Genomic DNA, 51073 nt, shown 5'->3' with positions numbered 1-51073 from the left:
CAACAGTTTATGGCTATGATTCTATGGCGGAAATAGTACTATCATTCACTGTTCTCGCATTCGTATTCGCATACCTGGCCGTCAACACGCCGAAAGAACACGGCCCGCTGCAGATCCTGAACTACGTACTGACCTTCCTCACTATATTCTTCACAGGGTACCTCGCCTACGCACGGAAGGTATCTGGACAAGAGGAACTGCTGGTAGTCTGGAACAACGCGTTTGCCTGGGTGTTCTACATCGTGGTCGCGTACTTCATGCTGTATATACTGGTAAAAGCCTTCAAACTGTACAAAACTAGGAAATAGTAGAGTAGGAGGTTTTGAGAGACTGTGAACAGCTCCAAGCAAGAAGAGGAAGAAAGCAAGCGGAAGGAGAGAGCGGAGAACGGCCGTGGTAAAGGCACCCGTGTCTACGTAGGTGTCGAGTTGCTGGATGTCTTGGAGCGGTTCCAAGATATCGGGGACTACAATACGATGCGTGAGGCCAGCGATGAACTGGGGAAACTGTTGAAACGGTATAACTTGTTGCTGGAGGATCCAAGCAGCTTGAAGCGTGGAAGCAGAGAAGGTGTGGAAGATGAAGAAGGTGAGAATGACGGGTTTGCCGGGTTCGTCGGTTCCTGACTTTTTCTATCGTTGTCGTGCGGCGTAGGAGAACTCGTTCTGCACTGGTTTCAGGTCTTGCCCTGGTTTCTTGTAGTGGACGTAGACTGTTGAGGGCCGGTTGCTTTTGGCAAGTGTCCTCGCCTTTTCTATGGCGGGTTGTTTGTTGTCTGCGGTACGGGATGCTCTTTCGGCACCTGCTTTCTTGACTTTCCATTCACGGTCTTCGTCGCTGTACGTGACGTGGTATTCGGTCATGTAAAGGTAGCGGCGGCCAGTTGTTTAAAAAAGTACAGTTGGCAATGAAGTGTTTAACCTGCCGTGACCTGGTTTGTTGCCGTTTCTACCGGCGGATCAGGGGTTTTGTAAGTGTTCGGTGGTTTGTTTGTGGAGTACGTTGATTATATGCTGGAGTCGGAGGATTCCGACAACGAGGTATTGGGTGATTGGGGTGAAGTAGAGGCAATTCTGGAAGAAACCGTTCACAGGGACAAAGTCCGAGTCAGTGAGAGAGTTCGACAGGTCTACGACGAGTTGGAGAGCCGCCGGGAAGTGTTTGAGGACAACCGAGATGAGATCGAGCAGCGGATCAAGAACCATGAAAGCCGGTTGGAAAATGCTCAACGTAAAGACGAGCAACCTGTCCGAGAGAAACTGATGCAGCTGCGTGACCTGAAGCTGCAGGAACGGAAACAGTACTGGCGTGACGTCCAGGACCTGAAGGAGGAGCTTCGTGTCCTGCTTGAGAAACTGGATGAACTGGATGATTCCAGCTTTGAGGAGTTTTTTACCGGGTAGACCCGTACCCTGGTATATGATTGACGGCGAACAGGACCTGCAGGAGTTGGTGGTTTCTATAGTTGAGTCAGAGGATGCTGTGGCTGTCACTGCTGGTTTAATCAGTCAGAGAATGGAGAACCGGCACGGTGTTGAGAAGGATCGCCGTGAGTTGAGGGAGTTCTTGGACGGGCTTGTTGAGGAGGATGTCTTAGAGTACAATCACGGAGAGTACGGCGAGTACACGATTCCGGAGTAACTCCTTATTTTCTGCGTCGGCGGCCCTGTTTCTGTCGCTTCTATTCCGACGGTCAAAACTTTAGATTTGTCCAGCAAAACGTTTACTAGATTAGCGAACGTTACAGTGACTGTCCGATGCTTGGCACCAAAGAGAAGGCCTCGGCACTCATAGGGCTCGTCACCACTGGGGAGTCACCCCGGTTCGGCCCTGTGAGTCGTCGTCATCGGCCGCCGGATGGTACCGTCGCTGGCGACAAGACGGTTACTCATCGTGGCCACACAGTAGAACAAACGCTAAACCAACGCGGGCCAACCAGTCATCTATGAACAGACGACGCTTTCTCACACTTTCGGGGGTGAGTGTCGTCGGCGGAGTAGCGGGGTGCAGTGGCGAGGCGGACAGCGCCGAAACCGTCGACAGCCACCCGGCGGCCGCTGATCTCGACGCCCAGCCCCGCCGCGGCGAACTGGGCGGCCACGTCATTCTGGCGTTCGAAGACCCTTCCTGTCCCACGTGTCGTCGCTTCCACGAGAACACGCTGCCAGACATCCGAGAGAATATCGTGGACGCGGGCAAGGGCGCGTACGTCGTCCGAACGTACCCCGTCATCTACCCGTGGGGTGAGCCGGCGACGCAGGCGCTGGAGTCGACGTTCGCCCGCGACAGCGAGGCGTACTGGGCGCTGTTTGAGCACTACTTCGCCGAGCAGTCGTCGTTCGACTCGGACAACGTTCTGGAGCGAACAGCGACGTTTCTCACCGAGGAGACGGCGGTCGACGGCGAAGCGGTCGCAAGTGACGCCCGAAACGGCACCCACGACGAGGCTGTTCAGGCGGACATTCAGGCGGCCGAGAACGCCGGATTAGGTGAGACGACACCGATTATTCTGCTGTTCGAGGACGGTGAGTTTGTGACGAAGGTCAACGGAAGCGTCAGTTACGACCTCATCGCCGAGGCGCTGGGAGAACGCGGCGGATGAGCACCGCACGGGGGCTCCGATTGCCGACGACGCGCGGGGACTGGCGGCTCATGGGCCGGACCGTCAGGCTCGTGCTCACGCTGCCGTTCTACGCGGCGGTTGCCGCAATCGCCGCCGTCGTCTCGCTGACGGTGTTCGTCGTTTCGCTGAACGTCCCGCTGGTGCTTGATCTGGTTGTCGGGGGGTCGCTCCCGATTGCCAGTCGGTTGCGCGTGCTCGCTGAACTGTACCCGTTCATCGGCACGTCATTCAACCCCGCACAGGGGGTTCTGCTGGTCGTCGTCGCCGTTCTCACGGGCGTCGACATCGGGCTGGTGACCTACCACTTTCGGGAGCACGGGCTCGATTTCCAGCAGGGCGGCGCGGGTGTCGCAGGCGTTATTCTTGGAACGCTCGGCGCGGGCTGTGCGGCCTGTGGGTCGGCGGTTCTGCTGGGGCTGCTGTCACTGCTTGGCGTCTCGACCTCGCTGCTGTTCCTGCCTCTGGACGGGCTTGAGTTTGCGCTGCTTGCGCTCGTTGTGTTGACGCTCTCGATTTACTGGCTCGCCGAGGGGATGCGGGGCGGCGAAATCAACGGCTGCCCGGTCGACTTCTGACCGTGTCGGTGACGACTCCACGTTTCGCCCCGGTCGTGGAGTGCCAACCGTTCCAGTGGGAGAAAGCGTATAGTGTCGTCAGCCGAACACTCGCGTCGAGAAGGTATGTCCGAGACGGAGTCACAGGTGACGGCCTCGATGGAGTCTCCCACCGAGTACGAACATCTCCACCGGAAGCAGAAAGAAACGGCTGGCACGGTCGAGCTAGCCGAACTCACCGACGTGTGGGTCGGCGAGAGCGAACTCGTCTGTCGGTTCCAGTTCGACTGGGCGACCGCCCCGATACAGCGGCGCTACGACCTGAACAGCGACCGTGATATCGCCAAGATCGAACGGCTCTGCGAAGCGAACGGCCTACAGTTCGAGCAGGCCAGTCATCTAGAGGGGGCGCTGATCGAACTCGAATATACGGGGTCGCAGTGGCTGCCGCGGCCAGAGGCCGCCTACACCGACGGCGAAGGGGCGACAGCCGAGACGTTCCGTGCAGAGTGCCGGTTACTGTTCGATGAACTGGCCCAGTCGCCCGCGTTCGTCCGGCGAGGCATCGAACGCATCCGGGACCTGTCGACGACGCAACTGATTATCGGCGTCATCCTCGTCAAGAAAATCGCCATCATCGCGTTACTAGCGCATCTCTTGCTGTAGCCGCCCGCCCGTCGAACGACGGTGTGTAGATCAGTACCTGCCTCGTCTCAGTCACTCATCGCGGAGTCGGAGCCAGTTGGCGTGTCCACGCCGACGGTCCCGGCGGTCTCGAACTGCGAGAGTTCGTCGTTGAGCGTGTCGGCGTCGTCGGCGAACCGCTCCACCGAGTCGACCATCCCGGCAACGGTCTGGCCCTGTTGATCGACCGTCGTAGCCATTTCACGGGCGTCGGTTGCGGTCTCCCCGGCGATGTCGTTGATATCGTCGATTATCCGCACGACTTCCTGTGCGCTGGTCGCTTGCTGGTTGGTCGCTCGGTCGATTTCCTGAATGCCGCCGTTGACATCGACAGTGGCGTCGACCACGTCCTCAAGCGTCGTAATTGTCTCGGAGATGGTGTTGCTTCCGCGGTCGACAGCGTCTTCCATCGTCTCCATGGCGTCGACGGACGTCCCGACCTGAGACCGAAGCGAGCCAATGAGGTCTTCAACGTTGCCGGTGGCGGCCTGTGTCTCGGTCGCAAGCTGTTTGATTTCGTCAGCGACGACAGCAAAGCCAGATCCGTCTTGGCCGGCACGGGCGGCTTCGATGGAGGCGTTCAGGGCGAGCATATTCGTCTCCTCGGCGATGCCGTCGATGACTTCGACTATCTCGGCCATGTCCTCGACGATATCGTCGAGTTGCTGAACCTCGCTTGCGGCGCTCGTCGAGTGGTGTCGGATTTCGTCGACGGCGCTCTGTGCTTCCGACGAGGACCGCTGGGCCTCTCGACCGAGGTTCGCGGCAGTGTTGCTCTGTTCGGCGATTTCGGCCACGGACGACGCCATCTCTTCGACGGTCGCCGAGAGGTCACTGAGTTCGCTCGCCGCGTCGTCTAGCTGCTGGCGCTGGGTTTCTGCCCCGTCAGCGATGTCAGATGCGGTGTCGGCCACGGACTGCGTTTCGTCACGGACCTGCTGACCGTCGGTCAACACGGTTTCACTTCCAGTGGCGATACGCGTTGAGGTCGACTGGCCGCTGCTGATAGCGGTCTCTAGGTCACCCAGCGTCTCATTGATGGCGGTTCCGACGGCGGCCATCGCGTCGCTCATGCTGTCGGTGTCGACACGGGCGGTCAGGTCACCGTCGGCCGCCTCGTCGAGTGCCGTGCGGTACTGTGTCGCTTTCAGTTCGAGGTGGCTGCTCAGTGCCTCCATCTCGCTGCGCTCGGCCTCTGCGGTTTCGCGGGCTTCTTCAGCTGTCTCGCGTGCCTCCTCGGCACCCTCCCGGGCTTCGTTTGCCTCCTGAATGTTCCGGCCGAGCGAGGCCGCCGCCCGTTCGAGTTTCGTGTACGTGTCCCCGACCTCGTCGATCCGGTCGGAATCGAAGTCGATGTCGTACTGGCCGTTGTCGATTGCCGTCGCCTTTCGGTTGATCTCGATTATCGCGCGGTACATCTCACAGTAGCCCAGAAAGCCAGTCACGGCGACGACAAATCCGATGAACACTGCAGCGGTTGTCACGGAGGAAAACAGCACGATAGCCAGCGCCGGTGCGCCCACAATCGACATCGCTGCCAGCAGGAAGACACGAGCGCTGAACGTCCGGCGAAGTGGCGTCGGAAGGTGCGATTCGATTGTCATGGGCACAGTGCCGACCGCGAGCATGAGTCGACCAAGCGCGCCCGTCGAATCGTCTGTCGTCGTCATCGAAACCACCTTGGGACAAGTGGCAACCAAGCGACAAAAATAGGCCTTTTCGGGTGCATGTATCACGTTTTCACCGACTTATAAAAAGTCGCACCCTCAGAGTATCAGCGGTGAATTTTTCAGTGTCAGTTCGTTGTTGTGATTTCGACCACGTCGCGGTGGTCGAGTTCGGTGTCAGCGCCGATCTGTCGCTCGGTGCGCACGTCGTGGGCGTGGAGGAAACCTTCGCCGATGTCGGTGTGCAGGAAGTACGCGAAGTCCTCGGCGGTCGACCCGTCGGGGAGGACGAAACAGTCCTGCAGGAAGGTCCCGTCCTCCTGTGGCTTACGAGCGCCGGGGAACACCGCGATAGCCCCCAGCTCCTCGAACAGCGCTGTTTCGAGGGCTTGCTGGACGCCCGTGCCACCGAACTCGGTCACGAACTCCCGAATCTGTTCCAGCCCCGCGGCCTTCTCCTCTGGCAGGTCCGCCGTTACGGTAAAGTCCTCGTCGCCGGGGCGGTAGTTGAGTACGCCCTGCTCGTTGCCGTTTTTCAGCGCTTTCTCCGCGTGGGCCGAGACAGGGACAAACGTGAGATGCTCGTACTCCGGGTCCTCGGTGATCGGCTCCCAGTTTTCTTGTGCCGCTGGTGTGTCCATCTTGTTTGCCGCGATGAGCATCGGCTTGGTTCGGATGCGTATCTCGCGGGCCAGCGCCTGTCGGTCCTCGTCGTCCCAGGTGTCGGGGTCCAGTTCCAGGTCCAGCGCGAGTACGACCTGCTTGATCTCGTCAGCGTTGATCTTGAACGCCGACATCTGTTCGGCGAGGTCGTCCTCGATGGCCTTGTCCTCGCCGTGGTAGCCCGAGCGGTAGCGCTCGATACCTTTCTCCAGAATGTCGAGATACCACATGTCGAGTTCGTCTTCGAGGAAGTCGATGTCCTCGCGTGGGTCGTGGTCCTCGGTGGGTTCCCCTTCGAGGTCCGTCTCGCCGGTGAAGTCAACGACGTGGACGAGTACGTCGGCCTCGTTGAGGTCCGTGAGGAACTGGTTGCCCAGCCCCTTCCCCTCGTGTGCGCCGGGGACGAGCCCAGCCACGTCGACGAGCTTCGTCGGGACGAACCGCACGCCTTCTGTACAGTAGCCGTGGTTGGGCGTACAGGTGTGGTCGAACTCGGGGGCCGCACAGTCGACGCGGACGTAGGCCTCGCCCATCGAGGGGTCGATTGTCGTGAACGGGTACGCGCCCTCGGGCACGTCGTTCATTGTTGCCGCATTGAAGAAGGTGGACTTGCCGACAGACGGTTTGCCGACGAGTCCGATCTTGTAGCTCATTGCACCGACGAAGCGGTTTCAGCGGCTTAAACGCTGTTACACGAGCGACGAGAGTGTGTGAGTCACACGCAACGGGGCGAGGTTACACCGTCCGCTCGTACACGTTCACGGGGTGTTCCTGGCCGCCGACCTCGGTTGTCCGCTCGCCGACCTTCTCGAAGTAGGACCGGTAAAACCCGTTACCGACCTCGTTCTCGGCCAGTACCTCATCGCGTATCTTCCGCACGGAGAGGTCACGCAAGTGGGCCTCGCCCCGGCGAAGCAGTTCGCTCCCGATACCCTCGCCCCAGTAGTCTGGGTGGACGTACAGGTCAAGGTCGCCGAATCCGGTCGCGTCCGTCATCCCACAACTCATGTACCCCACCACATCCCCGTCTGCCGTCGAGACGAACAGTCCGACCTCGTCGAGTTCTATCATCCGTTCTAGTACCGGCGGCGCGTATCCCTCCTTGAGGTGGTTGTTCACCGTCTCTGCACCGAGGATGTCGTCGTACACCGCGTGCCATGCGGCCCTTGCGACCCGGCGGATATCCGCGATATCCACCGATTCGGCCGGTCGGATGGCTGTCTGAAACGACATGTGTAAACATGTAACGTGGAGAGGTATAGAACTGTGGCATGTTTGACACCGTGAGCTATCCGTCATGGCCTGCGTCGCCTGGGATGATAGGGCAACTCTTATGTACACTTCTGTACGTTAGTGTTCAGTAATGGACGACAGTGAGGAGATAGCACCAGCGGTTCAGTCAATTCTCGACGCGGCGCGGGAGCGCGGTGGCGGCGGTGACCGGGTCTCGGTGACGCCCCGTTCGCTGCCCGATGCCTTCGACGCGGTGGCAGACGCCGGGCGGACACCGGTCGTCGCCGAGATCAAGCCGACGAGTCCGACCGCGGACGGCGAGCGGACCGACGACCCGGTCGACCTCGCACAACAGATGGTCGCGGGCGGCGCGGCGGCGCTCTCGGTGCTGACGGAGCCAGACCACTTCGGCGGGTCAGCAGAGACCCTCGAACGGGTTCGCGAGGCCGTCGACGTACCGGTGTTGCGCAAGGATTTCATCCTTCATGAGGCCCAACTGGACGTCGTCGAAGCGGATGTCGTCCTGCTCATCGTCCGCTTTCTCGAAGCCGAGGGCACTGGCGACCTCACTGATCTCCTTGCGGCCGCACGCGAGCGGGGATTTCAGGTCCTCGTGGAGACCCACACTGCGGCAGAAGTCGAGCAAGCGGTCGACGCTGGCGCGGACATTATCGGGGTCAACAACCGCGACCTCGCGGAGCTAGCGGTCGACCTCGGAACGTTCGAGGCGGTCGCGCCTGATGTCCCGGACGGCGTCACACTCATTGCTGAAAGCGGCATACAGACACCAGACGACATCACGCGGATGCGCGACGCCGGTGCGGACGCCCTGCTGATTGGATCGGCAATCATGGACCACGACGCGGCGACGGACGTGGAAGCGAACACGCGGCGACTGACAGGTGCGGACACTGATGCGATTGAGACGACTACAGACACATGAGCACTGACGACGCATACGACCCCAAGTTCGGCGAGTACGGTGGACAGTACGTGCCCGAGGCACTGATGCCAGCTATCGAGGAGCTGACTGATGCCTACCAGCGGTACGTGCTCGAAAACGAGGACGGCTTCATGGACGAATTCCGGGAGCGGCTGGCCGACTTCGGCGGTCGACCGACGCCGCTGCAGTACGCCGACCAGCTCTCGGCCCGGTACGACACGGACGTCTATCTCAAGCGCGAGGACCTGCTCCACGGCGGGGCCCACAAGCTCAACAATGCGCTGGGCCAGGTGCTACTGGCGAAGTACATGGGCAAGGAGCGAATCATTGCCGAGACCGGGGCCGGCCAGCACGGCACGGCGACGGCGATGGCGGCGGCTCATCTCGACATGCCCTGTGAGATTTACATGGGCGAGACCGACATCGCGCGCCAGCGACCCAACGTGTTCCGGATGCGTATCAACGGCTCCGAGGTGAACCCGGTGACCGTCGGCCGCGGCACGCTCAAGGAAGCAATCTCTGAGACGATGCGGGACTGGGCGACCACCGTCGAGAACACCCACTACGTCATCGGAAGCATCGTCGGCCCGCACCCGTTCCCGAAGATGGTACGGGACTTCCACTCGGTTATCTCCGAAGAGGCTCGCAAACAGATGCTCGAAACGACTGGCGACCTGCCGGACACTGTCATGGCCTGTGCCGGCGGCGGGTCGAACACGATGGGGATGTTCGCCGAGTTCATCGACGACCCCGAAGTCGACCTCTACGCTGTCGAGGCCGGGGGCTCCTCGCTGCAGGTCGACGAGGAGGAGGGCGTCGCGCCCAACTCCGCAACGCTCTCGACCGGCGACGAAGGCGTCCTCCACGGCGCGCGCACGAAACTCCTGCAGGACTCGGATGGCCAGATAATGGAATCTCACTCCGTCTCGTCGGGGCTAGACTACGCCGGTGTCGGTCCGGAGCTCGCCCACCTCGTCGACGAGGACCGCGTCACACCGGTCAACGTCGACGACGACGCCGCGCTAGAGGCGTTCCACCGGCTCTCGCAAGACGAGGGTATTATCCCGGCGCTGGAGACGGCCCACGCCTTCGGCTACCTCGAAGAGCACCCCGAAGCGGTTGGTGACTCCGTTATCATCAATGTCTCCGGCCGCGGCGACAAAGACCTCGAAATAGCCATCGAGGAGACCGCGAAACGTGACCTCGATATCGCGCCGGATATGTCTATCTTCGAACGCGTTGGCGGGGGTGGCCTCTGATGGGCCTCGAACGCGCCTTCGCCGACGAGCCTGCTTTCGTCCCCTATCTCGCTGCCGGCGACCCGAGCTACGAAGCCTCCAAACAGTACGTCGAGGCGCTGGCCCGCGGCGGCGCGGACGTCATCGAACTCGGCCTGCCGTTCTCGGAGCCGATTGCGGAGGGCAAGACCATCCAGAACGCCATCGTCCGCTCGCTAGAGGCAGGGATGACGCCCGACCGCTTCTTCGAGTTCGTCACGGACCTCGACGTGGACGTGCCGCTAGTGTGTATGACCTACTACAATCTGATCTATCAATACGGCTCAGAAGAAGGTCCCCGCCCCTTCGTCGAGAAGGCCGCCGCGGTGGGCATCGAGGGGCTCGTCGTCCCGGACCTCCCTGGGGAAGAAGCCGGCCCCCTTCGTCGGGCCTGCGACGAGTTCGACCTCGATCTGGTGTTCATTGTCGCGCCGACGACGAAAGGCGACCGACTCGAACGGATGCTCGAACAGGTGTCTGGCTACGTCTATGTTCAGGCGCGCCTGGGCGTCACCGGCGCACGAGAGGACGTGGACGATGCCACTGAGGAGTCGCTGGCTCGCCTCGCGGACTGGGACGTGCCAAAGGCCGTCGGGTTCGGCATCAAGACCGGCGACCACGCCAAGCGAATCGTGTCTGCCGGCGCTGACGGCGTCATCGTCGGCTCCGCGCTGGTCGATATTGTCGCCGAGGGCCACGAGGACGGCGATCCCGTCGACGAGGTGGCCGACCGGCTCGAAGCGAAGGCTCGCGAACTCAAAGACGGTGCGCTCCGGGGGGCGGCAGAACGACCGCAACCGGAACGCACATAATCGTACTTGCCACACTGTCTCATATCATGACTGCAGGCAAACGCGCACGACTCGAACGCATCGGGACAGACGACACATACGTCATCATCCCGATGGACCACGGCATCACAATGGGGGCTGTAAAGGGCCTCAAAGACATCGAAGCGACGATTGATGCGGTTACCAGCGGCGGCGCGGACGCCGTCCTTACCCAGCGTGGCATCGCCGGCCGGGTCCACCCCAACAAGAACGACGCGGGCTACATCACCCATCTCAACGGCTCTACGACTATCGGCCCGGACGAGCAGGACAAGCGGACCACGGGAACAGTGGAAGACGCCATCCGCGCCGGGGCCGACGCCGTCTCGTTCCATATCAACGTCGGCAGCCAGTACGAACCCGAACAGATCGAGGAGCTCTCCGAACTGACGACCGAGGCCAGCCAGTACGGCCTGCCGGTGCTGGCGATGGCATACGCCCGCGGCCCCGACATCGACTCCGAGAACGAGGACTACAACCAGTCCGTCGGCCACGCTGTCCGGCTGGCCGAGGAACTCGGCGCAGACATCGTCAAGACGGGCTACACAGGCTCCGCTGAGACGTTCCAGCACGTCGTCGAGTCCACGTCACTGCCGGTGGTCATCGCCGGCGGCTCGAAAGGCACCGACGAGGACACCGTCCGGATGGTCCGGGGGACGATGGACGCCGGGGCCTCCGGCGTCTCGATGGGCCGCTCTATTTTCCAGCACGACGAACCGGAGAAGATCGCCCGCGCCGTCTCCGCCGTCGTCCACGACGACGCCACCACCGAAGAGGCGCTCCGCGAGGCCGGACTGGCCGTCGAGGCCTAAAGGCCAAACAGCGACCGCATTCGCGCGCCGAGCCCGTCAGCTTCGGCACCGTCGCTGGCAGCCGCGTTGCTCTCGCTGGGAGTGTCCGACGGCGAGTCACCGGCTTTCTGCTCCGGGCCGTCGGCATCTCGTGACGCTCCGGTGTCTCGCCCTGCCTCGTCGCCATGTTGCTCCGCCCCGTCTACCGGTGCTGATTCGCTTGCCACCAGCTCACTCCCGTCGATTATCGACGTGGTTTCGGCTCCGCCTTCGGCGTCCGCCTCCGAAGCGGCTGACGTACCGATATCGGTCAGTTCGGCTACGTCGTCCGCTGGCGGGTCGCCTGTCCCGTCCTGCTCGGCTGGCGCTGGACCGATCGGATCGCCGTCGTCCCTGATTGCATCCGATGGGTGGACTGTCCTGCCGCCGTCCGTCGTCCCGGGGCTGTGCCTCTGTGGTGGCTGTTTCGCTGGTCGAGTCGTCGGCTCTGGGTCGTCCGAGTCAGCTGACCCTTCTACAGCGGCCGCGTCTGCCGTGGTGCCGGTCGACGCCTTCTCGGTATCGACGAGCTGTCTCGAAATGCGCTCGTACGCGATTGCTGCGCCGCTGGTTGGTGCGTTCCGAACGACGGGCGTGCCACTGTCCTGTGAATGCGGGACGGCGTCGTCTTCCGGGACGTGTCCGAGCAGCTCGACGTCGAGGAACTCCGCGATTTCAGCAGCGCCCGGCGACGCGCCCGTCCCGGATTTCGTGAGGATGAGCCCCCGGACCGGCGCTTCGACCCGCTCTGCGAGTTCTTGCGTGTTCGAAACGTTCCGTATCGATGCCACCCGCGGTGTCGACACAAGTAGCACGTCGTCGGCGAGTTTGAGTGGCTGAATCGTCTCCTCGCTCAGCCCCGCCGGGGTGTCTAACAGGACGATGTCGTGATGCCACCGGAGGGTTTCGACGATGCCGGACAGTCGGTCGAGGTCGGTGTCCGCGTACCCGTCGAGCGTGGTCCCGCTCGGCACGAGTGACAGATTCATGTCGGTTTCGTACATCGCGTCCGTGACCGACGCGTCACCGGCGAGCACGTCGTGAAATGTCGCGTCCGCGTCGGTGTCGATGCCGACATCGAGAAAGTCGACGAGGTTCGCCATCGCGAGGTCCATCTCCACGACGACGGTCGAATAGCCAGCCTCCGCCAGCAGTGTCCCGAGGTTGATGCTGGACGTCGTCTTTCCGACCCCCCCTTTCGCCCCGGCGACTGTGTAGACGTGGTTAGTAACCATCTGTAACTGGACCGAATTATGTCAATACTTTATTAGTAATGCTCATTGATAACTCTACTGGCCGACATTTAATTGCGATAATTGGATACAAATAAATACCAAGCGTCGAACCATACAGGATCTACCTTCAGGAAATCCAACCGGTATCGCCCGCTTTCGCATCTCTCCTCGCCGTTCACCACTTACTAGACCCACCCGGGTTCCGCCACGTTCAAGCCTCGCCGTTGCGGACGTGAGCGTATGACTCGAAGCGTCTGGCTCAAAGCCGACAGCGAGGTCGGCGACTGGGAGACACGGAAACGCCGGATAACCGCTGGTATCGAGGCCGGCGTCGACTGGGTACTGGTCGACGAGGAAGATGTCGAACGCGTCTCGGAACTCGGTGAGATAAACATCGCCGCGTTCACCAACGGCGACGTCCACGTGATGGAGGCCGAGGCGGCGGACTCAGAAGCCGATGCAACCATCGTCGGAAAAGACGGCGAGGGGGACGGCACGGTCGACCTCCCCTCGGATTTCTCCGGTTCCGCGGATCTCTCGACGCTGCGGCAGAACGGGGCCGCCCCCGACGGCGGCTACGTCCGCATCTTCGACGAAGACTACGAGGCCTTCGCCGAGGCGGTCGCCGCTGAAGCCGACTTCACCATCGTCATCGGCGAGAACTGGCAGATAATTCCACTCGAAAACCTCATCGCCCGCGTCGGCGAGGAGACAGATCTCATCGCCGGCGTCCGGACCGCCGAAGACGCCCGAACGGCCTACGAGACGCTAGAACTCGGGGCCGACGGCGTCCTACTGGACACGGATGAAGTCGACGAAATCCGCAAAACGGTCGAGGTCCGCGACGAGATGGGCCGGGAGTCGCTCGATCTGGAGTACGCTGAAGTTACCGCTATCGAGCAGACCGGCTCCGCTGACCGCGTCTGTATCGACACGGGCAGCCTGATGGAGCACGACGAGGGGATGCTCGTCGGGTCGATGGCCCGCGGACTCTTCTTCGTCCACGCCGAGACGGCAGAGTCGCCCTACGTCGCCTCCCGGCCGTTCCGGGTCAACGCCGGTGCGGTCCACGCCTACGTCCGGACGCCCGACGGCGGGACGAAATATCTCTCGGAACTCCAGTCCGGCGATGAGGTCCAGATAGTCGACGCGAACGGTCGCACCCGCGAGGCTATCGTCGGCCGCGCGAAAATCGAAAAGCGCCCGATGTTCCGCGTGCAAGCCGAAACCAAGGACGGCGACCGCATCGAGACGCTGCTCCAGAACGCCGAGACGATCAAGGTCCACACCCAGAACGGGCGAACCGCTGTTACGGATCTCGAACCCGGTGACGAAATCCTCATCCACCACGAGGACACGGCGACGCACTTCGGCGAGCGGATCGAAGAGAGCATTATCGAAAAGTAAGCCGACTCCGTCCGGGGCTGACCGCAGCCTTCGGGCTACTGCTGGTCCGCCTCGACCGGTTCCAGCTGCGTCGTACACCAGTGACAGAAGTCGATGTCTTCATCGAGTTCCTTGCCGCAGTTCGGACACGTCGTGCCGGCTTCGACTTCCTGGGCCTGGTTCTGGTTGACGGCGACCCAGTAGGCGTCGACGACGTTGAGCGTCGTAATCACAACCGAGCCGATTGTCACCTCGGTGGGTCTGGACTGATACGACGACGAGAGGGCCTCTATGCTTAGCTGAGTGACAGGGTCGATAGCGCCAGTGACGACGAACACGACAGACAGCACGAACAGTAACCCAAGCCACAACAGCCCCCGTCCCCACTTGCGGAGGTAGAAGTGTCCCAACCCGGGGAAGATGAACGCAAGCACCACGGCCAGCAGCGGCCGCTTGCGTCCTTTGTCAGTCATACTCGGCGAATCTATCTCGCATACCCCTATATCTTCCGAAGGACTACCGTCCGGACGAAAGGCCTGTAGCTGACGGCTACCGGCTCAGGCGTCGCTCTGGAGCTGTCCGACCAGCGTCCGGAGCGTCGCGAGGTCGTACTGCCCGGGCGCGGTCGCGTCGGCAGGGTCGACGGGCGCGTAGCCGATACAGGAGCCATACAGCGGGGCGACTGCTCTGGAGTGACGACCCGCCGCACCCATGCACATCGTGGCGACCTGCTCGCCTTCGGTTGTCAGTTCGCGAGTCGCCCCCAGCATCGCCAGCACGTCGTCTGGCGACTGGGCCGTACTCGCCATCTTCCCCACATCACCGCGAGCACAGGCTCGTTCGAGTCGACTCACGATAGCGTCACGGTCGGGCGTCGATTCGAAGTTGTGCGTCGAGACCACGACAGACGCTCCGTGGTTGCGGGCAGCGTCGGCGACCTGTCCGGCGTCATGATCGCCAGCTCCCGCAAGCGCCGCGAGTTCGAGGTCGACAGCTGTCACGGCATCGTGTTCGAGCGCGGTTTCGAGCGCGTCGAGGCGGCCCGCGGTGTCGGCGGCCTCGCCACCCTCCCACGTCGGCCGGTTCGTGACGAGTATCGGAAGCTCGCCGTCGTAGGCATCCAGCTGTGCCAGCGGCTCGTCGGCGAAGTCCATCCGCAGTTCCAGCCCGTCGGCGTCGGCGCGGGCGGCCGGTTCCACCCCGAGGTCGTCGGTGGCGGCGAGCAGGGTGAACGACTCGAAGTCCATAGGTCAGCTTCGACGGAGTTACACAAAAAGCCGTGCTTACCCGACCGGCTCGTGGACGGCCCGGAAGCCGTCATCGGTCGCCGTGACGGAGTCGACCGCGTAGAACTGAATCCGTTGTTCCTGTTTCGTGTTGACGGCGAAGTCGTACTGCTCGGCCTCGTAGCCCGGTTCCTTGCCGTCGGCGCGCCGTTGCTCCACCCACGAGCGGTGGTCGGCGAGGCGCTCCTGAGCGATGGTCCGGGAGCGTTCCGGGGCGGTGGCGACTCGGTCTTCGAGCGCCGATAGCAGGTCCGGGTCGCGGTCCACCCCAACCGAGTTCCGGCCGGCGACCATCGCTGCCAGCGTGGTCGTCCCGGTCCCGAGAAACGGGTCAAGCACCGTATCACCGTACACCGAGAACATCGAGATGAGTCGGTAGGGAACAGTCAGCGGGAACGCCCCCGAGCGGTCCCGGAGGCCGTCGTCGAGGTCCTGGGTCTCGCCGGGGAGTTCCCAGAGGTCGGAGAACCACTCGTTGCGTTCCTCCCAGAAATACGCGCTCTCGTAGCGGCGGTCAGCGCCCGGTTCGAGACGGCGGCGCTCCCCGTTGCGGAACACGAGGATGTGTTCGTGTTCAAGCGTCGGATAGGCGTTTGGCGGGACCATCCCCGAACCCATGAACTTCGCGCCGCTGTTGGTCGGTTTCCGCCACAGGATATCGGGTAGCGCCCGTAACCCGTGGTCGGTCAGCCGGTCTGTTATCTCCGCATGGTTGGGATAGGAGCGAAACCCGTCGTCCATCGAGCGCGTCGCATCCCCGACGTTGATGCAGGCGATGCCGCCGGGAACCAGCACGCGCTCTATCTCCGCCCACACCGCATCGAGCACGTCGTGCATCAGCGTGAACGCTCGGTCGCCGTCCACGTCTTCCAGCGCCGCTCCGATGGCAGGGTCAAGCTCAGTGAAGATGTCGTCCCACATCTCGATCATCGGGTACGGGGGGGACGTGACCACCAGTTCGACGCTGTCGTCGGGACAGTCGAGCGTTCGGGCGTCACCGGTTCGAACCCGGTGTGTCGTCTCCATACCGGGTCCCAGCGGACGGGACGACTCTAGTCTTGCGGTTATCGGTCGTCGGAGTACACGCTTTGTGTGACACTCGATGACAAAAACGGCCCTCACAGCGGTGCAGCGCAAATACCGAGCTTACGCGACGGGCAGGTCCTGCTCGGCTTCCAGCAGTTCGTGGTAGCGGTTGCGGATGGTGACCTCGGAGATGTCGGCGACCTCGGACACGGCGGCCTGCGTCGTCTTCTCGTTTGTCAGCAGGGCGGCGGCGTAGACGGCGGCGGCGGCGAGGCCGACCGGCGACTTGCCGGAGTGGACGCCCTGTTCCTTGGCGTTTTGGAGGAGCTGACGGGCGCGGTGTTCGGCCTCGTCGGACAGTTCAAGCGAGGAGGCAAAGCGAGGGACGTAGCTCTCGGGGTCGGCAGGACGAACTTCAAGCGAGAGTTCGCGGACGACGTAGCGGTAGGTGCGGGCGATTTCGCTCTTTTCGACCCGGGAGACCTCGGTGATCTCGTCGAGGCTCCGCGGGACGCCGGCCTGTCGCGCTGCGGCGTAGACCGAGGCTGTCGAAACACCCTCGATGGAGCGGCCCGGCAGCAGATCTTCGTCCAGTGCACGGCGGTAGATGACGCTGGCCGTCTCGCGGACGTTCTCGGGGAGGCCGAGCGCGGATGCCATCCGGTCGATTTCGCCCAGCGCTTGCTTGAGGTTGCGCTCCTTGGAGTCACGGGTTCGGAACCGCTCGTTCCACTTGCGCAGGCGCTGCATCTTCTGGCGCTGTTTGCCCGACAGGGAGTTCCCGTAGGCGTCCTTATCGCGCCAGTCGATGTTCGTCGAGAGGCCCTTGTCGTGCATCATGTTCGTCGTCGGCGCGCCGACGCGGGACTTCTCGTCTTTCTCGCTGGAGTCGAACGCGCGCCACTCGGGGCCACGGTCGATTTCGTCGGATTCGACGACCAGCCCACAGTCCTCACAGACCGTTTCGCCGTGTTCGTCGTCGATGACGAGCGAGCCACTGCACTCCGGGCACGCTGTGCTCTCCGATTCTGTCGACTCCGTCGTCTGTTCCTCGTGCTGCTGTCGCGTCCGTGTGTGTTCACTCATTGGTTGCGAAGGCGGGTGCTCACCGGGTGGGAGACATCACAGAACCCGGAGGCAGTCGGTAACACTGTATTCGAACGAAAGTCATTAAAGCATTCCGGTATTGTCATAGAGACCACCGACACAAGTCACGAAACCCACGTTTGCGCATCAGTCGCATGACCATTCATATATCCAAAGTCGGACGGTTTCCCGTTTATTAGCAGGGTGTCGAATAAAATAGGGCGCTCAGTGGCTGCTACTATCGGTCCACAGACCACCGTAGAACAAGTGTGCTTCAGTCGTTCGTCTCCGGGTCGATGGCGTCGGCGGACTGGGACTCCTCGACGGCCGTCGTCAGCGAGACGTTGAGCCAGGCCATCGACGCCACGCCACCGACGATAGTGACGGCGTTCTTGACCGCGTGGTCGACGATAGCGACGCCAATGGCCGCGGCGACGCCGACCGGAGTCAGCGACGCGACAATGACGGTGAACGCGCCCTCGTAGAGCCCGACACCGCCGGGAGTCAACGGCAGGACCTTGGCAAGGTTCCCGACGCTGACCGCGAAGAAGCCGACGGCCACCAGCGACGGCGTCAAGTCGTAGCCGAAGGCTGCGAAGACGATGAGCGCCGTTATCACGTCGAACGTCCAGATGAAGAGACTCCCCGCGCCGACGCGGGCGAAGGCCGGCCCGTCGGCGGCGACCGTCTGCACGTCACCGACGAACCCCTCGATGATGCCGGCGACGTAGTCGGCGTAGGAGTCGCTGCTCAGTCGCCCGATAACCGCCCGAACGAGGTTCCGGTCACTCCGTGCACTGGCGACAATAGCCATCACGGCTCCAATTGCCGCGGCGCCGACACCGCCGGCCACGGTCACAGCAGTCCGACCGCTACTGGCCGCGTCGCCGCCGACCGCGTCACCGGTCAGCGCGGTCATCAGCTGGCCGGCCGACCCGGTCACCGCCAGCCCGACCATGACGACGCCGGCGAGCAGCGTGATCGTCAGCAGGTCGAACACCCGCTCGACTGCCAGCGACGCGAATCCGGAGGGGTACGGAATCGAGCGGCGGGCCTTGATGACGTACGCCCGGACGGCGTCGCCGGCCCGTGCCGGAAACACGAGGTTCCCAGTCTGGCTGATGAATATCGCCCCAGTCAGGAAGCCCCATCGCTCCCGGTACCCCATCGAGGTGAGGATATCCCGGTAGCGGATGCCCCGGAGCGGCCACGAGATCGCGTAGACGACGGCGCTCAGCACGACGATTTCCGGGGCCGCGCCGGCCATCTCACTGAGCACGCGGTCAGGGTCAAGATACTGCGTCATCAACAGGAGGGCGACGACGACGAGCATCGTGCCCGCGCCGAGCGATACCTCCCGAGTGATGCGGGGGCTGACCGACAGCTCCCAGAAGGTCCGGAGTATCTGGCTCCCCATGCCGAACACGTCCCGGACGATGTCGACCTTCGAATCGCCCTTTGGCGTCCAGTCGACGGGGAACTCTGTCACCCGGTAGCCGTCGCGCTGTGCCTTCACCAGCAGTTCAGTGTCCCAGAACCAGTGTTCGTCCTGCACGCGGGGCAGTAGCGTCTCCAGTGCCTGCCGGTCGAACGCTTTGAACCCGCACTGATGGTCCTTGAGATCCGACCGGAGGATCGTCCGAACGAGGGTGTTGTAGCCGAAGCTCGGAATCCCGCGCTTTGCAGGCCGGTCGGCTCGGTTTTCCGGCATCCACCGTGACCCAGTCGCCACGTCGTAGCCGTCGATTCGGATGGCGTTGACGAGTTCTTCGAGATGGGACATATCCGTCGCCAGGTCCGTATCGAAATACACCAGCGTTTCGCCGGCGGCCCGTTCGAAGGCGTACGCTAACGCGCCGCCCCGACCCAGACGCTCGTCACTGTGGACGTGCCGGACCCGGCTGTCCTCGTCTGCGAGTCGCGTTGCGATTTCCGGCGTGCGGTCCGAGCAGCCGTCCTCCGCGACGATAACTTCGTACGCGTCGTCGGGGAGAAACGAGGTGAGCGTCTCGAGCGTTATCGAGACTGTCTGCTCGATGGTGTCTGCTTCGTTGTAGGCAGGGAGAACGACGCTCACCTCGACCGCAGTCATACGCTCTTGGTCATCCCCGGAGTGAAAAGTACTTTCCGTTCGTTACGCTCCCGGGGCCGGAGCCGCCGTTAGTCAGCGCCTTCTCCCGACTTAGCGGTCGCGAACCGCTCGATGGAGGTGACGTCGATTTCGCCGACCGACTCGTAGGGTCTGTTTACGACCACGTCACCGGCGGTGCTTCGGCCGATACCGGGAATTGCGGTGAGTTCGTTCATCGAGGCGCTGTTGAGGTCCAGCGGGTAGGGGACGCCGGTGACCGACCGGTAGCCGTGGTCGGTCACCGCGATATCGACGACGCTGCCGAGTTCGCGCTCGCCCGGAATACCGACGAGCAGCGGGTAGGTACCAAGCTGTCGGCCGAACGTCTTGCCGTCCTGATGGTACTCCAGATGCACGTCGGGGAGTACCGTCCCCGGTGGTGCGACCCGCTGAAGCATCGGGTTGTCGATAGTCTCCCGGACCTCCTGTTTGTACTGCTTGAACAGTTGCTTGTGGTCCTTGGCGATCTCCGCGCCGGTGTCGGCCATGTCGGTCCCCTCGAAGGCCATCACCTGTCGGATGTTCACCCGGCGAAGCATCAGGCCGGAGTCGTAGACCCGCCGGAGGAACCGTTTGTTGTGTTCAAACGTCTCCCGCGTCTCGCCTTTCAGCCCGTGGACCAGATTGATTCCCGGGAGCAGTTTCGGAAGCCGGCGGGCGGCGTCGTCGCCGAAGTTGGGGGCTGACCCCTCCGCGTCGGTCCGCGGGTCACCGTCCCCGCCCGGTCGCCAGCCAGCCACCTCGTTGACGATTTTCACCGCCTCGAAACACTGGTCGGCGGTGACGTTGAGGTTGTTGTCGCTCATCACGTTCGGGTCGGCCGATTCCAGCCCGAAGGCGGCCGTATCCCCGGGCGTGTTGTGCTCGGCGATGATGCGAATCCCTTCACGGGCTTTCTCAGGCCACTTCACGACCGTAATGGGGTTCATGTTGTCCAGATGGAGCGTCTCCAGACCCGGCGCGACCTCACGGATGCCGCCATAGAGCCGTCGGAGGGCGTCGGGGTTTGGCGCTTCGCCGTCGCCGCCGTAGGCCAGAATGTCGGCCTGCCGACCCAGCCGGAAGTGCTTCACGCCGCGGTCCGAGAGGGCGTCGACTTCGTCGACCACGCTCTCTGGCGGTCGGAAGTCGGGGTTGCCGTACATCGGCTCTGTACAGAAGGAACACCGGTACGGACAGCCCCGGGAGGTCTCCATCTCGCAGATGAGGTAGTCGGGATGGTTGGGGTGTTGTTCGACGACGAACGCGCCGGCCCGCGCCCAGCGGGTCTCTTCCTCGATGTCTCGGTACCGGTCGTTGAACCCCTCCAGACCGGACTCGACGAGGTCGTAGACGGCAGCCTCAACATCTGCCATCGCCAGAAAATCGAAATCGAGGTCGTCGCGGGCCGTCTCACTCGCGCCCTCGTTGGCCTCGCCGACGCCGAAGCGGACCGGGCCGCCCATGATGGACGTGCCGTCGGCCGTCCATGCGAGTTCGCGCACTTCGTCGGGTTCGGCCGGCGTTCCGCCGACGTACTTGCCGGGGACGGTCATCCCGCCGACGTACACCATGAGGTCGGCGTCCTCCACGTCGCGCCAGACGGCGTTGTTATCCCGTAGTTCGTCGATAGTGTGATACGTTATCTGCTCGCGGGGGACGCCGGCGTCGACGAGCGCACCGGCGGCGTACCGCGGGTACGTCGAGATGTACGGCGGCACCCCGAAGTGTGCAGGCTCGTCGACGTAGCCGTCGACGATGGTCACGTCGAGCGTCTCGGGGTTAGTCATATCCTCGCTTGACGTTCGATGCCTAAAACCGTGTCTGGTTATTGATGGCGTGTCGGTGCAGAGACCGAAGAACGCGGTGCACATAGAGCCGCTGTCTCGATACGCTCTGTACCGCCCGCCCCCGCATCATCCTGATTCGATCAGGCTGACGTGATTCGGTCCAGAGCAACGTCGGCCCCAGCCGCCGCGGGGTATACGACGCTGTCGACGAAGTGCCGATGTGCGAGGTCTTGCTCGCCGTCCTGTGCGATACGGAGAATCGTCTTGCTACCAGCGCTTTTCTCCGACGCCATTTCACAGATGTCGAGGTTCACGTCGGTGTTATCGGTGAGCGCCGCGACAACGTCGACCGTAGACAGGTCGACCTGACCGAAGACATCGGGGTCCGACCCGTCGCCCTCGATAACACGATTCACCGCTGGAGCTACCTGTTCGCAGTTCGTGGGGTCCTGCTCGATTACGGTGACGACGTTTCGCTCCGCCGTGAGTTGCTCCGCGACGTGCCTGCCAACGCGACCGGCGCCGACAATAACGATGTTTCGTGTCATCGGTATACGTGCTAATTAATGGCATGAGACGGTTTAAGTATTAGCCTGGTGACAGACTCACCAGTTGTCCGAATGGCCATGGAAGCGCAATAAAGATGCGCAAACCTGACAAATACGAGTCACGAGCGCCCATCGGCCGATTCAGACAACCGGAACACACGGGGTGGCCCACTACACTCGAAACACGCGCCGGTTCTCGCGCGGTTACCGACCGAGATGCGTTAGCCCAGGAACTGCCGCTCGCGGGCCCCGCGTCGGACTGCTGTCCTGAGCGCGTCCTCGTCACCACGCTTGAACGCATCGATTGCCGCATCGGTCGCGGCACGGTGCTCTTGATTTGGCTCTATGTCGACCATCGCCGTCGCGGTTTCGAGCGTGTCCACCGACAGCGGGAGGACCTCCGTGCACCGCGGGTTGTAGTAGCGTGCAGCGTCGCGAAGGTTGTCGAAGAAGGTGGGAAAGGCGTCCTCGATGAACGTCTTGTCAGCAGCATCCAGCGCGTGGACGCCGAGCAACGTTGGCGGACAGCCGACGCTGTACAGCGACGCCGTGTAGCCAATCGCCCGTGGGAGAGCGTTCTCACCGACCTCTCGCGAGTAGCCGAACAGACCAACGTGGAGCTTCCGCGCACGACGGTCCGGGACCGCAGCAGCCAGTCGATTGACCGGTTTCGCTATGGCGTCGACCTGCGCGGTGTATGCGTCAGCGGTCCGGTCGATAATCGACAGGGCACGTTCCTCGTCGATTGTGGCGGGCGGCGACCCGAGGTCCGCTGCCTGCAGCGTTCGCAGGCCGTCGCGGACCGTCTCGACCGGATAGTCGTATTTGAAGGCCGACTGGATAGTGAACGTCTCCACCTCTGCGTACGCCTCCGCGACTGCTCCCGCCCGGTCGGGAGTCAGGTTTCCGCGAAACGGTGCCGACCCGCTGCCAAGCATCGGATGGATGTCGATGTCAATCTCGTCGGCAGTCTGGTATAACCGCTGGAGGGCGATCTTATTGATGAGGTCGGCAGCCAGTGACCCGTAGTTCAGCGCGGGGTCCGAGCGAGCGAGAAAAACCCGGACGCTGTCAAGCCCCTGTGCGGTTGCGTACTCGCGGACGATCTCGTCAGCCCGGAGCATGGCGTCGCGCTGTTCGATGAGGGGAATAACGTTGACGCTGTCCGGCCGGAAGTCGCCGACCCAGTCGCTGATCGTCCGGTCGCCCCACACGACTTCGTCCGCCTTGCCGGTGACGTGGGTGGTGTAGTACTCGTGGACGGCGTTGATCTGGTCGGCGTCTGTCACCATCGGGATGATGACCTCGTAAATCGGTGGCACCGTCTCGATGCCGTGTTCCTCGGCGAAAACGCTGGCAGCGTCGAACGACCGCGGGATGCTCTCGAGTATTTCGAGCAAAACCTTCGCCTCCGACGCCTCGACGTCCGGATTCGGTCCGCGGACGGTCAGCCGGAAGTCCGCTCCCAGCCGGGTGTCGGCGAAGAAGTTGTCGTACCGCGAGAGGAGTTTCTTGACGGCGTATTCGTCGCCCTCCTTGCCCTCGAAATCCCACATCTGCTCGTCACAGCCGAGATGTGACGCGACGTAGTACGCCTCCTGAATTTCGTCTTCGCCCTCGATGACGTCACCCGCAGTAAAGAACGGGAGTGTGGCGTTGTCCGGGTGCTGCGTACTCAGCAGCCGAGGCACGTCTGTCATGGGTTCACAAAGGCTCCGACCAACAAAAATCCCAGTGAACTGATGGCTTGCGCGCAGTCCCGGCGACGCAAACGGTGGCCACCGGCCCGGAGCGGAGCCCGGGGTAGGGCGATACGCCAGCGCCGTCCTGTGGCGACTTAATTCCAGTTGAGATGCTCCCCAACTGAGTACGGGCGCGGTGATCGACTACCCGTCCGCGACCGCCGCGGCGACCAGTTCGGCATTCCTGACGTTGGCCTTCCAGTAGGCGTCGAAGAGGTCACCGACCACCGGAACGCTCCCGAGCATTGCGTCCACCGCAATGTTCGCGAGCAGTCGGACCACGGTTCGTTTCGGGACGCCGAGCCGCACGGCCTCGGCGACAATGTACAGCGAGCACAGCGCCATCGCGATGTCGCCCGCAATCGGGAGCAAGCCGAGTATCGGGTCGAGACCGACTCGAAACCTGGTGCCGGGTATGCGGATGCTCTCGTCAAGAATGTGCGCGACGGTTCGAATGCGGCCCAGCGCCGCCGGTTCCGTGTCCATAGCTGACACACGACCGGGGTCCTAATGTGCGTGCTGCCTGCGTGCGAAGTCGCCGCTGAATCGCACTCAGTCGTCGGCGACAGCGGACGACGCAGCCGAATCAGGTTGCTCAGACCCGTCGAACCGTCCACCGAACAGCGTTGTCGCAAACAGAATCAACGGCGAGAGGAACGCGAAGAAGTAGTACGGGGCGTACGCAAGCGTTCCGACCCCGAAGACTGCAGACATGTAGACAGCCCCGGCGTGCCATGGAAAGAGCGCACCGGTCGGGGTGCCAGCGGATTCGATAGCCTGTGAGAGGTCGTCGCTGGCCAGACCGTACTCGTCATAGAGATTTCGGAGGGTGAGCCCGGGGACGACGATGCTCATGTACTGCTGGGCGGAGAAGGCGTTGACGAATATCGCGGAAACGCCTGTCCCGACAACGAGGCTACGTGGGCCACGGACAGCAGTCGCGAGGTGGTGTGCGAGCACGGCGAGGACCCCAGTCCGTTCGAGGAGGCCGCCGAGACTGAGGGCCGCGACGACGACGGCAATCGTCCAGGCCGACCCCGAGATGCCACCGCTTGCCAGCAGGTCGTTCACGAGCGCTGTCCCCGTCTCGGGAGATGTTCCGTCGAGAAACACGGTCCAGGCAGCAGTGAACGACCGGCCCTGGACGAAGATGGTCGTGAAGGTCCCAGCGAAGACCCCGGCGACTAACGTCGGGAGCGCCGGAATTCCGTACAGCGCCAGCCCGAAGGTGACAACGAGCGGGATGAGTACCAGCACCGAGAGGTCGTAGCTGCCGGCGAGTGCGCCCTGTATCTCGGCGACACGCCCGGCCGGGATTTCACCGACAGCACGCAGTCCCAGCGCAGTATAAAGCAGGACCGAGAGGCCAAACGCCAGCACGGTCCCGTTGCGCATCGCCCGGATGTGGTCGTAGAGGTCGGTGTTCGTCACGGCGGCCGCGAGGTTCGTCGTGTCCGAGAGGGGAGACTGTTTGTCGCCCGCGTAGGCACCCGAGAGGATGGCACCGGCAGTCATCGGTGTCGGCACACCGAGACCGGAGCCGATGCCGATGAAGGCCACGCCGAGCGTGCCGGCCGTCGTCCACGACGACCCGATGGAGAACGCGACGACCATCGCAAGCAGCGCTGTCGCCGGCAGGAACACGTCCGGCGTCAGCACCGAGAGTCCGTAGTACATCAGCCCGGGAATGGTGCCCGCGCTCACCCACGTCGCGATGAGGCCGTAGATGACGAACAGAATAAGGATGGCCTGTAAGCCCATTAGCAGACTGTCCGCGAGCCCCTCATAGAGGTCGTTCCACGAGTAACCGAGCCAGTATTTCCCGACTGCGCCAGTCAGCACGATGCTCCAGAGCAGGGGCCCGTGTGGGGCCAGCTTCAGATATCCAGATCCGATGCCGAGGAACAGGACGACACCGAGTACGGGGACCAGCGCCTGGAGTATGCCAGGCCGGCGCTTCGCCGGAATGTCCTCGTACGTCAGCGGTTCGAGAGTGAGTGATGTCACGTCTGCTCCTGCCTAATAACTCATATGTATTAAAAAGAGCGATAATATCTCTGTAGCGCATATGTGACAGTGTCACTTTCAGGGCTACCGTTACCAAACACCGATACAACAGACACAGAGCGGTGCTGCGTGCACCCACTTGGCGGACACGCTGGCTGCTATCAGCGGGCTCGAATGTAGGACTCAGATATCTCTCGGCAGCAACTACTTCGAGGCAGCGTAGCTGGTCGTGCCACTGGAATTAATTTCCTCTCAGAACCACGCAGATGGCAGCAGCCTCAGTCGTCGGCGCTGACCGCTCGGTCGTCGGCCTGGGCGTGCCAGAGAGCGGCGTAATCGCCGTCGGCCGCGAGCAGGTCGGTGTGGCTACCGCGTTCGACGATTTCACCCTCGTCCATCACGACGATGCGGTCCGCGTCCCGAATCGTCGAGAGGCGGTGGGCGATAACGAAGGCGGTGCGGTCCGCGACCAGTTGTTCGATGCTCTCCTGAATTCGGTCCTCCGTCTCTGTGTCCACATCGCTGGTCGCCTCGTCGAAGATGATGATTTCGGGATCGTTCAGCAGGGCGCGGGCGATGGCGACCCGCTGGCGCTGGCCACCGGAGAGCTTGATGCCGCGCTCGCCGATCTGCGTGTCGTACCCATCCGGCAGGTCCTGAATGAATTCGTGAGCCTGTGCGGCTTCCGCCGCGTTGCGGACGCGGTCACGTGCGGTTTCCCAGTCACGCTCCTGTACCTCGTCGTCCGACTGCTCGGCGTCGAGGACTTGTCGGTCCCCGTAGGCGATGTTCTCGGCGACCGTCCCGGAAAACAGGTACGGCTGCTGCTCCACGATGGCGATTTCGCTTCTGAGACTCTGGAGGCCGTACTCGCGTACGTCAACGCCGTCGACGCTGACCGCGCCGTCGTCCACGTCGTGGAATCGCGGCACCAGTTTCAGCAAGGTCGATTTGCCGGCCCCCGTCGCCCCGGCGAGGCCGATTGTCGCTCCGTCAGGGACATCAAGCGAGACATTACGGACCACCGGCGGCTCGTCGCCGTAACCGAAGGTCACGTCGTCGAACTCGACCGACCCGTCGATGCTGTCGGGTGTGTACGGGTCCTCGGGGTCGGTGACTTCGGGGTCCTGACCCAGCAGCCCGAACACGCGCTCGGCGCTGGATTTGGCGAGCTGGTACTTGTTCGCTGACCGCCCGATTCGGCGCATCGGCGAGTACAGCCGGCGGATATACAGGAAGAACAGGGCAAACGCCCCAGTCGACAGCGCCGCTTCGCTCTCTGGATTCGTGATGAAGTCCATCCCGGCGACGTACAGAATCAGGACAAACGCAATACCAGTAAGCAGTCGCAGGCCGGCGAAGAAGGCCCGCCGGATGCGCAGGGCGGCCACCTTCTGGTCGTGATACTCCTGGCTCTGGTCGGTCACCCGCTTGCGCTCGAAGTCGTAGCGGTCGAACGCCTTGATGACTGGCGCGCCGCTGAGGTTGTTCTCTAACCGGGTGTTGAGCCGGGACACTGTCTGGCGGATGGAGCGGTATCTCGGCTCAATCCAGGTGAGGAAGAAGCCGCTGGCGATGCCGATGAGTGGCACCGGGCCGAGCGCGATGAGCGCCAGCTTCGGAGAGTACCGGTAGAGGATGATCGCGATTCCGCCGACGGTCGCCACCACCCGAATCATCTGGCGGAACTCCGTGTTGAGGAACGATTCCAACCGGTTGATGTCGCTGTTGAGTATCGACATCATCCCGCCGGTCTGGTGGTTCGCAAAGAAGGACAGCGAGAGGTGTTGCAAGTGGTCGTAGGTGTCGTTCCGGAGGTCCCGCTGTATCTTCTGGGCACTCGACTGGAGCAGATATCTGGAGGCAAAGCGCGTCGCCGACCGCAGAAGGTAGGCGATAGCCGCGATAGCGACCAGCCGCTGGAGGAAGGCGATACGGGCGGCTTCGCCCGTGATTTGGCCGGGCGGCAACAGGCCGGCATCCGTTAGCAGTCCCGGCTCGCCACTGCTGAGAACGACGCGGTCAATGGCTGCAGCGACGATTATCGGCGGCACGAGGCGGGCGAACCGGGTACAGAACGCCGCCAGAATACCGACGAACAGCCGCAACCAGTAGGACGTAGCGTAGCCGATAAGATTGACCATCGGGTGGCCGTCGACGTTCTCGCGGACGCCCTCGAAGCCGCCCTGATCGTCAGGCATAGACGCTAGTTGGTCCGGAAACTGATATATGCCGGGCTTCAGCCCGAAGACAGTGACATCACTGCGTCCTCAGACGTAGATACAGCCTTCGCCCTCTGGGCCTGCTGCGGGCGGTCTGGCACTGTCAGCCAGCCGACCCGCCGAGACGACAGCGGCCAGTGAGTCCAGCGCGTCGTGGTTCCCGAGGTACGTGTCGCGGTGGTCGCCGACCGTGACGCTACAGGCTTCGACCGCCGCGATATTCGCCTCTCGTCGCTGCCGGGGGTCGTCGACGTTCTTGTATCCTTCACGGTAACAGCCCAGCCAGCCGAACGTCGCGGCAGGGTACACTTCTGCGACCAGCGTATCGGCGTCCCAGCCCTGCATCGGCACGACGGCTGTCCCGTCGTCGGCTCGCAGCTCCCCGAGTACATCACGGACGCCGTAGAAAGTCATGCTGCGCGTCCGGTTCGTGTAGGGACACAGCGCTCCACGGCGGAAGTCCGTCTCCCGGCGAAGGTCACGGCTTCCAGTCGCCATTTCCGCGGTGTGTCGGCACGCCTCGGAGAGCGACCCCGGGTCGGTCGGGCCGCTCCCGCTCGCGAGCCAGTCGACGAAGCCCGACCAGGTGCCGCCACATTGCGCGTCCAGCAGGGCTTGGGGCAGGCTAAACGGGAAATCCAGGCCGACCGTGCCGACACCGTCGTCGGTAATGCGGTCGACGAGGCCGGCGTGGGCCGCTTCACGGTCGCGGCCCCACTCGTCCGTCCCTCGGTAGCACCGCTGAACTTTCAGCCCGTCGTCCGTCGGTATCGCCTCGGTGACCCAGAGCGCGTCGCCAGCGGCCGCTGCACCGCTGAAATCCGCCCCGAGGACGCGTTCACTCATACACCCGAGTACGCCGGTGACGGCATCAATGTTGGGACTGACAGGAGGTGGTAACCCCGGCCCCGTCCGTAAGGGGTTTGTCCCCGACGGACCAACGAAATAGTATGCCAGCCACTATGGAGGTCGTCTGCACGGACGACAGCTGTGAACTCGACATGTTCGAGATGCACTACACGTACGATATGCCGGACGATGTCGAACTCGCGGCGTTCTCCTGCCCGTACTGTGGCGGGACAGACTGCCTTGACGAAGTGGAACTATGATGCGGGACATCGGCTCCTCTATCAGCGACGCGATATTCGAGAACATCGGTCGGGCTGCCGGTCGGGTGCAGGAGAACAAGCCGCTGGCTTCGGACCTGCTGGAGTCGGACGACGCCTACCTCGTCGTCTTCGACGCGCCCGGCACGACCGCATCGGACATTCAGGTCCGGTACGTCGACGACCGCGTGGAGGTTCGGATCGACCGCTTCCGTGACTTCTACGAGGGCTTCGAGATGCGCTACCCCGGCCGCGGACTCGCGCTCGACGGGAGTGTCACCCTTCCGAGCGATGCCGCTGTCGACCCGGAGACGGCACAGGCCACGCTCAAGAGCAACGGCACGCTTCACGTCCGCGTCCCGAAGGCAGACACGGACCACGACGAGGACGACGTGACTGACGTTGGCGTCGAGACAGACGACGGCGAGGCGGACGAAGGACACGAAGCGAGTTCGGACAGTGAAACGGCCGATATCGAAGACGTGACCGACTCTGCTGACGAAGGCGAAGACGACGCCTGAGCGGAGCGTATACACTTTCTCACAGCGCATTTACTGTACCCAGTCACGCGTCGGGTCCTCTAGCGCGGCGAACGTCTCGGAGCCGTCGAACCGCGTCGGGTCGACCCGGTCGGGGAGATGCTCGGAGAGCGGATTCGGGCGGTCAAGCACTGCCGCCGCGAGATAGTCACCCATTGCCGGCGCGCGCATGAGCCCATGGCCCTGCCAGCCGGTCGCGACCCAGAGCCCGTCGGCGACCGGTCCGGCAAGCGGCGCGCCGTCGGGCGTCGCCGTACACAGGCCGGCCCAGGCTCTGTCACAGGCCGGCGTCAGCGCCGATGTTTGCTCGACACGGTCGAGGCTCCGGGTGACGAATTCGGCGTCAGCATCCGGGTTCCAGTCCGCCGGGTCAACCTCGTGTGCGCCGTTGCCGACCAGCAACGCATCGTCCTTCGGTCGCCAGTAGAACTCCCGCGTGGCATCGTAGAACGACGGCAGTTCGGCGTCGACCGGTCCGGTGACGAGCGCCTGTGCGCGGTAGGCCTTCAGCGCAAGCGAGACTCCGATGTCGGCAACGAGCGGCTTCGTCTGTGGGCCAGCCGCGACGACCACCGCGTCAAACGCCCGCGCCTCACTCGGCGTTTCGACGGTCGTTGGCGACGCGAGCGAGACCGGAGTTTCCGTCTCGACGGTCGCACCGTCCGCCCGGGCCTGTTCGGCGAGCGTCGCCACCACCTCGTCCGGGTCGAGCACGCCGGCGTCGCGGGCGAGGCCGGCCACTTCGATGCTGCTGATACAGAGTGCGGGGTAGCGGTCGCCGAGTGCCGCCGGTGTGAGCGCCTCGACCGCGACGCCGTTTCGCTGCATCCCCGAAATCTGCTCGCGGACGGCCGTGGCGTCGCTCTCGTCGCGTGCGACCCAGACGTAGGGCTGTGGCTCGAACAGGTCCATATCCCGGTAACGAGCGAGGGCATGCGTGGCGACGGCGGCGTCCACGTCGTCGGCGAAGGCGTCGTAACAGAGCCCGGCCGCCCGGCCGCTCGCGCCGCTCCCGAGAGTGTCACGCTCAAATACCGTCACCGATGCGCCGCGGCGGGCCAGCGCTGTCGCGGTCGAGAGGCCGACGGCCCCGCCGCCGACGACAGCGACGTTCATCTACAGGAAGGGGTCGAGCCCACGCGCCGGATAGCCGACAATCGTGTCGACGCCGATGTCGCGGAGCCGCTCGGTTCGCTCGGCGACCGTCTCGACGGAGCCGACGAGCGCGTAGTCGCGGATAGCCTGTGTGAGTACGTCCCTGGCTCGCCCCGTGGCTCGGCTGTCCGTCGGCGCGCCCTCGGGCAGTGCGTTCCGAACCGGGCCGCGCCGGGCCGCGTAGTCGCCGACAGCGTCGAGCATCGCGTCCTCGCTGTTCGAGAGCACCAGCGGGGCGTAAACGGCAATCGAACCGTCGAAGCCGGCTGTCCGGAGTGTCCGAACGTCGCGCGCCGTCGTCCGTGAGAGGAGTTCGTACTGCGTTCCGCCGACCGCCAGTGCGAGGCGCTCGATGCCCTCGGTGCCGACCCATGGATCGCTGGCGTCGTCGACGGCCGCCCGAAGCCGCGGTGCGACGGCCCGCTCAGCCTCATCCGTTGAGAGATATGCGCTGTGGCCGGCAACCAGAACACGTCCTGTACCCGCCGGCAGCGCGTCGAACCCGCTGTCGTCGCCCAGCGGGTCGAAGCCGTCAGCTCGGACTGGCGTGGTGACGCGCACGTCGGCGGTCGACAGCAGTCGCTCGATAGTGTCCGTCTCCGGGACGTGGGCCGCTCCCTCGTAATCGATTGCAAGCGTCTCAACGTCGAGGGCCGTTGCCTGCGACACGTCCACTTCCGTCGGCTTGAGCGCCACCGCGTCGATGCCGGCGGCCGCCAGTGTCGCACCGGTAAGCGTGGTCATCCAGTACGCGGTCAACGTCTCGGGGCTGCAAAATCCTGTCGCTCTCAACCCCGCCACGGCGGGCCCTGCTTCACTCAGCTTCGTCGCGCACGCTCGGTGGCAAGTCGTCGTCGGGTTCCATGTACCGGTCCGGCTCGGGCGGCATCCGCCAGTCGGTCGCAAGTTCGAGCAACTGGACGAGCATCCGCGCTGTCGCGCCCCAGACGGTGTAGCCGTCGACGTAGAAGAAATGGAGGCGAATCTCTCCGTAGTGGGGGTGGTCCCGGTGCTCTGACTCGTAGTTGTCGAGGTCGATCAGTTCCGACACCGGCAGAGAGACTATCTCCGCGACCTCTTCGTCCGAGGGCAGGTAGTCGCGGTCCGGGATTCGCCCAACGAACGGGCGCACGGAGTAGCGCGTGATAGTTCTGATGTCATCCAGCCGACCGACGACGTTGACCGCCAGCGGATCGAGCCCGATCTCCTCGTTTGCCTCTCGGAGCGCCGTCCGAAGCAGGTCCTCGTCTTCGGGTTCGCGGCCGCCGCCGGGGAACGACATCTGGCCGGGGTGGTCCGAGAGGTGGTCAGCGCGCTTCGTGAACAGTATCGCCTCGCCCTCGGGTCGCGTGACAACCGGGGCGATGACGGCCGCCTCCTGTGGCTCATCGTCCACGACGACTGGCTCGTGGGCCGCGACCCGGTCGAACTGCATAACATGTGGTAGGTGACCGACTGTCTTAATTCGGGTGGCTCACGCCATCGAAATATCTGATTTAATCGTGTGGTATAGGGGTGCCGGGCTCACACGTCGTCGAGGCGGTCGCGGAGGCCGTCCATCTCGACGCTTTCCCACGCTTCGATGTCGTAGCTCACGTCAAGCAGTGTCTCGACGCGGTCCTCGTCGCCGTTCTTGACGGCCATCACCGCGTCCTCTCGGAAGCGCGACTTGACGGCCTCGATGACCGCATCGCGCGCAAGGTCGCGGGCCGGCACGTCCATGATATGGGGAAGGTCGGCCGCGCCGTCAGGCAGGGCCGGGAACGCGACCGGGCCGACGACGAGCAGCGTCTCGTCGGTGTCTACGGCGTGGTCGTCGACGGCGACGAGGTGATACGAGTCGACAGCGCTATCGATGGCCCCGGCTACTGCGTCCGGGTCGGCGTCGACGCCCTGCTTGAACGCGAGTTCGCCGCAGGCGTCGACGAGCTCCGCGCTGGTGAGCGAACCAAAGAGGTCGACGACGCCGGCCAGCTCGTCCGGTTGCAGGTCCATACAGGCCACGCGGCACCGAGCGGCTTCAGCCTTTAGGCTCGGGCAGCGCTCGGCAGTCGGCCGTTGCGGTGCAGCGACACCATCGCCACGAGGACGACGAGCAACGCGATTCCCATGCCCCGAAGCAGTGTCGGAAACGTGACGCCGGCGTCGAGCAGCCTCCCGACGAGCGCGCTTCCGGGTGCCTGCAGCAGCATCATCCCCGCGCCGTAGGTGGCGTACGCACTCGCGCGGTGGCGGTCAGGGAGCGAGCCGAGCAGGTACGCGTCCACCGCCGGGAAGATGCTGTGGATGACATAGCCGACCACGACGCTGAAGACGGCTAGCGACCAGAACCCGGTCAGCGACGGGAGCACCAGCACGCAGCCGGTAAAGGCCGCAAGCATCGTCAGAAGGTACGGAATCGACGGGAGCCGGTCGGCCAGACGACCGCTGACGTAGAAGGCCGGCACCCCGGCTCCGAACGCGAGCAACAGCAGCGTCCGTCCTCGTCCGGGCGTGAGTCCGACGCTCGTGGCGTAGGTGACGTAGAAGTTGAACAGCCCGTTCCAGACCAGCCCTGCGACGCCGATGGTAGCGACGCTGGTGACGATGATGTGCCACTGGGCACGCGCCGCGCCGAGGAGGTCGCGGTCGTCGCTTCCGGCGTCGGGCAGTGAGGAGCGTCTCGCGACGAGCGTGAAAGCGACAGTTACCAGCCCCGCGGCGACGGCGATCCCCTGCAGCGCGGTCCGCCACGTCCCGACGATGAGCACGAACGAGATCAAGGCTGGCGCACCGACAGCAGCGAGCTGGGCGGCGACGCCGTGTTGCCCGAGCGCGCGACCGGGTCGCTCCGGAAACAGCTCACTGACCAGCGTGTTTGCCGCGGTCAGGTAGACGCCGCTTGCAAGCCCCATCGTGAACGCCCCGACGAGCAACAGTGTCGGGTCAAACGCGAGGGCGGTGAACGTCGTTCCGACGGTCAACACGACGCCGGAGCCGAAGATGACCTTCGCCCGCGATATCCGGGTCAGCAGGACGCCGGTGGGGAGCCGCGGGAGGGCGCTCCCGGCCCAGACCATCGTTGCGAGCAGTCCGAGTGTCGCATCGGACGCCCCTGTCGTCGCCCGGATCGGCTCGATAAGCGGGGCAAAGACGACTCTGGCGAGGTTGATACAGAACACCATCCCTAACAGTGAGCCGAAGACGCGGCGACGAGACACGACCGGCGGTACGTCGGAGCACCTGAACAACGTTCCGGAACGCCGCCACGGGGTTTTTACACGCGGGTAGCACACTGGCAGGTATGGACTCAGTGAGGAAGGCCCTCCGGGCCGGCGATGTCGAGAAAGACAACTACGGACGGCTCTCCTGTACCAGCTGTGACGAGCCGCTCGCGACGGAGAACGACCCGGACGAGGTCGGGAAAGTGCGCGTCTGCCCAGAGTGCGACGGCAAGTGGAAGGAGCTCAGCTAGCTACTCGAAGACCGCGTCGAACGCGTCCGCGCCGAGCGGTTCGTATCGGCCCGCATCGACGTTCTCCCGGGCGTGTTCGACCGACCCCGTCCCGACCAGCGAGCAGGTGACGCCGGGCGCGCTACGCGCGAAGTTGATAGCGCGCTGTGCGCTCGTCTCCCCCGAGAGCTTCGCCGCTACGTCGTCCGGAACCTCCCCAGCTAACTGTCCCTGCATTATCGAGGCGCTGGTGAACACGTCCAGCCCGGCCTCGTGGGCGAACCACAGCGCCGACTGCGGCCCCTCCGCGCCGTCGTGGGCCGCGACGGTGAACGCGTCGGCCATCGAGACGTTGAACGGCAGCTGAATCGCGCGGAGGTGTGTCGCCGCGTTGCCGACCGTCTCGGCCGCCGCGCGAGCGCGCTCGACGACTTCGGGCAGCGAGAGATAGCTGTCGTGGTCGGCGGCCACGCGGAACGCCTCCCACGTCGCGACGCCGTAGTGCTTGATGTCGCCGGCTGCGGCGCGCTCCTCCAGTTTTTCGAAGGTCGCCTCAAGCTGGTCGTACACCGCCTCGCGGGAGTTGGATTGCAGCTGCGTCTCCGGATTGTGGACGTAGTAGAGGTCGATGGTGTCCAGCCCCAGATTCGCCAGCGAGCGGTCGAGCTGGTCGTCGATGTAGTCGGGCGCGATGCAGTGCTGGCCCGCGACGAGGTCGTCGCGGTCGACGATGCCGGTGTCGAGGTATTCCGACCGGACGAACGCGCCGGGGTCAGCCGGGCGCTCCCCGTCGAACGGGACGAAGCCGCCTTTCGTCGCAACAGCGATTGCCTCTCTGTCTACCTCAGCGTCTGCGACGGCGTCACCGACGACCCGCTCGGAGCGCTGGTGGCGGTAGTTTATCGCTGTGTCGACGACGTTGATGCCGGATTCCAGCGCCGTGACGATCGCGTCGTGGTAGCTCGCGTCCCGCTCGTCGGTCGGGTCGCCCAGATACGTGCCGATGCCGATGCTGGAGACGACGCCGTCGCCGAACCGCCGGTAGAACGTGCGCGCGAACTCGTCGTGGTCGTCCCGGTACGCCCAGGTCGCCTCCCGTGTAGCCATACCGTCTGTTGGTCGGGCAGTGACAAAAGGACAGAGATTCACTGTGTTCCACGGGACGACGCCTCCTACAGTTCGCCACTCATCGCGTCGAACACCCGCTCGCGGAAGTCTTCCCGGGAAACGCCGTTACTGGGGCCGAGGCCGGCCATGTGCTCGACCGGGACCTTGCCGCCGCCCATCCGAGCGTGGCCGCCGCCCTCGGCCATCGGAATATCGTCGACGACGGCCTCTATCGCTCGGCCGATGTGGACGCGGTCGTCCCGGGAGCGCCCGGCGATACGCATGGTTCCTTTCTTTTCGCCGACGACGACGACGGCCGAGACGCCTTCCAGCGTCTCCAGTTCGTCCGCGGCCTGTGGAATCGCGTCCGTGTTCGACACCTCGCCCACGTCGCTGAACGCGTAGGGCGCTCGCACCTCTCGTTCCCCGATAGCTCGAGACTTCACGTCGAGTACTTCCGCGTCGACCTGCGGGTTCGCAATACGGTTGAGCAGGTCGCTGTCCATCCCATCGTAGAGGAACGCAGCGGCCGCGAAGTCCTCGGACTCGCACCCGTTTGTCAGCGACCGCGTATCTGACTGGATACCGTACATCAGCCCCGTTGCCAGCGCACAGGGGATGGTTTCTGCCGGTGCTGCGTCGATATCGATACTCTCTCCGGTGTCGCTGAACTCGAACTCTAACTGATTGAAGTAACTCGCGAAGATGGTCGCACAGGCCCCATAGTCGGACCGGATGTCGGTGAACTCGGTCCCGCTTCCGTTGCCGGGATGATGGTCGATAACGGCGACGGGCTCGACCTCCTCGGCACCGGGGAAGCCGCGTGCCGTGTTGTGGTCGACGAGGACGACCGCCTCCCCGTTGATGTCGTTGACCGTTTCAATGTGATCAAAGTCCAGGTCAAGCACCGTCTGGAAGGCCCGGTTCTCTGGGCGACGTATCTCCCCGGGGTACAGCAACGACGCGGACGTATCAGTGCCGGCGACGAGTTGGTTGACGGCCAGGGCAGAGGCCATCGCGTCCGGGTCCGGGTTCGGGTGCATCAACACCGCAATCCGGTCGTAGTCGGTCAGCATCCGATGCAGTCGTTCGCCGGGCGTTCGGCTGAGATACCGACGCAACCAGACGCCGGCACCGAGGAGGGCGAGAAGGGCCACAACGACACCAGCGACCAGCAGTGGGTTCTCGCTAGCAAACGCCGCGGCGGCGTCGACCTGCAGTCCGCCAGCGGCAACGCGTGTCATATCACGCTGTTCGCCAGCCTATCAGTAATAAAGTTCGCCCCCGTTACAGCTAATTTTGCCGGTATTCTCGGACGGCGTCGCGATACCCCTCCCGGAAGGTCGGGTACTCGAACTCGTACCCCAGGTTCCGGAGGCGGTCATTTGAGCATCGCTTGCTGGTCTGGATACGTCGCTTCGCCGTCTCCGAGAGGCTGTCGTCGGCGAGTCGTTCCTCTGTCGTCTGTTTCGGCGGGAACGGAACGTCACATTGTTCGGCCAGCCAGTCGGCAAACGCCCACTTCTCGACGGGTTCGTTGTCGACGACCAGCACCACCTCGTCGCGGTGGTTCTCCGTCAGCAGGTGGTACACAGCGCCGGCCGCGTCGGCCCGATGGACCATGTTCAGATAGCCGGCCGTCACCGGCCCTTCCAGATACCGCTCCAGTCGGTAGCGGTCCGGGCCGTACAGGCCCGCGAAGCGAGCAACTGCACCGTGGCCGCCGTGCTCTACGGGACGCTCGCGGGCAATCCGCTCTGCCTCGGCCAGCACTTCGGTCTTTTCGGTCTGTGGGTCAAGCGGCGTCTCCTCGTCGACCCACGCGCCATCGTGGTCGCCGTATACGCCGGTACTGGAGGTGTACACCAGTCGCTCGGGCGGGTCGGCCCGCGACCAGAAGTGGTCGATAGCCGTCCGGAGCCCCTCGACGTACACCTCGCGGGCAGCCTCGGCCCCTCTGCCGCCAGAACTCGCGGCGAAGACGAGCCAGTCGGCGTCCGGCACCGCAGACAGCGATTCGGCGTCGGTCACGTCGGCCTGAACCGCCTCGAAACCGGCGTCCTCGATGGCTTCGATACCGTCGTCGGACCGGCGAACGCCCACGACCTCGTGGTCGTCCCGCAGTTGTCGCCCGAGTTCGAGGCCGACGTAGCCACAGCCGAGGATGGCGACGCGTTCCGTCACCGCTTTTCACCCTCGATGTAGCTGTGCAGGAGGGCGTACTCGGCCAGTGTCACGGGGTAGCGGCCTTCGATTTTCTGTTGAATCTCTTTGGGTTCCAGTTCGTCGTCGATACCTGAGGCCAGCGACTCTACGTCCATCACAGCCGTCGTCATCCCCATCAGGAGGATGTCCTGCGCTTCGGCCTGCAGTGCGTCGGCGTCCGGCCGGTTCGGTCCGGTCGCCAGTACGGCCACCGCCTCGTCGAGCGTCCGGTCGGCGATATCAGCGTCGGCGAACGCTGTTACCGTCGCCCGGTCGAGCCCCGTTGCGTCGACGACGCCCTCGACGCCGACTGTCTCGACTGTCTCGGCCAGCACGGTGCCGTAGGCCGCCAGTAACTCCTCGTGGGACTGCTCGCCCGCGTCCGGAAACTCGCCTCGAAGCATGGGCATCGGTACGGTCCCGGGGTATTTTATTTCGGTTATGTGTCCCGGCGTCAGCTGCCCGCGTCGGGCCAGCCGCTCGATTCCTCCACAGCCGTTCCGTCCTTGTCACCGACTCCGCGAGGTTTGGGTGGCACGACGACGACAACACCTGTATCGGCTCGGAACGAGACACGGTCAGCAGTACCCAATCGCTCGGCCGCTCCGTCGTCGTCAACATCGAGCGTGACGTTGTGTCCGTCACGCGCATAGGTGGTCCGTGCGCCTGGCTCGCTCGGCGAGCCGTGGCTCGCAGAGACGGCAAATCTGGCGTACTCGCCCTCGACAGTCACCCACCAGATGTTCGCCGTCGCGTACCAGGTGGTGACTGGCGGTGCCAGCGGGAGGCCCGCCGGGAGCCTGTCTGTCCCGAGCCGTTTTTTGGCGAGCTGCTGGGCCTTTTGTTCGCCGGCGTTCGCCAGGGCGCTGCTCAGTTCGTCTTTCGCGACGGACCGCACCGCCGAGGCCGTCCCGTTCGTCGACCCCAGCGTCGGTCTGGTCGCTGGCGTGTCGACCGAAAGCAGCCGCAGTCGGAGTCGGTCGCGTTCGACCCGCGTGAGGTTCAGTCGGGCACCAGCGACGCGGGCGACCCGTTCCTGCGCTGAGCCGTTGGTCAGTGCCAGTGCCCGGGCCGCCGATGTGTCCCATGGCGACAGCGCTTCAGTGACAATGGCCTTGCTCTCGTCCTGGTCAGCCGCAGTGTGCTGGGAGACTGCCAGCCAGAGCGTGGTCGTCAGTTCCCTGTTAGCCGCCGCAACCTCCTGCTGGAGTGCGTCGCGTTCCGAAGCGAGCGTAGCGTTCGACTCGTCTTCGAGGGTTTCGTTCGCGGCCGCGAGTGCGCTCGCTGCCGTTGCGAGGCGTACCCTGTCACCGCTCTCGAACGCACCGCCAACGACGGCATCGGCAGCGTCGCCGTAGGGGACTGTGAACACGTTCGCGTTCCGCGCCACTAGCGGATGCTCGCTCCCCTCCAGCGCGCGATACCGGCTCTCGTCCAGTTCGGCCAGCGTCAGATATGGCGTCTGCGTATCGACCCGTGTTCTGACGGGGCCGGCCGGACCGACTGGCATCGGGCGTGACCGTGGAACGGGCGTCTCACGCGCGGTTAATCCTTTCCGGAGGGCACGCAGCGACCCGTCGGTGCGTTCCGATAGCTGTGCGTCGACTCGCTTCCGGTTACTGTCCCGCGCTGTGGCCTGCCTGTCCAACTCCGCCGACACCGCATTCAGATAGGTCAGCCGGGCCGCGACCCGTGCCTTCTGGGCCGCGCTGTCGTAGGTGCCCGGCACGGCTGCTAGAGTGTCACGGCGTTGTGCGACCCGTGCCCGGAGTTCCTGCGGGGGATTCGTCTCGAAGGTCCCGACGCGTCCGCGTTCGACGGTGACGGTCGTGTTGCGGACTGACGCCCGCAGGTCCATCAGGTCTTGATACACCCAGTCGTGCAGTTCTGGCGGTCGGTCGGCCGTCACCGTCGCCGCCGTCCGACTCAGGCTACCGTCGACGACTCGCTCCGCCACTTCGTCCCGACCCCCGGTGTGGCCGACGAGCGTGTCCATCGCTTTCGGTTCCACGTCGGCGAGATTCGACCCGGTCAGCGGACTTGCGCTGGCGTCGTGTGCGGTCCGAATCGAGCGGTTCGGTGCCGGTGAACGGCCGTGATGGCGGCCGACGACAGCGACGGCCACGCGATAGCGCGCGGTGCTTGAGGTCGTCGTGCGCTGACGTACTGACCCGTTCTGCCAGACGGCGGTCCGCGTGTACTGGCGCTCGACAGTCCGGCCGAACGTTTCGAGGGTGTGCCAGCCGTCCGGTGTCGCAACACTGCCGCTGGCGGTCCCAACGGACTCTGTATCGGTGGTCGTCCGGTCGGCGACCAGTGTCCACTCGGTGCCCGGCGACGGCGGCGTCTCCGGCGGCCCTCCACCCAGTCGGCGCTTGTCGACTTCCAGCGCTACCTCGACGGTGTATGCGTCTTCGAGCGTCTCGTTGAGCGCTGACGGCTCGGTGACGGATCGGAACGCGGTGTCGGCCGTCTCGTTGACGCCGACGGTCATCGAATCCGCGGGGCTCGGACTGGCCGTGGACTTCGGGCGCGGCGGCGTTTCGCTGACCGGCCTGTACTCGGCCTGTTTGAGTACTTCAGTCGAGAGCGCCGTCCCCTGGCTACCCCGAATCACGTCCTCGATTCCCGTCATCGCTGTCGCCTCTGTCAGGGCACGGCGGCCAGCTGGGTCGCTCCGCCCGAAGGTCGACCGCTGGACGCCGAGCAATGCACCGTTTGTCGCCAGCGAGACGTGTCGGTTCGCAACGACATTTTCGATGCCTGCGCCGCCGTATTGTGCGTAGCCTCTCGCCCACGCCATCGGGTACAGCCGGGCTGTCATTCGCTGGCTCAGCCCTGGCTTGTCCAGACCGTTGTTCAGCCGCGTCTGGTATGTCGACACCTGCTCGTGGAGCATGAGCGCCTGCGTCGGGACGACGACGGTCGGCGAAACACGCCGCGTCGAGACGACCTCGCCGTTTCGTCGGACCGTCAGAACGATATTCTCGACCGTCGCCCGCATCGCGGTCTTGTTCGGTCCGGCGCGTTCGACCGAAACGCGGTGTTTCGCTGCTCGGAGATCGCTCGCGTTCGTGACCGCTGGTAGCTTTGCGGTCACGGTCACGTCACCGCTTCGGCCGGAGACGCGCTCCAGTCGGTCCGCGACCCGGAGATAGGCGCGGATTCTGAGCGAATCCCGGAACGCCGTCGAGTTGTTCAGGACCCGGCCGGTGGGTGTGTCGGCCGGCGTGACGACCGGGTTTGCCGCTGCCTGCGGACCGGCCGTCGAGACGCCGTCCCGAACAGCCACCTGGGTTTCCGCCGTGGCCTGATCCAGCGCCCGTTCGACGGCCGTCTCACTCGGGGCTGGCTCGGTAACGAACGTCGGGGCCAGCGTGAGGCTGCTCACCAGCAGGAGAACGCCGAGCAACGCGAACGGGACCCGGCCGCGGGTGTCGTCTTTCACGGTGACCACGTCCTGACAGTTACGCGGACGCGGCTCACCCGAACGGCGCGGGCGGCGTCCGCCGGCGAATCGTACCGGGACCGAAGATCAGACCGAAGCCGGGCGGCAAGCGCTGCGGTCAGGTCACGGTTCATCTCGACTGTCGACTGTCGTTCAATGACAACGCTCGTCCCTGTCAGATCGGCCATTTGCTCGTATCGCACGGCCATCAGTACATCCGATGGGTAGTCGCCACGGAGCGCGTACTGCGACCGTGTCGGCGGGAACAGCCCGTCGACGACACTCCGAGCCACGACCGTTGCCACACCGTCGTACCCGCTTGTCTTCGCTGCTTCACGGGCTGGCTCGGAGACGTTTGCCATCCCACTTGGGACGGTCACTGTTGCCGCTCGAACGTCAACAGTATCCGGCGGCCGGTCGCCGATGCGGTACTCGCCGCTGACCGGCGCACTGGGATAAGGTTCCCAGGTAACGCGGACAGACGTTCGATGCCCAGGGCTGTGGAGTCTGTCACGCGTCGCCGCAGCGGTTTGTGACTCGAAGTCAGTGCCGGCGCGCGACACCCGCTTCCCGTCCACAGCGACGCCACTCATCGCTGCCTCACCGAGTAGTTCCGCGACGGTCCCGTGACTCGTTCGTTGTCGCCGCGTAGTATGGCCCGGTGGCTTGCGGCGATCTGACGCTGGGACGACCAGATCGTACTCGACGCTTGCGGTTTCCGTCGCTAGCGTCGACGCTTGCTCGGCCGCAGGGTTTGTCGTCGCCGGCTTCTCGACTCCGACGCCACTTGCAAGCGTCCCTGCAGCCACACCGACGAGTAGGAGAAACACCGTCACATCGGCGACGGCACTCATCGCTCGGGTCATCGCCACACTCGCACAGTGAGCGTCCCGCGACGGACTGCCCCCGGCCCGACTCGCACGCTCACCGTTCTGGTTTCGGTGTCGGCATTGCTCGGTGGTTCCCGGCCACCGCCCCATCGTTCGCCGGTCGTCGCGGTGATGGTCACGTTCCCGTGGTAGTTTGCCGGAACCGCATCGAGCGCGTTGTCGACTCGCTCGGGCCGAACAACGCCGGCCGACGAAAGCCGCTGTTCCACGGTATCGGCGGTCGGCGTGGCGATGTTGCGAGCATCGTCAAGTGTGCCGAACGCTTCGTCTACTACGCCGGCATACAGCGACACGCCAAGCGTGATGGCGAAGACAGCGACGAGGGCGGCGAGCGGTTCCGTCGTCGCCCTATCCGACGATGGTGACATCGGTCCCTCCCCAAGCGACGTGCCTGACAGTCATCCGGTCCGGAGCCGGTCGCCACCTGTCGTTAGCGGTCCGGGCCTGACGGGTATCTAGACGGAACGCGCCCGGCGATTCGTACACGGCCTTCGGCCGCTCACCGTCCACGACAGTCTGTAGTCGGTCGGTCCGCGCCGGGACAGCCGTTCGAATCAGTCGTGCGGCGGCCGTCCCGCCGCCGTTGCGGAGACGGATTTCGCGGCCATCGAATGCCCACTCTTCGGCGACGAGTCGTCGATGTGCGACGGACCCGGGCGGGCTGGTCGTGACCTCGTCGATAGTCGCGGCCGCCGCTGTCGCGTCCGGCGGTGCGGTCGTCGGGAGGCCGATGGCGACGCCAAGGACGGCCACGCTCACTGTTCCCAGCCCGATCCAGAGATACAGCGTATCGACGTGGGTTTCGAACATGGATCGGCCTGGCCGCGTTCTCCAATTTAAACACTTAGACCAGCAGCCCGGTAGCGACGACGGCGACGAGGAAGGTGGCCGAAGCCGACAGGAGTGTCAGGCCGGTTCGGTAGCCGACAAGTGCGCGGTCGAGGCCCCGATGCAGGCCTGTCGATACCGTCGTCAGCAACACAGCCAGAACGAGAACGTACCAGCCGATGACCGGTCCCAGCAGTGCACTCGGAACGGTGGCGAACTGCTCGCCGCCGCCCATCGAGCCGGCCAACGCGACAGTCGCACCGCCGATAAGCGGACCGAACAGCGCAGCGGTGTTCGACAGCGTCTCGGTTATCTGCGAGAGGTCACGACGCGTCTCGCGCTCGATGGCCCGGAGCGATTCCAGATGCTCACCCATCGTCGTCACGGACTCCCCCGCTGGCGGTCCGATTGTCGCGGCCGTGTCCAGCAGTATCGCAGCCCGTCGAGTACGGTGGCTCGGAACGGCAGCGAGCGCCCCGCCGGGGCCCAGAAACGCTCCCTTGATGCTGGTCCCAAGGCGTTCCTGACGCGCGGCAGCGGCTTCGATGACGGTGCTTGTCGGTTCGGGAGTCTCGTCGACAGCCTCGATAAGCGCCGCTTCGACCGACTGACCGCGGTCCAGCCGTCGACCGACGGCCGACAGCACGTCGGGGAGGCCCGACTCGATGTCGGTGACGTGGTCGCGGACTCCGGCGATAGGTCGGTAGTAGCTGACGAGCGCACTCCCGACGCCGGCCCCGAGTGCGCCGATGGGGGACGCCCACGAAGCTACGAGCGCGCCGGCAAGGAGCCACCCACCGATTCCGGCGGCGATGCCGACCACAGCTGACGGGAGTGGCGACGCCGGCACGTCCGGGTGGCTTCGCGGGATTGTCGCCGGCGGGAACGCGACCGGTCGCCGGCCCAGGAGCCAGCAACAGGCGACGACCAGTGCGCCGGGCATGACGATGCCGTATGTCCCGACCAGCGCAGGGGCAGTCACTGGCACACCCGCGGCAGCGGCGGCGGGCAACAGCGACGCCATCGCCAGCGGCAGGAGGACACCGAACGCGTACAGCGCGGTCGCCGGACCGCGAATCGAGGCCGCGAAGGCTGCCATCTCGTCGCGCGTCCCGTCGAGGATGCATCGCCGTGCGCGTTCGAGGATCTCGGACCGCTCCTCGACTGGGGCCGCTGTCGCGTTTTCGACCAGCCCGACTGCGCGTTCGAGCGCCGGGAACCGGTCACGCCAGGCTGTCGCGAACGTCGCCAGACCGCTTCGCGGCGTGCCTGCGGCTCGCTGCCGATGGTGTTCCAGCCGTGTCGCGAGGAGGCCGTTTCCGGTCCGTCCGGCGAACGCCGCCGCCCGCTCAGCGCTTGGCCATAGCGTCGCGCCGAGCACCAGCGTCGTGACAAGCGAGGGCGCGGCCCCCAGCGTTCGGATACGCTTTGCTTCCGCCGCGAAGGGGACGCCGTACCGCCCCAGCGCCGCGACACCCAAAGACAGGGCAAGGAATCCGAGGCTGACAGTCGTCACCATCGGGCCGGTCACTAGCACAGCAACGAGCAGTGCAAGCAGGGAGCCACACACCGCAACGGCGTAGCTCGCTGTCAGCAGTGTCGCAGGTGGAGCCGAAACCGAGAGCAGCCGACACGCTCGCTGGTAGTCGGCCGGTACCTCGACAGTGATTGGGCAGGACCCAACGAGCGCGGCTGTGAGCGGGGCAGCTGATTCCGTGTTCGCGTCGTCACAGCAGTCGTCTGAACTGCGGACGTGGCTCACGGCTGGCCCTCGTCTGTGTCCGGTTCGTTCCCACGCGCCTCGACAGCCACTGACTCCTCAAATCGCTCGGTTCGCGCCTCGATAGCGTCAAGTAGCTCTGTGTAGGACTCGCCCGGCGCGGCGAGGGACTCCACCAGACGGCTACTGCCCCGCTTCAGGCGACCGGTAGCCGTCGCTGTCGACCCGTCGCGCTTGTAGAGCATCTCGAAAGAGATTTCCTCGCCGTGAGAGACGATTTCCGCGACAGATGCGATACCACGGCCGTGCGCCGACGCGGGCGGAGCCAGCGTTACCACGAGGTCCGTCGCGGCGAATGACTGCACCGGGACGCCGAGGTCCGACACCAGCCGTTCCCGAACTGCTTCGGGACCGTTGCCGTGAATCGTCCCGAGAACGGCCCCATCGCCGCCACCGACACGCATCGCCTCGTAGAGCACACCGGCCTCCTCGCCGCGGACCTCTCCAACGACGAGTGCGCCCTCGCCGAGCCGGAGTGCAGTCCGCAGCGCCGCTGTCGCATCGACTGATGGCCCGTCCCCGCTGGCGGTCCGAAGCGCCTGCACGTCTCGTCCGTCGGACCGCAACGAGGACGCCGGAAGTTCGGGCGTGTCCTCGATGAGTATCGTCCGGACCTCGTGCGGGAGTTCCCAGAGCAACGCCCCGAGTGTCGTCGTCTTGCCAGCGCCGCGAGGGCCGGCGACGAGGCAGGCCCCGCCGCGCTCCGCGGCGATGGAGAGCAGTCCGGCGACGGCGGCCGGCATCGTCCCGTTGTCGACGAAGTCGGCCAGCCGCCAGACGTCGCTATCATGGGCGCGAAAGGCGAAGGCAAGGCCGTCACTGACCGGTTCACTCACACCTGCAACGCGAATCTGCCGGTCAGCCACCGTCGCCGTTGCATCGAGCGTTGGGCTCGCTCGCGAGAATGCCCGACCACTCGCCCGCCTGAACGTCGATGCCAGCGTGTTCGCGCCCGCCGGCGTCAGGCGGACGTTCGTTCGCATGGTTTCACCGTCACAACGCAGTCGGAGCCGGGTGTCACTCACCGGGGCTGTGGCGAACACGTCGGACACCCGTTGATCGGCAAAGATATCCTCCAAGATTCCGAGCCCGCCCGTATGTTTCTCCAGTACGGCACCGACAGCGGTTGCCGTCGTACTGTCACCGGCCACCGTGGTGGCTGCGTCGTACGGGTGACAGCCGCCGTCGGCGGCGGCGGCGGTCGCGACTCGCCTGTACGCTTCGGCAAGCGTCTCCATCGTGTCCGCGTCGAACCGTTGTTCGCGGGGCTCGATATGGTACATCGGGAGGTGGTCGCCGCGCGTGTCGTATCGCCGAACGACGGCTTCTGTCGAGAGCGCTTGCTGGTCCCGGAGAGCCGCATCCGCCGGCGGCGCTGCTCCGACACGGGCGTCGCTAATCGTTGGTCCGGTGTAGGCAGGAAGCGCCTGTTCGCTGGTGTCAAAGCCTTCGGTGGCGACAGCCAACCCGGTTTCCGCCGCAAGATCAGCGATAGGTCCTGATCGGCCGATTGCCTCCTCCGCGGCAGCAACAGGGTCACGGCGGGCACGGTCTGCGAGGCGGTCGTCCAGCGATGTGACTCTGGTGGCGAACCGGCCAGCTGCAGTGAGCACTGCCGCCGCTCGCTCGGCGTACACCCGCTCCTGTCCCGCTTGCTCCGTGACGACGGTATCGACACCGGTCGATGAGAGCGAATCGACGACTGTCGCCCGGCAGTCAGCCGACGCGGCGAGGTCGCCGCCGCCGGGACACTCATCCGCCAGCACCACCAGCCGCCCACCCTCGATGGCCGTGTCACAGCAACAGCCAGACGATGTCGATGACCCGAAGAGCCACTCACGCATGGCTCTCCCTCGCTCCGGCTTCGGACTTAAACCGATGGACTCGCAGCATCCGCTGGCCGTCCGACCGCGTCAGTACGAACGCGAGTCGATGTGTGCCGGGTTCGTCGAGCCGGTCGGTCGACGCCGTCGTTCGGATCGGGATGCCGACCAGCCGCTCGGTCTGTTTCCGGGACTCGACTGTCCAAGTTGCGACGCCAACACCGGCCCGCGCCGCGAACTGTAGCCGGCCGACGCCAGCGCTCGTGTAGGTCTGTCCGGGGATTCGTATCGTCACTACTCGCTGTGCGTCGCCGTTCGCCGTCGCCGCATCGGCCTCGACCAACCTCGTCAGCTCGGTCCGCAGCGCGTCCACCTGACGCTCCATCGTGCCGTTGGCCGCGTCTGCTCGGGCTGTCGACAGCGCTGGCGCTGTTGCACCGACGAGTGCGGTCATGACCGCGACAGCGAGGACCAGCCGGTATATCACAGCAACGCGCGGATACGCCCGACAACGCCTAGGTCTGGTGTCTCGTCGTTGTCGTGGTCGCTGCCCTCAGTGATGGCTGAGAAATCGGTCGCGGAGCTGGAGTCTGCGTGGACGGTGTCCGGCGAACGTGGAGCGGCCTGTGCTCGCCCAGTTCGATGCTGATCACTCCCCGCCGCCTGTGGGCCAGATACCGATGGCGACGACAGTGTTGCGTCGAGCCGATCTTCCAGCCGGTCAGTTGCCGCCAGCGCCGCGTCGGCGCGTTGCTCGATATCTTCGTTGACCGTACGGACGTTCCCCACGTACCCGCGGAGAGCCTGTGTAGCGGCTTCGAGCTCTGTCGTCCGCTCGTCAATGTCGTCGACACGCTGCTCGACGGTGTCCACGCGGTTCTCCAGCTCAGCGAGTTCCGTCACATCCGGGAACTCTGTCGTTCCGTCCGTGACCGCGCGTTCGACCGTACGGAGCCGCTCGGCCAGCGTCTCGATATCTGTCATGCTCGGCGCTGGTCCCGTGCTGGTATTTGAACGCTCGGACGGGGTGTTTCGGGAAGCGTATCGGTTGCTACCAGAAAGTACTCGCCTGCCTCACCCGCCGAGGATGAACAGCGCGAGGATGACGGCGATGAGTAGGGTTGCCAGAATCAGCAGCGCGACGACTGTGACTGCCGAGAGTGCCGTGTCGTCGGAGCGGAGTTCGCACAGCGGCATCATAGTGACGGTATAGCGCCTCTTTGTCGGCTAGCACCGTCGCCGGGCGGTTAGTTTTATCGAACCAACCACCACCATAACAGGTACGCATCTTCGATCAGCTCGATTGAGTGACTGCCTCCAAGGTGTCAGTACCTGCCCCGGAGCCAGCGAACAATTATACCGGATGCCGCGGCCACGCCGTTCTATGGCCGATAGCGATCAGGTGAAAGCAGCACTCGCGGCCCTCGCTGACGGAGAGGGACAAAACAGCGACGACAGAGGAGAGACGGCCCGAGTAGCTGTCCGGCAAGACGGCAGTAGTTCGGGCCGGATGAAGGCCCACGATACGGGCGGCGACGCTGGCTACCGGACGGTCATCGAGCGAGCGACCCAAGCGACCGACGATTTAGACGAAGCGGTTGCTTTCGTCGAGACGTTCGGCGTCGGGCGGCTCGAAGCGGCGGTCGAACAGGCCGAACACGAAGTGAGTGGGCTGGCGGACGAGGGTCGGGCGGCTTTGCGAGTGTTCCGGCGGTACCGGGACGCCGCGGCAGAGCCAGGCAATGGGTCGTAGCCACTGGGTCGATCATAGTCCTGTCGACCACTTTCACTCCGCTCACGATACCCCTTTAGGTAGCGCTGGCTTACAGGTGGGCAAATGACACGGGTGATACACACCGGCGATACCCACGTCGGGTATCAGCAGTACAACGTCCCCGACCGACGGGACGACTTCCTCGGTGCGTTCCGGCAGGTGGTCCGAGACGCCATCGCGGACGACGCTGACGCCGTCGTCCACGCGGGTGACCTCTTTCACGACCGCCGCCCGGCGCTTGCGGACATCATGGGCACGTTGAGCGTTCTGGAAGAACTCTCCGAAGCTGATATTCCGTTTCTTGCCGTCGTGGGCAACCACGAGGCAAAGCGGGACGCACAGTGGCTCGACCTGTACGAATCGCTTGGCCTGGCGACGCGCCTCGGCGACGAGCCGACAGTCATCGGCGACACCGCCTTCTACGGCCTCGATTTCGTCCCGCGCTCCCAGCGCGACGACCTCGACTACGACTTTGCTCCCCACGACGCGGACAGCGCCGCGCTTGTCACCCACGGCCTGTTCCAGCCCTTCGATTACGGCGACTGGGACGCTGCGGAGATACTCACTGAGTCGTCGGTGACCTTCGACGCGCTGTTGCTCGGCGACAACCACGACCCCGGCAAACAGCAGGTCGAGGACGCCTGGGTCACCTACTGCGGGTCGACCGAGCGCGCGAGCGCGAGCGAGCGCGAGGACCGCGGCTACAACATCGTCACCTTCGACGACGAGGTCCGTATCACCCGTCGCGGTCTCGACACTCGCGAGTTCGTCTTCGTCGACGTGGACCTCGGGCCCGAGGAGGGCGTCGAACGGGTTCGGAGTCGCGTCGGCCAGCACGATCTGGAGGAGGCCGTTGTCATCGTCTCTATCAGCGGCGACGGCGACCCAGTTACGCCGGCCAGCGTTGAATCGTTCGCGCTGGACCAGGGCGCGCTCGTGGCCCGGGTCACCGACCACCGGGAAATCACGGCCGAGGAGCGAGAAACGGAGATCAGCTTCGCCGACCCCGACGACGCCGTCACCGAGCGCGTCCGCGACCTCGGACTGAGCGAGGCTGCCCACGACATCGACGAGACGATTCGCGCCTCGAAAGTCGCCGACGCGAACGTCAAAGACGAGGTCGAACGGCACGTGCGTGAACTGCTTTCGGATGACTCTGCTGCCCTTGCAGCCGACGCAGAAGCGGCTGCGAGCGATAGCGCATCTGACACCGACGCCACCGCGAGCGCAAGCGGGGATGACACCGACGGAGCACCAGTGAACGAAGCAGATGGTACCGACAGCGAGAGCCAGGCGAGCGTCGAGGAGTTCCTCTAATGGAGGCCACACAATGAGATTCCAACGCGTCAAGCTATCCAATTTCAAGTGCTACGATGATGCCGACCTGCGGCTGGACAACGGCGTGACAATCATCCACGGACTCAACGGGAGTGGGAAGTCTTCCCTGCTTGAGGCCTGTTTCTTCGCGCTGTACGGCTCGAAAGCGCTGGATGAGAATCTCGGTGACGTGGTCACCATCGGGGCCGACGACTGCACTGTCGAACTGTGGTTTTCCCACGCCGGCGGCGACTACCACCTCACGCGTCGGGTTCGAGCGACGGGCTCCCAGCCGACGACCGCGAAGTGCGTCTTGGAGACACCCGACGGGAACTACGAAGGGGCGCGCGATGTGCGCCGACGAATTACGGAGCTCCTGCGGATGGACAGCGAGGCGTTCGTCAACTGTGCTTACGTCCGTCAGGGCGAGGTGAACAAGCTCATCAACGCTTCCCCCAGCGCCCGGCAGGACATGCTTGATGACCTCCTGCAACTGGGGAAACTGGAGGAGTATCGTGAGCGAGCCAGCGACGCCCGCGTCGGCGTCGGACGCGTCCGTGATGACAAACAAGGTGCGCTCTCACAGCTCGACGAGCAGATTCAGGAGAAAGAACAGAAAGACCTCCACGAGCGGCTAAATAGCCTCGAAACGAAGGAATCTGAACTGCAAGACGAGATCGAGCACATCGAGGAACAGAAGGGCACCGCCGAGGAGACGCTCACCCGTGCTGAGTCCGTCCTCGAGGAGTACGAGGAGAAACGCGAGGAGCTGTCGGCGCTGGAAGACGATATCGAAGAGCTGGAGGCGACCATCACAGAGACGGAGACGGAGCGAACCAAGCTCAAAGAGCAGATCAGTGATCTACAGGATCGGCAGGAGTCGCTGCGGGAGGACCTTTCAGAAACGCTCGCGGAAACGGATCTCGAAAGTTCGGAGCCAACCCCCGAAACCGTCGAGATGCGACTCGCGGACCTCCAGTCTCGCGACGACGAACTGCAGAGCCGAATCGAGGACCAGCGCGTCGACGCGAAGGAGCACAGCAGCACGGCCGACGCGCTGGCCGAGAGCGCCGCGGACCTCGAATCTCGAGCCGAAGAGAAGCGCGAGGAAGCCGACGAACTCGAATCTGACCTCGAATCCGCGCGGGAGACCATCGCCCAGCGCCGGGAGCAGATTAGCGACATCGACGAACAGATCGCCGCGCTCGAAGCCGAGTTCGAGAACGCACCGACCGACCGCGAGGGGGCACGGTCGTACAAAGAGTCCGTCGCCAGCGACCTCGAAGAGGCCCGACAGCGGGCGACCGAACTGGAGACGAAACTGGAGAACGAGCGCGACTCGCTCGCGGAGGCCGAGGCGCTGCTGGAAGCCGGCAAGTGCCCCGAATGCGGGCAGGACGTGGCCGAGTCACCGCACGTCGACTCCATCGAGGCCGACCGCGAGCGGATTTCGGAGCTCGAGGGGACGCTCGCGGACGCCCGTGAGAACGTTTCAGACTTTGAATCGAAACACGAGACGGCGGCGGAGCTGGTCGAGACAGCGGACGAGCTATCGACGCTCGAGAACAACCGCTCGAACATCGTTCAACTGGTCGAGGAGAAGGAAGACGGACTGGACGCGGACCAGGAGCGCATCGAGACGCTCTGCGAGGAAGCAGCAGAACACGAGTCCGAAGCAGAGACGAAACGCGAGAAAGCAGCCGAAGCCCGTGAGCAGGCCGAGAACTGTCGGTCGGTCGTCGCCGAGTGTAATCAGGAGCGCCAGCAGGTCAAACAATCGATCAAGCAGCTGGAGCGAGTCGAGGACCTACTGGGTGATATCGACGACTGCGACGACGACATCGAACGCCTGCGCGAGAAGCGTACGCAACAGGCCGAACTGAACGACCAGCGCCGCGACCAGCTCGCAGAGAAGCGCGAACGCAA

Annotated in this window: 53 protein-coding genes (1 of these 53 cut by a window edge); 18 read left to right on the top strand and 35 right to left on the bottom strand. The window is 64.4% G+C overall.

Annotated elements, in window-relative coordinates; all coding sequences use genetic code 11:
* A partial coding sequence (locus tag C437_RS20360; protein WP_004517223.1) for a hypothetical protein occupies positions 1–308 on the top strand: 308 nt, incomplete at its 5' end.
* A gap of 24 nt (positions 309–332) precedes the next feature.
* Complete coding sequence (locus C437_RS11955) at positions 333–626, top strand: hypothetical protein (RefSeq protein ID WP_004517222.1); 294 nt, start codon at positions 333–335, stop codon at positions 624–626.
* A 6-nt stretch (positions 627–632) separates the two neighbouring features.
* Here the strand turns inward: C437_RS11955 and C437_RS11950 are convergent, their stop codons facing one another.
* On the bottom strand, positions 633–863 hold the full coding sequence (locus tag C437_RS11950) for a DUF2188 domain-containing protein (protein WP_004517221.1): 231 nt from the start codon (positions 861–863) through the stop codon (positions 633–635).
* Between the two features lie 129 nt (positions 864–992).
* Between C437_RS11950 and C437_RS11945 the strand changes: the two genes are divergently transcribed.
* The 5 genes from C437_RS11945 to C437_RS11925 all read left to right on the top strand — a co-directional run bounded on the left by C437_RS11945 (position 993) and on the right by C437_RS11925 (position 3843).
* A complete protein-coding gene (locus C437_RS11945; protein ID WP_139175300.1) occupies positions 993–1403 on the top strand; it encodes a hypothetical protein in 411 nt (136 codons plus the stop codon).
* A gap of 16 nt (positions 1404–1419) precedes the next feature.
* Positions 1420–1641, top strand: a complete 222-nt coding sequence (locus C437_RS11940; protein WP_004517219.1) for a hypothetical protein — start codon at positions 1420–1422, stop codon at positions 1639–1641.
* A 304-nt stretch (positions 1642–1945) separates the two neighbouring features.
* Positions 1946–2602, top strand: a complete 657-nt coding sequence (locus C437_RS11935) for a DsbA family protein (RefSeq protein ID WP_004517218.1) — start codon at positions 1946–1948, stop codon at positions 2600–2602.
* On the top strand, positions 2599–3198 hold the full coding sequence (locus tag C437_RS11930; protein ID WP_004517217.1) for a hypothetical protein: 600 nt from the start codon (positions 2599–2601) through the stop codon (positions 3196–3198). Before C437_RS11935 ends, C437_RS11930 begins: the two co-directional genes overlap by 4 nt.
* 105 nt (positions 3199–3303) lie before the next feature.
* Complete coding sequence (locus C437_RS11925) at positions 3304–3843, top strand: hypothetical protein (protein ID WP_004517216.1); 540 nt, start codon at positions 3304–3306, stop codon at positions 3841–3843.
* Between the two features lie 47 nt (positions 3844–3890).
* Here the strand turns inward: C437_RS11925 and C437_RS11920 are convergent, their stop codons facing one another.
* The 3 genes from C437_RS11920 to C437_RS11910 form a co-directional block, all read right to left on the bottom strand.
* Complete coding sequence (locus C437_RS11920; protein ID WP_004517215.1) at positions 3891–5531, bottom strand: methyl-accepting chemotaxis protein; 1641 nt, start codon at positions 5529–5531, stop codon at positions 3891–3893.
* A 125-nt stretch (positions 5532–5656) separates the two neighbouring features.
* Positions 5657–6844 (bottom strand): redox-regulated ATPase YchF, encoded by a 1188-nt coding sequence (locus tag C437_RS11915; RefSeq protein WP_004517214.1) that lies wholly within the window; start codon positions 6842–6844, stop codon positions 5657–5659.
* 82 nt (positions 6845–6926) lie between these two features.
* Positions 6927–7424, bottom strand: a complete 498-nt coding sequence (locus tag C437_RS11910) for a GNAT family N-acetyltransferase (protein WP_004517213.1) — start codon at positions 7422–7424, stop codon at positions 6927–6929.
* A gap of 130 nt (positions 7425–7554) precedes the next feature.
* On the opposite strand from C437_RS11910, the gene trpC reads away from it, so the two are divergent.
* The 4 genes from trpC to C437_RS11890 are packed head-to-tail and all read left to right on the top strand — an operon-like array spanning position 7555 to position 11286.
* Complete coding sequence (gene trpC, locus C437_RS11905; RefSeq protein WP_004517212.1) at positions 7555–8367, top strand: indole-3-glycerol phosphate synthase; 813 nt, start codon at positions 7555–7557, stop codon at positions 8365–8367.
* Positions 8364–9626, top strand: a complete 1263-nt coding sequence (gene trpB, locus C437_RS11900) for a tryptophan synthase subunit beta (RefSeq protein ID WP_004517211.1) — start codon at positions 8364–8366, stop codon at positions 9624–9626. The genes trpC and trpB overlap by 4 nt, the downstream gene beginning before the upstream one ends.
* Positions 9626–10456, top strand: a complete 831-nt coding sequence (trpA, locus tag C437_RS11895; RefSeq protein ID WP_004517210.1) for a tryptophan synthase subunit alpha — start codon at positions 9626–9628, stop codon at positions 10454–10456. The genes trpB and trpA overlap by 1 nt, the downstream gene beginning before the upstream one ends.
* Positions 10457–10482: 26 nt before the next feature.
* Entirely contained in the window at positions 10483–11286 is an 804-nt protein-coding gene (locus tag C437_RS11890) for a 2-amino-3,7-dideoxy-D-threo-hept-6-ulosonate synthase (RefSeq protein WP_004517209.1), read from the top strand.
* On the opposite strand, the gene C437_RS11885 is transcribed toward C437_RS11890, so the two are convergent.
* A complete protein-coding gene (locus C437_RS11885) occupies positions 11283–12539 on the bottom strand; it encodes a P-loop NTPase (protein WP_004517208.1) in 1257 nt (418 codons plus the stop codon). The genes C437_RS11890 and C437_RS11885 overlap by 4 nt on opposite strands.
* Positions 12540–12779: 240 nt before the next feature.
* Here C437_RS11885 and C437_RS11880 point away from each other — a divergent pair, with 240 nt between their 5' ends.
* Positions 12780–13946: a 3-dehydroquinate synthase II gene (locus tag C437_RS11880; protein WP_004517207.1), complete on the top strand. Its 1167-nt coding sequence runs from the start codon at positions 12780–12782 to the stop codon at positions 13944–13946.
* A gap of 35 nt (positions 13947–13981) precedes the next feature.
* Here the strand turns inward: C437_RS11880 and C437_RS11875 are convergent, their stop codons facing one another.
* The 12 genes from C437_RS11875 to C437_RS11820 form a co-directional block, all read right to left on the bottom strand.
* Complete coding sequence (locus C437_RS11875; RefSeq protein ID WP_004517206.1) at positions 13982–14398, bottom strand: zinc ribbon domain-containing protein; 417 nt, start codon at positions 14396–14398, stop codon at positions 13982–13984.
* Positions 14399–14482: 84 nt separating this feature from the next.
* The gene (locus tag C437_RS11870; RefSeq protein ID WP_004517205.1) at positions 14483–15172 is read right to left on the bottom strand and encodes a type I 3-dehydroquinate dehydratase; all 690 of its coding nucleotides are present in this window, start codon (positions 15170–15172) and stop codon (positions 14483–14485) included.
* A gap of 36 nt (positions 15173–15208) precedes the next feature.
* The gene (locus C437_RS11865) at positions 15209–16237 is read right to left on the bottom strand and encodes a DNA-methyltransferase (RefSeq protein ID WP_004517204.1); all 1029 of its coding nucleotides are present in this window, start codon (positions 16235–16237) and stop codon (positions 15209–15211) included.
* A 120-nt stretch (positions 16238–16357) separates the two neighbouring features.
* The gene (locus C437_RS11860) at positions 16358–17323 is read right to left on the bottom strand and encodes a transcription initiation factor IIB (protein ID WP_004517203.1); all 966 of its coding nucleotides are present in this window, start codon (positions 17321–17323) and stop codon (positions 16358–16360) included.
* Between the two features lie 274 nt (positions 17324–17597).
* Positions 17598–19415 (bottom strand): flippase-like domain-containing protein, encoded by a 1818-nt coding sequence (locus C437_RS11855; RefSeq protein ID WP_004517202.1) that lies wholly within the window; start codon positions 19413–19415, stop codon positions 17598–17600.
* 68 nt (positions 19416–19483) lie between these two features.
* Positions 19484–21223 (bottom strand): radical SAM protein, encoded by a 1740-nt coding sequence (locus C437_RS11850; protein WP_004517201.1) that lies wholly within the window; start codon positions 21221–21223, stop codon positions 19484–19486.
* Between the two features lie 140 nt (positions 21224–21363).
* Positions 21364–21771, bottom strand: coding sequence for a potassium channel family protein (locus tag C437_RS11845; RefSeq protein ID WP_004517200.1), 408 nt, complete (start codon positions 21769–21771; stop codon positions 21364–21366).
* A 221-nt stretch (positions 21772–21992) separates the two neighbouring features.
* Complete coding sequence (gene ppcA, locus C437_RS11840) at positions 21993–23471, bottom strand: phosphoenolpyruvate carboxylase (protein ID WP_004517199.1); 1479 nt, start codon at positions 23469–23471, stop codon at positions 21993–21995.
* A 186-nt stretch (positions 23472–23657) separates the two neighbouring features.
* Positions 23658–23999, bottom strand: coding sequence for a DUF4112 domain-containing protein (locus tag C437_RS11835; RefSeq protein ID WP_004517198.1), 342 nt, complete (start codon positions 23997–23999; stop codon positions 23658–23660).
* Positions 24000–24065: 66 nt separating this feature from the next.
* Positions 24066–25520: an arginine/ornithine antiporter ArcD gene (gene arcD / locus C437_RS11830; RefSeq protein ID WP_004517197.1), complete on the bottom strand. Its 1455-nt coding sequence runs from the start codon at positions 25518–25520 to the stop codon at positions 24066–24068.
* 278 nt (positions 25521–25798) lie between these two features.
* Positions 25799–27721 carry an ABC transporter ATP-binding protein gene (locus tag C437_RS11825; RefSeq protein WP_004517196.1) on the bottom strand — a complete coding sequence of 641 codons (1923 nt, stop codon included), beginning with the start codon at positions 27719–27721 and terminating at the stop codon, positions 25799–25801.
* Between the two features lie 69 nt (positions 27722–27790).
* Positions 27791–28588 carry a DUF429 domain-containing protein gene (locus tag C437_RS11820; protein WP_004517195.1) on the bottom strand — a complete coding sequence of 266 codons (798 nt, stop codon included), beginning with the start codon at positions 28586–28588 and terminating at the stop codon, positions 27791–27793.
* Positions 28589–28692: 104 nt separating this feature from the next.
* Between C437_RS11820 and C437_RS20645 the strand changes: the two genes are divergently transcribed.
* Complete coding sequence (locus tag C437_RS20645) at positions 28693–28851, top strand: DUF7559 family protein (RefSeq protein WP_004517194.1); 159 nt, start codon at positions 28693–28695, stop codon at positions 28849–28851.
* Positions 28848–29369 carry an Hsp20/alpha crystallin family protein gene (locus C437_RS11815; RefSeq protein WP_004517193.1) on the top strand — a complete coding sequence of 174 codons (522 nt, stop codon included), beginning with the start codon at positions 28848–28850 and terminating at the stop codon, positions 29367–29369. Before C437_RS20645 ends, C437_RS11815 begins: the two co-directional genes overlap by 4 nt.
* A gap of 30 nt (positions 29370–29399) precedes the next feature.
* Here the strand turns inward: C437_RS11815 and C437_RS11810 are convergent, their stop codons facing one another.
* The 5 genes from C437_RS11810 to C437_RS11790 form a co-directional block, all read right to left on the bottom strand.
* Positions 29400–30503: an NAD(P)/FAD-dependent oxidoreductase gene (locus C437_RS11810; RefSeq protein ID WP_004517192.1), complete on the bottom strand. Its 1104-nt coding sequence runs from the start codon at positions 30501–30503 to the stop codon at positions 29400–29402.
* Positions 30504–31286 (bottom strand): DUF7388 family protein, encoded by a 783-nt coding sequence (locus C437_RS11805; RefSeq protein WP_004517191.1) that lies wholly within the window; start codon positions 31284–31286, stop codon positions 30504–30506.
* Between the two features lie 70 nt (positions 31287–31356).
* The gene (locus C437_RS11800; protein WP_004517190.1) at positions 31357–31977 is read right to left on the bottom strand and encodes an NUDIX hydrolase; all 621 of its coding nucleotides are present in this window, start codon (positions 31975–31977) and stop codon (positions 31357–31359) included.
* 89 nt (positions 31978–32066) lie between these two features.
* The gene (locus tag C437_RS11795; RefSeq protein WP_004517189.1) at positions 32067–32537 is read right to left on the bottom strand and encodes a DUF7109 family protein; all 471 of its coding nucleotides are present in this window, start codon (positions 32535–32537) and stop codon (positions 32067–32069) included.
* Positions 32538–32569: 32 nt separating this feature from the next.
* Positions 32570–33706, bottom strand: a complete 1137-nt coding sequence (locus tag C437_RS11790) for an MFS transporter (protein WP_004517188.1) — start codon at positions 33704–33706, stop codon at positions 32570–32572.
* Positions 33707–33825: 119 nt separating this feature from the next.
* On the opposite strand from C437_RS11790, the gene C437_RS20640 reads away from it, so the two are divergent.
* Positions 33826–33996 carry an HVO_0758 family zinc finger protein gene (locus C437_RS20640; RefSeq protein WP_004517187.1) on the top strand — a complete coding sequence of 57 codons (171 nt, stop codon included), beginning with the start codon at positions 33826–33828 and terminating at the stop codon, positions 33994–33996.
* On the opposite strand, the gene C437_RS11785 is transcribed toward C437_RS20640, so the two are convergent.
* From C437_RS11785 to C437_RS21120, 13 genes are all read right to left on the bottom strand, one after another.
* The gene (locus C437_RS11785) at positions 33997–35082 is read right to left on the bottom strand and encodes an aldo/keto reductase (RefSeq protein WP_004517186.1); all 1086 of its coding nucleotides are present in this window, start codon (positions 35080–35082) and stop codon (positions 33997–33999) included. It abuts the gene before it with no gap.
* A gap of 65 nt (positions 35083–35147) precedes the next feature.
* The gene (locus C437_RS11780; RefSeq protein ID WP_004517185.1) at positions 35148–36326 is read right to left on the bottom strand and encodes a DHH family phosphoesterase; all 1179 of its coding nucleotides are present in this window, start codon (positions 36324–36326) and stop codon (positions 35148–35150) included.
* Between the two features lie 49 nt (positions 36327–36375).
* Positions 36376–37266 carry an SDR family oxidoreductase gene (locus tag C437_RS11775; protein WP_004517184.1) on the bottom strand — a complete coding sequence of 297 codons (891 nt, stop codon included), beginning with the start codon at positions 37264–37266 and terminating at the stop codon, positions 36376–36378.
* Positions 37263–37691 carry a DUF5791 family protein gene (locus C437_RS11770; protein WP_004517183.1) on the bottom strand — a complete coding sequence of 143 codons (429 nt, stop codon included), beginning with the start codon at positions 37689–37691 and terminating at the stop codon, positions 37263–37265. Before C437_RS11770 ends, C437_RS11775 begins: the two co-directional genes overlap by 4 nt.
* Positions 37692–37741: 50 nt before the next feature.
* Entirely contained in the window at positions 37742–40744 is a 3003-nt protein-coding gene (locus tag C437_RS11765) for a DUF7286 family protein (RefSeq protein ID WP_004517182.1), read from the bottom strand.
* Positions 40732–41589 (bottom strand): DUF7284 family protein, encoded by an 858-nt coding sequence (locus C437_RS11760; RefSeq protein WP_049919747.1) that lies wholly within the window; start codon positions 41587–41589, stop codon positions 40732–40734. The genes C437_RS11765 and C437_RS11760 overlap by 13 nt, the downstream gene beginning before the upstream one ends.
* Positions 41590–41597: 8 nt before the next feature.
* A complete protein-coding gene (locus C437_RS11755) occupies positions 41598–41993 on the bottom strand; it encodes a DUF7285 family protein (protein WP_004517180.1) in 396 nt (131 codons plus the stop codon).
* On the bottom strand, positions 41974–42435 hold the full coding sequence (locus C437_RS11750; RefSeq protein WP_004517179.1) for a DUF7283 family protein: 462 nt from the start codon (positions 42433–42435) through the stop codon (positions 41974–41976). Before C437_RS11750 ends, C437_RS11755 begins: the two co-directional genes overlap by 20 nt.
* Before the next feature lie 34 nt (positions 42436–42469).
* Positions 42470–44215 carry a type II secretion system F family protein gene (locus C437_RS11745; RefSeq protein WP_004517178.1) on the bottom strand — a complete coding sequence of 582 codons (1746 nt, stop codon included), beginning with the start codon at positions 44213–44215 and terminating at the stop codon, positions 42470–42472.
* On the bottom strand, positions 44212–46077 hold the full coding sequence (locus C437_RS11740) for an ATPase, T2SS/T4P/T4SS family (protein ID WP_004517177.1): 1866 nt from the start codon (positions 46075–46077) through the stop codon (positions 44212–44214). Before C437_RS11740 ends, C437_RS11745 begins: the two co-directional genes overlap by 4 nt.
* Entirely contained in the window at positions 46070–46543 is a 474-nt protein-coding gene (locus C437_RS11735) for a DUF7311 family protein (RefSeq protein WP_004517176.1), read from the bottom strand. Before C437_RS11735 ends, C437_RS11740 begins: the two co-directional genes overlap by 8 nt.
* Positions 46540–47040: a DUF7310 family coiled-coil domain-containing protein gene (locus C437_RS11730; RefSeq protein ID WP_004517175.1), complete on the bottom strand. Its 501-nt coding sequence runs from the start codon at positions 47038–47040 to the stop codon at positions 46540–46542. Before C437_RS11730 ends, C437_RS11735 begins: the two co-directional genes overlap by 4 nt.
* A 90-nt stretch (positions 47041–47130) precedes the next feature.
* A complete protein-coding gene (locus tag C437_RS21120) occupies positions 47131–47256 on the bottom strand; it encodes a hypothetical protein (RefSeq protein ID WP_275040390.1) in 126 nt (41 codons plus the stop codon).
* A 184-nt stretch (positions 47257–47440) separates the two neighbouring features.
* Here C437_RS21120 and C437_RS11725 point away from each other — a divergent pair, with 184 nt between their 5' ends.
* The 3 genes from C437_RS11725 to rad50 all read left to right on the top strand — a co-directional run.
* Complete coding sequence (locus tag C437_RS11725; protein ID WP_004517174.1) at positions 47441–47809, top strand: hypothetical protein; 369 nt, start codon at positions 47441–47443, stop codon at positions 47807–47809.
* An 84-nt stretch (positions 47810–47893) separates the two neighbouring features.
* Positions 47894–49147, top strand: coding sequence for a DNA double-strand break repair protein Mre11 (mre11, locus tag C437_RS11720; protein ID WP_004517173.1), 1254 nt, complete (start codon positions 47894–47896; stop codon positions 49145–49147).
* 13 nt (positions 49148–49160) lie between these two features.
* Positions 49161–51073: the 5' portion of a DNA double-strand break repair ATPase Rad50 gene (gene rad50, locus C437_RS11715; RefSeq protein WP_004517172.1), read on the top strand. Its footprint extends 763 nt past the window's final position; only the first 1913 of its 2676 coding nucleotides appear in the window; its start codon is at positions 49161–49163; its stop codon lies off the right edge, out of view.

Source organism: Haloarcula vallismortis ATCC 29715 (assembly GCF_000337775.1).
GTDB classification, from domain to species: Archaea; Halobacteriota; Halobacteria; order Halobacteriales; family Haloarculaceae; genus Haloarcula; species Haloarcula vallismortis.
The sequence above is the reverse complement of the archived record's forward strand: the minus strand, read 5'-3'. Positions and strand labels throughout refer to the sequence as shown.

Bases quoted from the DNA above. Each gene is read 5' to 3' on its own strand.
- C437_RS11950 (WP_004517221.1), bottom strand. From the start codon at position 863: ATGACCGAATACCACGTCACGTACAGCGACGAAGACCGTGAATGGAAA.
- C437_RS11940 (WP_004517219.1), top strand. From the start codon at position 1,420: ATGATTGACGGCGAACAGGACCTGCAGGAGTTGGTGGTTTCTATAGTT.
- C437_RS11935 (WP_004517218.1), top strand. From the start codon at position 1,946: ATGAACAGACGACGCTTTCTCACACTTTCGGGGGTGAGTGTCGTCGGC.
- C437_RS11930 (WP_004517217.1), top strand. From the start codon at position 2,599: ATGAGCACCGCACGGGGGCTCCGATTGCCGACGACGCGCGGGGACTGG.
- C437_RS11925 (WP_004517216.1), top strand. From the start codon at position 3,304: ATGTCCGAGACGGAGTCACAGGTGACGGCCTCGATGGAGTCTCCCACC.
- C437_RS11920 (WP_004517215.1), bottom strand. From the start codon at position 5,531: ATGACGACGACAGACGATTCGACGGGCGCGCTTGGTCGACTCATGCTC.
- C437_RS11915 (WP_004517214.1), bottom strand. From the start codon at position 6,844: ATGAGCTACAAGATCGGACTCGTCGGCAAACCGTCTGTCGGCAAGTCC.
- C437_RS11910 (WP_004517213.1), bottom strand. From the start codon at position 7,424: ATGTCGTTTCAGACAGCCATCCGACCGGCCGAATCGGTGGATATCGCG.
- trpC (WP_004517212.1), top strand. From the start codon at position 7,555: ATGGACGACAGTGAGGAGATAGCACCAGCGGTTCAGTCAATTCTCGAC.
- trpB (WP_004517211.1), top strand. From the start codon at position 8,364: ATGAGCACTGACGACGCATACGACCCCAAGTTCGGCGAGTACGGTGGA.
- trpA (WP_004517210.1), top strand. From the start codon at position 9,626: ATGGGCCTCGAACGCGCCTTCGCCGACGAGCCTGCTTTCGTCCCCTAT.
- C437_RS11890 (WP_004517209.1), top strand. From the start codon at position 10,483: ATGACTGCAGGCAAACGCGCACGACTCGAACGCATCGGGACAGACGAC.
- C437_RS11885 (WP_004517208.1), bottom strand. From the start codon at position 12,539: ATGGTTACTAACCACGTCTACACAGTCGCCGGGGCGAAAGGGGGGGTC.
- C437_RS11880 (WP_004517207.1), top strand. From the start codon at position 12,780: ATGACTCGAAGCGTCTGGCTCAAAGCCGACAGCGAGGTCGGCGACTGG.
- C437_RS11875 (WP_004517206.1), bottom strand. From the start codon at position 14,398: ATGACTGACAAAGGACGCAAGCGGCCGCTGCTGGCCGTGGTGCTTGCG.
- C437_RS11870 (WP_004517205.1), bottom strand. From the start codon at position 15,172: ATGGACTTCGAGTCGTTCACCCTGCTCGCCGCCACCGACGACCTCGGG.
- C437_RS11865 (WP_004517204.1), bottom strand. From the start codon at position 16,237: ATGGAGACGACACACCGGGTTCGAACCGGTGACGCCCGAACGCTCGAC.
- C437_RS11860 (WP_004517203.1), bottom strand. From the start codon at position 17,323: ATGAGTGAACACACACGGACGCGACAGCAGCACGAGGAACAGACGACG.
- C437_RS11855 (WP_004517202.1), bottom strand. From the start codon at position 19,415: ATGACTGCGGTCGAGGTGAGCGTCGTTCTCCCTGCCTACAACGAAGCA.
- C437_RS11850 (WP_004517201.1), bottom strand. From the start codon at position 21,223: ATGACTAACCCCGAGACGCTCGACGTGACCATCGTCGACGGCTACGTC.
- C437_RS11845 (WP_004517200.1), bottom strand. From the start codon at position 21,771: ATGACACGAAACATCGTTATTGTCGGCGCCGGTCGCGTTGGCAGGCAC.
- ppcA (WP_004517199.1), bottom strand. From the start codon at position 23,471: ATGACAGACGTGCCTCGGCTGCTGAGTACGCAGCACCCGGACAACGCC.
- C437_RS11835 (WP_004517198.1), bottom strand. From the start codon at position 23,999: ATGGACACGGAACCGGCGGCGCTGGGCCGCATTCGAACCGTCGCGCAC.
- C437_RS11825 (WP_004517196.1), bottom strand. From the start codon at position 27,721: ATGCCTGACGATCAGGGCGGCTTCGAGGGCGTCCGCGAGAACGTCGAC.
- C437_RS11820 (WP_004517195.1), bottom strand. From the start codon at position 28,588: ATGAGTGAACGCGTCCTCGGGGCGGATTTCAGCGGTGCAGCGGCCGCT.
- C437_RS20645 (WP_004517194.1), top strand. From the start codon at position 28,693: ATGCCAGCCACTATGGAGGTCGTCTGCACGGACGACAGCTGTGAACTC.
- C437_RS11815 (WP_004517193.1), top strand. From the start codon at position 28,848: ATGATGCGGGACATCGGCTCCTCTATCAGCGACGCGATATTCGAGAAC.
- C437_RS11810 (WP_004517192.1), bottom strand. From the start codon at position 30,503: ATGAACGTCGCTGTCGTCGGCGGCGGGGCCGTCGGCCTCTCGACCGCG.
- C437_RS11805 (WP_004517191.1), bottom strand. From the start codon at position 31,286: ATGACCACGCTTACCGGTGCGACACTGGCGGCCGCCGGCATCGACGCG.
- C437_RS11800 (WP_004517190.1), bottom strand. From the start codon at position 31,977: ATGCAGTTCGACCGGGTCGCGGCCCACGAGCCAGTCGTCGTGGACGAT.
- C437_RS11795 (WP_004517189.1), bottom strand. From the start codon at position 32,537: ATGGACCTGCAACCGGACGAGCTGGCCGGCGTCGTCGACCTCTTTGGT.
- C437_RS11790 (WP_004517188.1), bottom strand. From the start codon at position 33,706: ATGGTGTTCTGTATCAACCTCGCCAGAGTCGTCTTTGCCCCGCTTATC.
- C437_RS20640 (WP_004517187.1), top strand. From the start codon at position 33,826: ATGGACTCAGTGAGGAAGGCCCTCCGGGCCGGCGATGTCGAGAAAGAC.
- C437_RS11785 (WP_004517186.1), bottom strand. From the start codon at position 35,082: ATGGCTACACGGGAGGCGACCTGGGCGTACCGGGACGACCACGACGAG.
- C437_RS11780 (WP_004517185.1), bottom strand. From the start codon at position 36,326: ATGACACGCGTTGCCGCTGGCGGACTGCAGGTCGACGCCGCCGCGGCG.
- C437_RS11770 (WP_004517183.1), bottom strand. From the start codon at position 37,691: ATGCTTCGAGGCGAGTTTCCGGACGCGGGCGAGCAGTCCCACGAGGAG.
- C437_RS11760 (WP_049919747.1), bottom strand. From the start codon at position 41,589: ATGAGTGCCGTCGCCGATGTGACGGTGTTTCTCCTACTCGTCGGTGTG.
- C437_RS11755 (WP_004517180.1), bottom strand. From the start codon at position 41,993: ATGTCACCATCGTCGGATAGGGCGACGACGGAACCGCTCGCCGCCCTC.
- C437_RS11750 (WP_004517179.1), bottom strand. From the start codon at position 42,435: ATGTTCGAAACCCACGTCGATACGCTGTATCTCTGGATCGGGCTGGGA.
- C437_RS11740 (WP_004517177.1), bottom strand. From the start codon at position 46,077: ATGCGTGAGTGGCTCTTCGGGTCATCGACATCGTCTGGCTGTTGCTGT.
- C437_RS11730 (WP_004517175.1), bottom strand. From the start codon at position 47,040: ATGACAGATATCGAGACGCTGGCCGAGCGGCTCCGTACGGTCGAACGC.
- C437_RS21120 (WP_275040390.1), bottom strand. From the start codon at position 47,256: ATGATGCCGCTGTGCGAACTCCGCTCCGACGACACGGCACTCTCGGCA.
- C437_RS11725 (WP_004517174.1), top strand. From the start codon at position 47,441: ATGGCCGATAGCGATCAGGTGAAAGCAGCACTCGCGGCCCTCGCTGAC.
- mre11 (WP_004517173.1), top strand. From the start codon at position 47,894: ATGACACGGGTGATACACACCGGCGATACCCACGTCGGGTATCAGCAG.